This is a genomic window from Salinibacterium sp. ZJ450 (genome assembly GCF_011751885.2).
Taxonomy (GTDB): domain Bacteria; phylum Actinomycetota; class Actinomycetes; order Actinomycetales; family Microbacteriaceae; genus Ruicaihuangia.
In genome coordinates this window covers 2961683-3019353 of sequence record NZ_CP061771.1, presented here as the reverse complement: position 1 = coordinate 3019353, position 57671 = coordinate 2961683, and the positions used below count along the sequence as shown (strand labels likewise).

General features: G+C 68.0%; 54 protein-coding genes (2 of these 54 running past the window's edge). 40 read left to right on the top strand and 14 right to left on the bottom strand.

The window, feature by feature from the left end; all coding sequences use genetic code 11:
* Window positions 1-1232 carry the 5' portion of an acyltransferase family protein gene (locus HCT51_RS14645; protein ID WP_166877125.1) on the bottom strand. It extends 649 nt beyond the left edge of the window, so 1232 of the gene's 1881 nt are visible here — the first part of the coding sequence; the start codon lies at window positions 1230-1232; the stop codon falls past the left edge of the window.
* A gap of 173 nt (window positions 1233-1405) precedes the next feature.
* On the opposite strand from HCT51_RS14645, the gene truA reads away from it, so the two are divergent.
* The 7 genes from truA (at window position 1406) to HCT51_RS14610 (ending at window position 8806) form a co-directional block, all read left to right on the top strand.
* Window positions 1406-2305: a tRNA pseudouridine(38-40) synthase TruA gene (gene truA, locus HCT51_RS14640; RefSeq protein ID WP_166877907.1), complete on the top strand. Its 900-nt coding sequence runs from the start codon at window positions 1406-1408 to the stop codon at window positions 2303-2305.
* 159 nt (window positions 2306-2464) lie between these two features.
* Entirely contained in the window at window positions 2465-2911 is a 447-nt protein-coding gene (gene rplM / locus HCT51_RS14635; protein ID WP_166877128.1) for a 50S ribosomal protein L13, read from the top strand.
* 31 nt (window positions 2912-2942) lie between these two features.
* Window positions 2943-3428 carry a 30S ribosomal protein S9 gene (gene rpsI, locus HCT51_RS14630; protein WP_166877131.1) on the top strand — a complete coding sequence of 162 codons (486 nt, stop codon included), beginning with the start codon at window positions 2943-2945 and terminating at the stop codon, window positions 3426-3428.
* 24 nt (window positions 3429-3452) lie between these two features.
* Window positions 3453-4814, top strand: a complete 1362-nt coding sequence (gene glmM / locus HCT51_RS14625) for a phosphoglucosamine mutase (RefSeq protein WP_166877135.1) — start codon at window positions 3453-3455, stop codon at window positions 4812-4814.
* A gap of 406 nt (window positions 4815-5220) precedes the next feature.
* Window positions 5221-6345, top strand: a complete 1125-nt coding sequence (pdhA, locus tag HCT51_RS14620; protein WP_191413645.1) for a pyruvate dehydrogenase (acetyl-transferring) E1 component subunit alpha — start codon at window positions 5221-5223, stop codon at window positions 6343-6345.
* Window positions 6342-7364, top strand: a complete 1023-nt coding sequence (locus HCT51_RS14615; RefSeq protein ID WP_370626845.1) for an alpha-ketoacid dehydrogenase subunit beta — start codon at window positions 6342-6344, stop codon at window positions 7362-7364. Before pdhA ends, HCT51_RS14615 begins: the two co-directional genes overlap by 4 nt.
* Window positions 7361-8806 (top strand): dihydrolipoamide acetyltransferase family protein, encoded by a 1446-nt coding sequence (locus HCT51_RS14610; RefSeq protein WP_166877143.1) that lies wholly within the window; start codon window positions 7361-7363, stop codon window positions 8804-8806. The genes HCT51_RS14615 and HCT51_RS14610 overlap by 4 nt, the downstream gene beginning before the upstream one ends.
* Window positions 8807-8817: 11 nt before the next feature.
* Here HCT51_RS14610 and HCT51_RS14605 read toward each other — a convergent pair whose 3' ends face one another.
* A complete protein-coding gene (locus HCT51_RS14605; RefSeq protein ID WP_166877146.1) occupies window positions 8818-9447 on the bottom strand; it encodes an SACE_7040 family transcriptional regulator in 630 nt (209 codons plus the stop codon).
* A 104-nt stretch (window positions 9448-9551) separates the two neighbouring features.
* Here HCT51_RS14605 and HCT51_RS14600 point away from each other — a divergent pair, with 104 nt between their 5' ends.
* From HCT51_RS14600 to HCT51_RS14580, 5 genes are read left to right on the top strand one after another with little or no spacing between them, the layout of a single operon-like run.
* A complete protein-coding gene (locus HCT51_RS14600; protein WP_166877148.1) occupies window positions 9552-11159 on the top strand; it encodes a carboxyl transferase domain-containing protein in 1608 nt (535 codons plus the stop codon).
* A gap of 3 nt (window positions 11160-11162) precedes the next feature.
* The gene (locus tag HCT51_RS14595) at window positions 11163-13256 is read left to right on the top strand and encodes an acetyl/propionyl/methylcrotonyl-CoA carboxylase subunit alpha (protein ID WP_166877151.1); all 2094 of its coding nucleotides are present in this window, start codon (window positions 11163-11165) and stop codon (window positions 13254-13256) included.
* Window positions 13253-14419: an acyl-CoA dehydrogenase family protein gene (locus tag HCT51_RS14590; protein ID WP_166877154.1), complete on the top strand. Its 1167-nt coding sequence runs from the start codon at window positions 13253-13255 to the stop codon at window positions 14417-14419. The genes HCT51_RS14595 and HCT51_RS14590 overlap by 4 nt, the downstream gene beginning before the upstream one ends.
* A gap of 1 nt (window position 14420) precedes the next feature.
* Complete coding sequence (locus HCT51_RS14585) at window positions 14421-14921, top strand: MaoC family dehydratase (RefSeq protein WP_166877157.1); 501 nt, start codon at window positions 14421-14423, stop codon at window positions 14919-14921.
* The gene (locus tag HCT51_RS14580) at window positions 14918-15721 is read left to right on the top strand and encodes an HpcH/HpaI aldolase/citrate lyase family protein (protein WP_166877160.1); all 804 of its coding nucleotides are present in this window, start codon (window positions 14918-14920) and stop codon (window positions 15719-15721) included. The genes HCT51_RS14585 and HCT51_RS14580 overlap by 4 nt, the downstream gene beginning before the upstream one ends.
* A 94-nt stretch (window positions 15722-15815) precedes the next feature.
* On the opposite strand, the gene coaA is transcribed toward HCT51_RS14580, so the two are convergent.
* On the bottom strand, window positions 15816-16763 hold the full coding sequence (coaA, locus tag HCT51_RS14575) for a type I pantothenate kinase (RefSeq protein WP_166877163.1): 948 nt from the start codon (window positions 16761-16763) through the stop codon (window positions 15816-15818).
* A gap of 56 nt (window positions 16764-16819) precedes the next feature.
* Between coaA and glmS the strand changes: the two genes are divergently transcribed.
* The 9 genes from glmS (at window position 16820) to HCT51_RS14530 (ending at window position 23896) form a co-directional block, all read left to right on the top strand.
* Complete coding sequence (gene glmS, locus HCT51_RS14570; RefSeq protein WP_166877166.1) at window positions 16820-18667, top strand: glutamine--fructose-6-phosphate transaminase (isomerizing); 1848 nt, start codon at window positions 16820-16822, stop codon at window positions 18665-18667.
* Between the two features lie 11 nt (window positions 18668-18678).
* On the top strand, window positions 18679-19029 hold the full coding sequence (locus HCT51_RS14565) for a holo-ACP synthase (protein WP_166877169.1): 351 nt from the start codon (window positions 18679-18681) through the stop codon (window positions 19027-19029).
* Entirely contained in the window at window positions 19026-20126 is a 1101-nt protein-coding gene (gene alr, locus HCT51_RS14560; protein WP_166877172.1) for an alanine racemase, read from the top strand. The genes HCT51_RS14565 and alr overlap by 4 nt, the downstream gene beginning before the upstream one ends.
* Window positions 20123-20596, top strand: coding sequence for a tRNA (adenosine(37)-N6)-threonylcarbamoyltransferase complex ATPase subunit type 1 TsaE (tsaE, locus tag HCT51_RS14555; RefSeq protein ID WP_166877175.1), 474 nt, complete (start codon window positions 20123-20125; stop codon window positions 20594-20596). The genes alr and tsaE overlap by 4 nt, the downstream gene beginning before the upstream one ends.
* A 132-nt stretch (window positions 20597-20728) precedes the next feature.
* A complete protein-coding gene (gene tsaB, locus HCT51_RS14550; protein ID WP_166877180.1) occupies window positions 20729-21349 on the top strand; it encodes a tRNA (adenosine(37)-N6)-threonylcarbamoyltransferase complex dimerization subunit type 1 TsaB in 621 nt (206 codons plus the stop codon).
* Complete coding sequence (gene rimI, locus HCT51_RS14545; protein ID WP_166877183.1) at window positions 21346-21837, top strand: ribosomal protein S18-alanine N-acetyltransferase; 492 nt, start codon at window positions 21346-21348, stop codon at window positions 21835-21837. Before tsaB ends, rimI begins: the two co-directional genes overlap by 4 nt.
* Window positions 21834-22877, top strand: coding sequence for a tRNA (adenosine(37)-N6)-threonylcarbamoyltransferase complex transferase subunit TsaD (gene tsaD / locus HCT51_RS14540; protein ID WP_166877204.1), 1044 nt, complete (start codon window positions 21834-21836; stop codon window positions 22875-22877). Before rimI ends, tsaD begins: the two co-directional genes overlap by 4 nt.
* A gap of 84 nt (window positions 22878-22961) precedes the next feature.
* On the top strand, window positions 22962-23270 hold the full coding sequence (locus HCT51_RS14535; protein WP_166877207.1) for a DUF4190 domain-containing protein: 309 nt from the start codon (window positions 22962-22964) through the stop codon (window positions 23268-23270).
* A gap of 14 nt (window positions 23271-23284) precedes the next feature.
* Window positions 23285-23896, top strand: a complete 612-nt coding sequence (locus HCT51_RS14530; protein ID WP_166877210.1) for a DUF4190 domain-containing protein — start codon at window positions 23285-23287, stop codon at window positions 23894-23896.
* On the opposite strand, the gene HCT51_RS14525 is transcribed toward HCT51_RS14530, so the two are convergent.
* A complete protein-coding gene (locus tag HCT51_RS14525) occupies window positions 23893-25068 on the bottom strand; it encodes a class I SAM-dependent methyltransferase (protein WP_166877213.1) in 1176 nt (391 codons plus the stop codon). The two genes, HCT51_RS14530 and HCT51_RS14525, sit on opposite strands and share 4 nt — an antisense overlap.
* Before the next feature lie 171 nt (window positions 25069-25239).
* Here HCT51_RS14525 and groES point away from each other — a divergent pair, with 171 nt between their 5' ends.
* The 4 genes from groES to HCT51_RS14505 all read left to right on the top strand — a co-directional run bounded on the left by groES (window position 25240) and on the right by HCT51_RS14505 (window position 28725).
* Entirely contained in the window at window positions 25240-25536 is a 297-nt protein-coding gene (groES, locus tag HCT51_RS14520; protein WP_166877216.1) for a co-chaperone GroES, read from the top strand.
* A gap of 75 nt (window positions 25537-25611) precedes the next feature.
* The gene (rarD, locus tag HCT51_RS14515; RefSeq protein ID WP_166877916.1) at window positions 25612-26535 is read left to right on the top strand and encodes an EamA family transporter RarD; all 924 of its coding nucleotides are present in this window, start codon (window positions 25612-25614) and stop codon (window positions 26533-26535) included.
* Window positions 26536-26581: 46 nt separating this feature from the next.
* Window positions 26582-27232, top strand: a complete 651-nt coding sequence (locus HCT51_RS14510; RefSeq protein ID WP_166877219.1) for a hypothetical protein — start codon at window positions 26582-26584, stop codon at window positions 27230-27232.
* 209 nt (window positions 27233-27441) lie between these two features.
* Entirely contained in the window at window positions 27442-28725 is a 1284-nt protein-coding gene (locus HCT51_RS14505; protein ID WP_166877222.1) for an ABC transporter substrate-binding protein, read from the top strand.
* A gap of 143 nt (window positions 28726-28868) precedes the next feature.
* Here the strand turns inward: HCT51_RS14505 and HCT51_RS14500 are convergent, their stop codons facing one another.
* From HCT51_RS14500 to HCT51_RS14485, 4 genes are read right to left on the bottom strand one after another with little or no spacing between them, the layout of a single operon-like run.
* Entirely contained in the window at window positions 28869-29639 is a 771-nt protein-coding gene (locus HCT51_RS14500) for an ABC transporter ATP-binding protein (protein ID WP_166877226.1), read from the bottom strand.
* The gene (locus tag HCT51_RS14495) at window positions 29636-30607 is read right to left on the bottom strand and encodes an ABC transporter ATP-binding protein (RefSeq protein WP_166877229.1); all 972 of its coding nucleotides are present in this window, start codon (window positions 30605-30607) and stop codon (window positions 29636-29638) included. Before HCT51_RS14495 ends, HCT51_RS14500 begins: the two co-directional genes overlap by 4 nt.
* Window positions 30597-31577: a branched-chain amino acid ABC transporter permease gene (locus HCT51_RS14490; protein WP_166877232.1), complete on the bottom strand. Its 981-nt coding sequence runs from the start codon at window positions 31575-31577 to the stop codon at window positions 30597-30599. The genes HCT51_RS14495 and HCT51_RS14490 overlap by 11 nt, the downstream gene beginning before the upstream one ends.
* A gap of 9 nt (window positions 31578-31586) precedes the next feature.
* Window positions 31587-32846 carry a branched-chain amino acid ABC transporter permease gene (locus tag HCT51_RS14485; protein ID WP_370626968.1) on the bottom strand — a complete coding sequence of 420 codons (1260 nt, stop codon included), beginning with the start codon at window positions 32844-32846 and terminating at the stop codon, window positions 31587-31589.
* A 266-nt stretch (window positions 32847-33112) separates the two neighbouring features.
* Between HCT51_RS14485 and guaB the strand changes: the two genes are divergently transcribed.
* The 8 genes from guaB (at window position 33113) to guaA (ending at window position 42687) form a co-directional block, all read left to right on the top strand.
* Window positions 33113-34615: an IMP dehydrogenase gene (guaB, locus tag HCT51_RS14480; protein ID WP_166877235.1), complete on the top strand. Its 1503-nt coding sequence runs from the start codon at window positions 33113-33115 to the stop codon at window positions 34613-34615.
* Window positions 34616-34890: 275 nt separating this feature from the next.
* A complete protein-coding gene (locus HCT51_RS14475) occupies window positions 34891-36015 on the top strand; it encodes a GuaB3 family IMP dehydrogenase-related protein (RefSeq protein WP_166877238.1) in 1125 nt (374 codons plus the stop codon).
* 92 nt (window positions 36016-36107) lie between these two features.
* Complete coding sequence (locus HCT51_RS14470; RefSeq protein ID WP_166877242.1) at window positions 36108-37847, top strand: glycerol-3-phosphate dehydrogenase/oxidase; 1740 nt, start codon at window positions 36108-36110, stop codon at window positions 37845-37847.
* 73 nt (window positions 37848-37920) lie between these two features.
* Window positions 37921-38451, top strand: a complete 531-nt coding sequence (locus HCT51_RS14465; RefSeq protein WP_166877245.1) for a cation:proton antiporter regulatory subunit — start codon at window positions 37921-37923, stop codon at window positions 38449-38451.
* Window positions 38452-38454: 3 nt separating this feature from the next.
* Window positions 38455-39822 (top strand): cation:proton antiporter, encoded by a 1368-nt coding sequence (locus HCT51_RS14460; RefSeq protein WP_166877248.1) that lies wholly within the window; start codon window positions 38455-38457, stop codon window positions 39820-39822.
* A gap of 3 nt (window positions 39823-39825) precedes the next feature.
* A complete protein-coding gene (locus HCT51_RS14455) occupies window positions 39826-40611 on the top strand; it encodes an SURF1 family protein (RefSeq protein WP_166877251.1) in 786 nt (261 codons plus the stop codon).
* A gap of 5 nt (window positions 40612-40616) precedes the next feature.
* Window positions 40617-41048, top strand: coding sequence for a DUF3817 domain-containing protein (locus HCT51_RS14450; protein WP_166877254.1), 432 nt, complete (start codon window positions 40617-40619; stop codon window positions 41046-41048).
* Window positions 41049-41103: 55 nt separating this feature from the next.
* The gene (guaA, locus tag HCT51_RS14445; protein WP_166877257.1) at window positions 41104-42687 is read left to right on the top strand and encodes a glutamine-hydrolyzing GMP synthase; all 1584 of its coding nucleotides are present in this window, start codon (window positions 41104-41106) and stop codon (window positions 42685-42687) included.
* Between the two features lie 78 nt (window positions 42688-42765).
* Here the strand turns inward: guaA and HCT51_RS14440 are convergent, their stop codons facing one another.
* The 3 genes from HCT51_RS14440 to HCT51_RS14430 are packed head-to-tail and all read right to left on the bottom strand — an operon-like array spanning window position 42766 to window position 44379.
* The gene (locus tag HCT51_RS14440; protein WP_166877260.1) at window positions 42766-43578 is read right to left on the bottom strand and encodes a Bax inhibitor-1/YccA family protein; all 813 of its coding nucleotides are present in this window, start codon (window positions 43576-43578) and stop codon (window positions 42766-42768) included.
* A gap of 53 nt (window positions 43579-43631) precedes the next feature.
* On the bottom strand, window positions 43632-44147 hold the full coding sequence (locus HCT51_RS14435) for a hypothetical protein (protein ID WP_166877263.1): 516 nt from the start codon (window positions 44145-44147) through the stop codon (window positions 43632-43634).
* Entirely contained in the window at window positions 44137-44379 is a 243-nt protein-coding gene (locus HCT51_RS14430; RefSeq protein WP_166877266.1) for a hypothetical protein, read from the bottom strand. Before HCT51_RS14430 ends, HCT51_RS14435 begins: the two co-directional genes overlap by 11 nt.
* A gap of 26 nt (window positions 44380-44405) precedes the next feature.
* Here HCT51_RS14430 and HCT51_RS14425 point away from each other — a divergent pair, with 26 nt between their 5' ends.
* A complete protein-coding gene (locus HCT51_RS14425; protein WP_166877270.1) occupies window positions 44406-45407 on the top strand; it encodes a glycerophosphodiester phosphodiesterase family protein in 1002 nt (333 codons plus the stop codon).
* Window positions 45408-45473: 66 nt separating this feature from the next.
* Window positions 45474-47840 (top strand): ATP-dependent helicase, encoded by a 2367-nt coding sequence (locus tag HCT51_RS14420; protein WP_166877273.1) that lies wholly within the window; start codon window positions 45474-45476, stop codon window positions 47838-47840.
* Between the two features lie 3 nt (window positions 47841-47843).
* Here HCT51_RS14420 and HCT51_RS14415 read toward each other — a convergent pair whose 3' ends face one another.
* Both HCT51_RS14415 and HCT51_RS14410 read right to left on the bottom strand, forming a co-directional pair.
* Window positions 47844-50354, bottom strand: coding sequence for a hypothetical protein (locus HCT51_RS14415; protein WP_166877276.1), 2511 nt, complete (start codon window positions 50352-50354; stop codon window positions 47844-47846).
* 69 nt (window positions 50355-50423) lie between these two features.
* A complete protein-coding gene (locus HCT51_RS14410) occupies window positions 50424-51140 on the bottom strand; it encodes a VIT1/CCC1 transporter family protein (RefSeq protein WP_370626842.1) in 717 nt (238 codons plus the stop codon).
* Window positions 51141-51377: 237 nt separating this feature from the next.
* Between HCT51_RS14410 and sucC the strand changes: the two genes are divergently transcribed.
* Together sucC and sucD are read left to right on the top strand one after the other, a co-directional pair.
* Window positions 51378-52547 (top strand): ADP-forming succinate--CoA ligase subunit beta, encoded by a 1170-nt coding sequence (sucC, locus tag HCT51_RS14405; RefSeq protein WP_166877282.1) that lies wholly within the window; start codon window positions 51378-51380, stop codon window positions 52545-52547.
* A 25-nt stretch (window positions 52548-52572) separates the two neighbouring features.
* Complete coding sequence (gene sucD, locus HCT51_RS14400) at window positions 52573-53460, top strand: succinate--CoA ligase subunit alpha (protein WP_166877285.1); 888 nt, start codon at window positions 52573-52575, stop codon at window positions 53458-53460.
* A gap of 181 nt (window positions 53461-53641) precedes the next feature.
* Here sucD and HCT51_RS14395 read toward each other — a convergent pair whose 3' ends face one another.
* A complete protein-coding gene (locus HCT51_RS14395) occupies window positions 53642-54421 on the bottom strand; it encodes a hypothetical protein (protein ID WP_166877289.1) in 780 nt (259 codons plus the stop codon).
* A gap of 183 nt (window positions 54422-54604) precedes the next feature.
* On the opposite strand from HCT51_RS14395, the gene HCT51_RS14390 reads away from it, so the two are divergent.
* The 3 genes in view from HCT51_RS14390 to purH are tightly spaced (at most 4 nt apart) and all read left to right on the top strand, a layout consistent with a single transcriptional unit that may run on beyond the window.
* On the top strand, window positions 54605-55828 hold the full coding sequence (locus HCT51_RS14390; RefSeq protein WP_166877292.1) for a cell division protein PerM: 1224 nt from the start codon (window positions 54605-54607) through the stop codon (window positions 55826-55828).
* Window positions 55829-55832: 4 nt separating this feature from the next.
* Window positions 55833-56426, top strand: a complete 594-nt coding sequence (purN, locus tag HCT51_RS14385) for a phosphoribosylglycinamide formyltransferase (RefSeq protein ID WP_166877295.1) — start codon at window positions 55833-55835, stop codon at window positions 56424-56426.
* On the top strand, window positions 56423-57671 hold the 5' portion of the coding sequence (gene purH / locus HCT51_RS14380; protein ID WP_166877298.1) for a bifunctional phosphoribosylaminoimidazolecarboxamide formyltransferase/IMP cyclohydrolase. It continues 395 nt past the right edge of the window; 1249 of the gene's 1644 nt are visible here — the first part of the coding sequence; its start codon is at window positions 56423-56425; its stop codon lies off the right edge, out of view. Before purN ends, purH begins: the two co-directional genes overlap by 4 nt.

Below are 57671 nucleotides of genomic sequence, written 5' to 3'. Positions count from 1 at the left end.
GTGGCGGTGCTCGTCGCGCCGATGAAGACGGTGACCGAGGCCGCGGCGACCACGCGCCATCGGGGCTGCCGCCACCACCGGGTGTATGCCACCAGGGTGGCGCGCAGCCCCTTGCGGCGGATGGGCTGCTCGATGAAGCGGTACGAGGCGGTCGCCGCGACGACAGCGATCGTTAGGGCGAGCCCACCGAGCGCCCATTCGCCGGCGTCGGATGCCTGCCAGGTTGGCAGCGCTGCGGCGAGTATCACCCACACCGGCCAATGCCAGAGGTACAGACCGTAGCTGCGCTCGCCGACCCAGCGCATCGGGGCGTTGTCAAGCAGCCGGCCAAGTGCGGCGCCGGGCACGCTGGCAGCGGCGATCACCAGAGCGGCGAGCAGCGCCACCAGCACCAATCCGCCGCGGTACGGCGCCGCGCCGGCCGACGGCATCAGCATGGCGATCGCCCCGATGCCGACGATCGCCATCCAGCCCAGTGGGGCGAGCGACATCCGCACCCGTCTTGGCCATGCCGACTGGCCGGCCGGCCAGCGGGCGATCGCGAGTGCCAGCGCGGCCCCGATCGTCAGGCCGAAACTGTGGGTGTCCGTGCCGAAGTAGACCCTGGTCACGTCCTGCCCCGGGACGACCAGCACGGCCATGGCGAGCGCCGACACGGCCGCGAGGGTGGCGACCACGGCGAGCCGGACGCGCCAGCGGGGGATGGTCAACAGTGCCAGCACCAGCAGCGGCCACAGCAGGTAAAACTGTTCCTCCACGGCCAGCGACCAGAGGTTGCGGAACAGCTCCGGGGTGGTGTGATCGAAGTAGCTGGTGCCGTCGGCGATCGACAGCCAGTTGAAGCTGAAGCTGAGCGCACCGGCTACCTGCCAGCCGAGGTTGACCAGGATGTCGCCACCCACCAGCCAGGCGGCGGCGCCGCAACTGATGACGAGCACGCCGATGGCCGGCAGCAGCCGCCTGGCGCGACGCTGCCAGAAGCTGCCGAGCGCGATCCGTCCGGTGCGCTGATGCTCGCGCAGCAGCAGTGTCGTGATCAGGAACCCGCTGATCACGAAGAAGACGTCGACGCCGATGTACCCGCCCGGCAGAAGGCCCGGCATGAGGTGGAAGATCAGCACCGCCGTGACGGCGATCGCCCGCAGGCCGTCGAGCCCCGGGATCCGCGACGTCGACGCCTGCGACGCCGAGACCTCCGGCGCAGATGCGGGCGGTTTCGTGGGATCAGTCATAACTAAGAAATGCGCGACAAGCCTAATCGACGAGGGATGTGGCCTCCGGCGGCCTGACCGCCAGACGGCTGGTACCTCCGAGTGTCCGACCAGTCCGCGTTTCGTCCGTGCTGGACTCGCCGCGTCGGCCCGTTCAGGCTCGGTACACTTTCGAGGTGGAACCGCACCAGCCGATGCATCGCCTCCGACTCGACATCGCGTATGACGGAACCCGCTTCTCCGGATGGGCGAAGCAGCCGGACCGCCGCACCGTGCAGGGCGAGCTCGAGGCGGCGCTCGCCACGATCTTCCGCCGCAACCCGCCCGCGCCGCGCATCACGGTGGCCGGACGAACGGATGTCGGTGTGCACGCCGTTGCCCAGGTCGCGCACGTCGACCTGACGACCGCCCAGCTCGTGAGCCTGGAGCGTCCGCGCCAGGGCCAGCACGAGGCGCCCCGGCCGGCACCGGCCGCGCTACAGAAACGGCTGAACGGCATCGCCGGTCTCGGCGCCGACCTCTATATCTCCCACATTCGGTTGGCTCCTGCCGGATTCGACGCCCGGTTCTCGGCGATCTGGCGCCGCTACCAGTACCGCATCGCCGACACGGTGGCGGCCCGCAACCCGCTGCTGCAGAACCACACGCTCTGGTACCCGGCCGAGCTGAACGTCGACACGATGGATGCCACGGCGCAGTCACTGCTCGGCCTGCACGACTGGGCGTCGTATTGCAAGCCGCGCGAGGGTGCCACCACTATTCGCATGCTGCAGGAGTTCAGCTGGCAGCGCGATAACGACGGCGTGCTCACCGCCACGGTGGTCGCCGACGCGTTTTGCCACAACATGGTGCGCGCCCTGGTCGGCGCCTGCGTCGCGGTCGGCGAGGCCAAGCTGCCCGCGGCAGACCCGGCCGCCATCCGGGACGCTCGCGTGCGCACCAACGACTTCAAGGTGATGCCGGCGAAGGGCCTCACGCTGATGGCGGTCGGGTACCCACCCGACGCGGAGCTCGCCGAGCGGGCGGAGCGCACCCGCGGGCTGCGGGTGCTGAGCGAGTCGCCGCAATCAGGTGGGCTAGCGGATTCGAATTGACCGGGATGACGCGGATCGCCTAAGATAGACCCTTGGTGTCCGCAGCCCGTGCTGCGACACGCGAACGTGAGCCCTCCACCATCCGTGTTCCTCCTCAGGAACACACCCGGAGCGGGATTCACGAACACCTCCGTTCGAATAGAGAAAGCAGCCACTACTGTGACGCGCACCTTTACTCCCAAGCCCGCTGATGTTCAGCGCGAGTGGGTCATCATTGACGCAGCCGACGTCGTTCTCGGCCGCCTGGCGAGCCACACCGCAGCCCTGCTGCGCGGCAAGCACAAGCCGACCTTTGCCCCTCACATGGACATGGGCGACTTCGTCATCATCATCAACGCCGAGAAGGTTGCCCTCACCGGCGCCAAGCTCGAGCAGAAGAAGGCCTACCGCCACTCGGGTTACCCGGGCGGACTGCGCGCCACGACCTACGCCGAGATGCTCGAGAAGCAGCCCGTGCGCACCGTCGAGAAGGCCGTTCGTGGAATGCTGCCGAAGAACTCCATCGGCCGTGCCCAGCTGAAGAAGCTGAAGGTATACGCGGGCGCTGAGCACCCGCACGCCGCGCAGCAGCCCAAGACGTACACCCTCGACCAGGTCGCCCAGTAAGCGCGCCGGATTAGGTATAAGGATTCCCATCATGGCGAACATCGCAGACTCCATCGACCAGGCTCCCGAGAGCTTCACCACTGAGACGCCCGCGGAAGAGGCCCCCAAGGCTCCCCGCGCCGTGCTCAACGTTTCCGGTTCGGCCGTCGGCCGCCGCAAGCAGGCCATCGCCCGCGCGCGCCTCGTCCCCGGCAGCGGCACCACCACGATCAACGGCCGCACGTTCGAGGAGTACTTCCCGAACAAGCTGCACCAGCAGCTGATCAACGACCCGTTCAAGGTTCTCGACCTGCTCGGCGGCTACGACGTGGTCGCCAAGATCACCGGCGGCGGCCCCTCGGGCCAGGCAGGCGCACTGCGTCTGGCCATTGCTCGCGCGCTGAACGAGATCGACCGCGACAACAACCGTGCCATCCTCAAGAAGGCTGGCTTCCTCTCTCGTGACGCCCGCGTCATCGAGCGCAAGAAGGCCGGTCTCAAGAAGGCCCGCAAGGCGTCCCAGTTCTCGAAGCGCTAGTCGCTGCTCTCCCGAGCAGGTTCTATGCCTCGACTATTCGGAACTGACGGAGTCCGGGGCCTGGCCAACGGTGATCTCACCGCTGACCTGGCCCTGGGCCTCGCCCAGGCCAGCGCCGTCGTCCTCACCCAGGGCCGACAGGCCGAGGCACGCCGCGCCAACGGCAGACGGCCGATCGCGGTTGTCGCCCGCGACCCGCGCGTCTCCGGTGAGTTCCTCACCGCCGCCGTGGCGGCAGGACTCGCCAGCTCTGGCGTCGACGTGCTCGACGCCGGCGTCATCCCCACTCCCGCGGCCGCGTTTCTGATCGGCGACATCGACGCCGACTTCGGCGTGATGATCTCCGCCTCGCACAACCCGGCGCCGGACAACGGCATCAAATTCTTCGCCACCGGCGGCACCAAGCTTCCCGACCTCGTCGAAGACCGCATCGAAGCGGCCCTCCACGACACCAAACTCGCTCCCACCGGCGCGGGCGTCGGGCGCATCACGCGCTTCGCGGATGCCGAGGACCGCTACGTGATCCACCTGCTGTCGACGCTGCCCAACCGCCTCGACGGCATCCACGTGGTGCTCGACTGCGCCCATGGCGCTGCGGCCGGAATCTCTCCGCAGGTCTTCACCGACGCTGGCGCTCGCATTACCGTGATCGGCGCCGATCCTGACGGCATGAACATCAATGACGGTGTCGGCTCCACTCACCTCGACAACCTGGCCAAGGCTGTTCTCGAGCACGGCGCCGACGTGGGCATCGCCCACGACGGCGATGCCGACCGCTGCCTCGCGGTCGACCGCGAGGGCAACATCGTCGACGGTGACCAGATCATGGCCATCCTCGCCCTCTCCATGGCCGAACGCGGTGGGCTCGCCGACCGCACCCTGGTCGCCACGGTGATGAGCAACCTCGGACTGCGCCAGGCGATGGCCGCCCACGGCATCAGCATGGTCGAGACCAAGGTCGGCGACCGATACGTGCTGGAAGAACTCAACGCCAACGGATACTCGTTGGGCGGCGAACAGTCCGGGCACGTCATCATGACCGAGTTCGCCACCACCGGCGACGGCATCCTGACCGGGCTGCACCTGGTCGCCGAGATGGCCCGCACCGGCAAGAGCCTGGCCGAGCTGGCCTCGGTCATGTCCGTGCTGCCGCAGGTGCTGGTGAACGTACGCGGCGTGAACCACCACGCGCTGCACGCTGATGTCCCGATCGCCGAGGCCGTGGCCGCGGCATCTGCGGAACTCGGCGACAGCGGACGCGTGCTGCTGCGCCCGTCGGGCACCGAGCCGATGGTGCGGGTCATGGTGGAGGCCGTCGACCAGCCCACCGCCGACCGCATCGCGCACGAGCTTGCCGCCGTGGTGAGCGCCCGGCTGGCTCTGTAGGTCAGCTCGCACGACCCCGGACTCCCTCTCGCGGGTGAGGTCCGGCGTTTTAGTCCTCCCTCCTGCGGTGAGGTCTGGCGTTTGGTGGACCTCACTCCCGGGTGAAGTCTGGCGTTTCGTTCTTTGTTCGCGGCGGGAAGGGCCGAATGCCCGACTTGAGGGGAAGTCGGCACTCGCGGCGAGCTAGGCACAGGGTGAGGTCTGGCGTTTGGCCCTCCGTCGGGGTTCGGAACAACCGATCGGCGGACTTGAGGAGTGCTCGGCGGCGCGGCCTCACCCGCGCCCTCTGCCCCGGGTGCTTGTCAATTCTCAGGTGTTCCGCGTAGCCTCACAGTGACTTCAGCAATGGTGCTGAGGGAGTCGTCAGTGGCCACAAGCCGCGACGGTTCATCAGTGGGAGACGATGATGCCGACAACTGTGTCCAAAGATTTTCGCCTGACCGAATCACACATTCGGCAAGAGGATGTCGTACAACTTGTGACCCCCGCGGGAGTGCGGGTCGCCAACCCCACCTTCGATCCGTGGGTCGAGGATGTCGGACCCGACCAGCTTGCCTCGTTCTACGAGGACATGGTGCTGGTGCGCCGGATCGACACGGAAGCCACCGCGCTGCAGCGGCAGGGGGAACTCGGGCTGTGGCCACCCCTGCTCGGCCAGGAAGCGGCGCAGATCGGCTCGGCCAGGGCGCTTCGCGCCGATGACTTCGCCTTCACCAGCTACCGCGAGCACGCCGTTGCCTGGTGCCGCGGCGTCGCCCTGCCCGACCTGCTGCGCATGTGGCGTGGCACCTCCGCCTCCGGCTGGAACCCGTATGACGTCGGCGTGGCGACCCCGGCGATCATCATCGGCGCGCAGACGCTGCACGCCACCGGCTACGCGCTCGGCTGCCAGAAAGACGGCGTCGACACCATCGCCATCGCCTACTTCGGTGACGGAGCCACCAGCGAAGGTGACGTGAACGAGGCCATGGTGTTCGCCGCGAGCTTCCAGGCCCCGGTGATCTTCTTCTGCGAGAACAACCAGTGGGCGATCTCCGAACCGGTGCGGGTGCAGGCCAGAAACCACATCGCCGACCGGGCGCCGGGATTCGGCATCCCGAGCCTGCGGGTTGACGGCAACGACGTGCTGGCCGTGCACGCCGCGACCAGGGTGGCCCTGCAGCGCGCCCGCAGCGGCGGAGGCCCCACCTTCATCGAGGCGGTCACCTACCGGATGGGTCCGCACACCACCTCCGACGACCCGACCCGCTATCGCGACCCGGACGAGCTGGCGACCTGGCAGGGCCGCGACCCGATCGCCCGGCTTGGCCTGCTGCTGCAGAGCCTCGACGTCGATGTCGACGCGCTTGACCGCGCCGTCACCACCAAGGCCGACGAGACCGCGCGGGCGCTCCGGGCCGGCTGCCTCGCACTCACGGCACCCGAACCGCTCAGCGTGTTCGACAACGTGTACACCGGCGCCCACTCCTGGCTCGACCGGCAGCGCAGCCAGTACGCGGCCTACCTCGCCCAGTTCGACGGGGAGGCATGATGCTGCAGACCTCGACACGCCAGCTCACGCTGGGCCAGGCCATCAACTCGGCGCTGCGCCGAGCGCTGCAGGAGGACGACAAGGTGCTGCTGCTCGGCGAGGACATCGGCAAGCTCGGCGGAGTGTTCCGGGTCACCGATGGGCTTCAGGCTGACTTCGGCAGCGACCGGGTGATGGATGCGCCGCTCGCCGAGTCCGGCATCATCGGCACCGCAGTGGGGCTCGCCTACCGTGGCTACCGCCCCGTTTGCGAGATCCAGTTCGACGGATTCATCTACCCCGGCTTCGACCAGATCGTCGCCCAGGTGGCCAAGCTGCACTATCGCACGCAGGGCGCCGTGCGGATGCCGATCACGATCCGGGTGCCGTTCGGCGGCGGGATCGGCGCCGTGGAACACCACTCCGAGTCGCCGGAGGCGTACTTCGCGCACACCTCGGGGCTGCGCGTGGTGGCTCCCTCGAACCCGCAGGACGCGCACTCGATGCTGCGCGCCGCGATCGCCTCCGATGATCCGGTGCTGTTCTTCGAACCGAAGCGCCGCTACTGGGTCAAGGGTGCGGTCGACGAAGATGCCCCCGGCGACATCGAGCATGCCGCCGTGGTGGCGGAGGGAGCCGACGTGACCCTCGTCACCTACGGTGCCCTGGTCGCCGTCGCCAAAGATGCGGCGCTCGCCGCGGCCGAGGACGGCGTCTCGATCGAGGTGATCGACCTGCGCTCGCTGTCGCCGATCGACTTCGACACCGTGGAACGGTCGGTGAAGAAGACCGGCCGGCTGGTGATCAGCCATGAGGCTCAGCAGTTCGCGGGCCTCGGCGCCGAGATCGCGGCCAGCGTTACCGAACGCTGCTTCGACTACCTCGACCACGCGCCCGTTCGCGTCACCGGGTTCGACACCCCGTACCCGCCATCGGCGCTCGAGGATCACTTCCTGCCCGATCTGGACCGCATGCTCGACGGTGTGGACCGCGCGCTGCGCAAGCCAAACTCGCTGACCGACTGGAAGGCCGACGAATGAGCGTCAAGGACTTCGCCCTGCCGGATCTCGGCGAGGGCCTGACAGAGTCGGAGCTGGTGGCCTGGCGGGTCGCGGTCGGCGACACCGTGGAACTGAACCAGGTGATCGCCGAGGTCGAAACCGCCAAGGCACTGGTCGAGCTGCCCTCCCCATACAGCGGCATCATCAGCAAGCTCTACGCCGAGCCGGGGGCCACGGTCGCGGTAGGCGCGCCGATCGTCGCCTTCGAGATCGGCGACGACGAAGGCGCGGAACAGCAGTCGGCACCGGATGTCGCGGACGCCGACGCCACCGGGGAGGCCGCCTCGGCGCCAAAGCGGGAGAGCGTACTGGTGGGCTACGGACCAGCCGTGGCCAGTGGCGAGCCACCCCGACGCCGCGCGAGACGCAGCGGCGGGGCGCCGCCGGAACCTGCGACGGCTCCCGCTGCCGCCGGTGGCGAATCCGCGGCGGTAACAGCTGCGACCGCGCCCGAGCCCGCGGCGGATGCTGCGCCCGCGCCCGCAGCTGAGGCACCGGCACCCGTCGCCACCGAACCAGCGACTGAGCAGCAACGTTCCACCCCGCCGGTGCGCAAGCACGCCCGCGACCTTGGCATTGACCTGGCCACGCTCACCGGCACCGGCGAGCACGGACTGATCACCCGGGAAGACGTGGATGCGGCGGCACCCCGACAGGACGGCGCCGCCTCCCTGCCGCCCGGCGCAGCCACGACGCCGCGACCCGAGCTGGCCGACCGGGCGGACGAGACCCGCGTGCCCATCGCCGGAGTGCGCAAACGCACCGCGGCGGCGATGGTGCAGAGCGCCTTCACCGCTCCGCACGCGGCGGCCCAGCTCACCGTCGACGTCACGGCAACCGAGGAACTGATGGAGTCGCTCGCCAGCACACGTGAGTTCCGCGACATCCGGCTCACCATCATGACGCTGGTGGCCAAGGCGCTGTGTCTGGCGGTGGCGCGCAACCCCTCGATCAACTCGCGCTGGGACGAGGCGGCCGGCGAGATCGTGACCTTCCGGCACGTGAACCTCGGGATCGCGGCGGCGACCGAACGCGGGCTCGTGGTGCCGAACGTGAAGAGCGCCGAGTCGCTGAACCTGGCCGACCTGGCGCGCGCCGTGAGCGCGGTTGTGGAGTCGGCGCGGGCGGGCACGAGCACCCCGGCGGAGTTCTCCGGGGGCACGATCACGCTGACCAACATCGGGGTGTTCGGCGTGGACTCCGGCATCCCGATCCTGAACCCGGGGGAGGCGGCGATCCTGGCGGTCGGCGCGGTACGCCGGCAGCCGTGGGAGCACCGCGGCGAGATCGCGCTGCGCAGCGTGCTGACGCTGACGCTCTCGTTCGACCACCGGCTGATCGACGGCGAGCAGGGGTCACGCTTCCTCGCCGATGTCGGCGCGATCCTGCGCGACCCGGGCGTTGCCCTGACGATGGTGTGAGCGGATGCGGCTCAGCGCGGGGACAGGGCCGCCAGCGCCATCTCCTCGAGCAGGGCACGCACGGTGCCGATCGGGATCGCCTTCGCGCGGCGGGCCCGACTGCCCTCAAAGGTGGCGCTGTGCGGCGTCGAGTTGATCAGGCCGAACGTCGCCTGCGCCCGGATCCGCAGCAGCGCGGCATCCACGCCAGGGTGCAGCCGGCCGAGCACCTCGACCCACAGCTCCACGTACTGGCGTTGCAGGGCGCGCACGGTGCGACGCTCGGTGTCGTCGAGGCTGTCGAGGTCGCGGTCCTGCACCCGGATAACCTCGGGATTGCCGAGAGCGAAGTCGACGTGGAAGGCCACGAGTTCAGTCAGCGCCGTCGCGGCATCCGCCGATCGCTCGATCACCGCCTGTCCGCCGGACAGCAGGTTCTCGCTGACGCCGACCAGCAGCGCGGCGAGCACCGCCTGTTTGCTGCTGAAGTGGCGGTACAGCGCCGGCCCGCTGACGCCGGCGGCCGCGCCCAGGTCCTCGATCGACACGCCGTTGAAGCCGCGCTCGGCGAACAGCGCCGCGGCAGCACTCAGCAGCGCCACGCGGCGGTCGGCCTTCGCCCTGCCACGCCGGGTGCCCGGCGGCGTCACTACCTCGGTCACCGCGGCTCCCTCCGAACGATCCACCCACTATAGACAATCCGGTTAATGACGGCTAACCTGAACCGAGTTAGCAGCTACTAACTGGATGTCGATGGGGACAAACCATGCAGACGCTCGATAGTGCACTCAGCGAAACGGATGACGCGTTCCGCGCGAACGACCAGGCCCAGCGCGCGCTGGCCGCTGAACTGCGGCAGCGGCTTGCGACCACCGCCCTCGGCGGGCCGGAGAGTTCCCGCGAGCGGCACCTCGCCCGAGGCAAGCTGCTGCCCCGCGACCGGATCGACCGGCTGCTCGATGACGGCAGCCCGTTCCTCGAGATCGCGCCGCTCGCCGCGAACGGCATGTACGACGACGAGTGCCCGTCTGCCGGGGTCATCGCCGGGATCGGCTACGTGCACGGCAGGGCCGTGCTGGTCATCTCCAACGACGCCACGGTGAAAGGCGGCACGTACTTTCCGATCACGGTCAAGAAACATCTGCGGGCCCAGCAGATCGCCCGCGAGAACCGGCTCCCCTGCATCTATCTGGTCGACTCCGGCGGGGCATACCTGCCGATGCAGGACGAGGTATTCCCCGACGCCGAGCACTTTGGGCGCATCTTCTACAACCAGGCGCGGATGTCGGCGGAGCAGATCCCGCAGATCGCGGCGGTGCTGGGATCCTGTACCGCCGGCGGCGCCTACGTGCCAGCGATGAGCGACGAAACCGTGATCGTGCGCGACCAGGGCACCATCTTCCTCGGTGGCCCGCCGCTCGTGAAGGCCGCGATCGGCGAGATCGTCACCGCCGAGGACCTCGGCGGCGGCGACCTGCACACCCGCGTCTCGGGGGTCGCCGACCACCTGGCCGAGAACGACGAGCACGCGTTGCAGCTGGTGCGTGGCATCATCCGCACCCTGCCGAAGCCCGCCGACCCGGTCTGGGAGGTGCAGCCCAGCCGCGAGCCCACCGCCTCGCCCGACGAACTGTACGGCGTGGTGCCGGTGGACGTGCAGGGCCAGTACGACGTGCACGAGGTGATCGCCCGGCTGGTCGACGGCAGCGAGTTCCACGAGTTCAAGGCGCGCTACGGGGCGACCCTGGTCACCGGCTTCGCGCGGCTGCACGGGCATCCGGTCGGCATCGTCGCCAACAACGGTGTGCTGTTCAGCGAGTCGGCGCAGAAGGGGGCGCACTTCATCGAGCTGTGCGACCAGCGTGGCATCCCATTGCTGTTCCTGCAGAACATCTCGGGGTTCATGGTCGGCCGGGACTACGAGGCCGGCGGCATCGCCAAGCACGGCGCGAAGATGGTGACCGCGGTCGCCACCACCCGGGTGCCGAAACTGACCGTGGTGATCGGCGGATCCTTCGGCGCCGGCAACTATTCGATGTGCGGCCGGGCATACGCGCCGCGGTTCCTCTGGATGTGGCCCGCAGCGCGAATCTCAGTGATGGGCGGCCCGCAGGCGGCATCCGTGCTCGCCACGATCCGCAGGGAGCAATTCGACACCCGTGGCGAGCAGTGGTCGGCCGATGACGAGGCCGCGTTCCAGGCGCCGATCCGAGAGCAGTACGAGGCGCAAGGCAACCCGTACTACTCCACCGCCCGGCTCTGGGACGACGGCATCATCGACCCGGCAGACACCCGCACCGTGCTCGGCCTCGCCCTGGACGTCTGCTCCCGCACCCTCATGCCAGAGCCCGGCTTCGGCCTGTTCAGGATGTGACGGATGTCGCAGCCTGAGGTCGCCCTGTCCGACACCCGTAGATCGGATGCCGCGTTGTTCGACGCCGCGTTGTTCAACACCGTGCTGGTCGCCAACCGCGGGGAGATCGCCTGCCGGGTGATCCGCACCCTGCGGCGCCTCGGTATCCGCTCGGTCGCCGTGTACAGCGACGCCGACCGGCACGCCAGGCACGTGTTCGAGGCCGACGTCGCCGTGCGGATCGGACCGGCCGCCGCCACCGAGAGCTATCTCGATTCGGCGGCGATCGTCGAGGCCGCCCGGCGCAGCGGCGCGCAAGCCGTGCACCCCGGGTATGGCTTCCTGTCGGAGAGCCCCACTCTCGCCGCCGCCTGCGCCGACGCCGGCATCGTGTTCATCGGACCGGGCATCGACGCGCTCACCGTAATGGGTGACAAGATCCGCGCCAAACGGCACGTCGCCGAGCGCGGCGTACCGGTGATCCCCGGCACCTCCGAGCCCAGCCTCGATGACGCCCAGCTGATCGCCGCGGCCGCCGACATTGGCTTCCCACTGCTGGTCAAGCCGTCGGCCGGCGGCGGCGGCAAGGGCATGCAGATCGCTGAGCACCCGGGCGAGCTGCCCGCCGCGCTCGCCGCAGCCCGCCGCATCGCGACATCCGCGTTCGGTGACGACACCCTGCTGCTGGAACGGCTGATCACCCGGCCACGGCACATCGAGGTGCAGGTGCTCGCCGACAACCACGGCGCGGTCATCCACCTGGGCGAACGCGAATGCTCGCTGCAGCGCCGGCACCAGAAGGTGATCGAGGAGGCCCCATCGGCGCTGCTCGACGACAGCACCCGGGCGAGAATCGGCGACGCCGCCTGCACCGTCGCGCGGAGCGTGGGGTACCGCGGCGCCGGCACGATCGAGTTCCTGGCCTCGGATGACGCGCCCGAGGAGTTCTTCTTCATGGAGATGAACACCCGGCTGCAGGTGGAGCATCCGGTCACCGAGCAGGTCACCGGCCTCGATCTGGTCGAGTGGCAGGTGCGGATCGCCGCCGGTGAGGCGCTGACTCTCGCCCAGGCGGATGTGCGGCTGACCGGGCACGCGATCGAAGCGCGCGTCTACGCCGAGCGGCCGGACGGCGGCTTCCTGCCGAGCAGCGGCACCGTGCTGGCCGTGCGGGAACCGGCGGGGGAGGGCATCCGCGTCGACAGCTCCCTTCAGGCGGGGCTGGAGATCAGCTCCCACTACGATCCGCTGCTCGCCAAGGTGATCGCCACCGGCGTCGACCGCGACCAGGCGCTCGCCCGCCTCGATCGGGCGCTGGCCGACACCGTCGTGCTCGGCGTGCACACCAACATCGAATACCTGCGGGCCCTGATTGCCGACCCGGCGGTGCGGGCCGCCCGGCTGGACACCACCCTGATCGACCGGCTACTCGAGCACCTGGTGTTCCGGCAGCCGGATGCCGCCATCCTCACCGCGGCCGCCCTGTTGCTGCATGCGGAGCGGTGGACCGCGGCCGATACTCTGTGGACCCGGCCGTCCGGCTGGCGGCTCGGCGAACACCGGCCGAGCGAGTATCGGTTCCTGGCGGAGCGCACGCCGGCGACGGTGCGGGTGGCGAGGACGGTGCTGGTCGCCGGGGCTCCGGAGGCGACATCCGTCACCATCGACGGCCAGACCCACGCTGCCCGGCTGACGCTCGACGCCGAAAGTACCGCCGGCATGCTCGAATTCGACGGCGCAACCCGGTGCCTCGCCCTGGCCCGCGACGGCGACGACGTGTGGATCGGCTCGGACGGCGCCGCCTTCCATCTGGTGCGGCACAGTCGCGGGGCACAGCTCGCCGCCGAACTCGCGGCCCGCGAGCGCGAGGAGCATCCGGTGATACCCGAGGTGCGCTCGCCGATGCCGGGCACGGTCACCGCGGTCACCGCGACATCCGGCGACATGGTTCAGGTCGGCCAGGCACTGGTCAGCGTCGAGGCCATGAAGATGGAGCACAAGTTGCTCGCGCCGGTCGCCGGCCACCTGCGTCTCTCGGTCGCCGTCGGCGACCTCGTCAAGGCCGACCAACTGGTCGCCACCATCACCGCACCCGACTCACCGGCAGGGGAATCATGAGCTACCAACTCAGCGACGAGCACCAGAGACTCGTCGACACCGTGCGCGACTTCGCCGACACCGTGGTCGCGCCCGCCGCATACGAATACGACACCAAGCGGTCGCTGCCGTACGACATCATCGCCCAGATGGGTGAGATGGGGCTGTTCGGGCTGCCGTTCCCCACCGAGTACGGCGGGCAGGGCAAGGACTACCTGTCGCTGTGCCTCGCCGTGGAACAGCTCGGCCGGGTGGACCAGTCGATCGGGGTCACGCTCGAGGCCGGGGTGGGGCTCGGCGCGATGCCGGTGTTCCGCAGCGGAACCGAGGAGCAGAAGCTCGAGTGGCTGCCGCAGCTGGCTTCGGGTGGGGCGCTCGCCGGGTTCGGGCTGACCGAGGCGGATGCCGGGTCGGATGCCGCGGGCACCAAGACCACCGCGGTGCTCGAGAACGGCGAATGGGTGCTCAACGGCAGCAAGCAGTTCATCACCAACTCCGGCACCGAGATCACAAGGCTGGTGACGATCACCGCGGTGACGGGGGTGTCCACCCGCGCCGACGGCTCGGTGAAGAAGGAACTGTCCGCGATTCTCGTGCCCACCCCGATCGACGGGTTCACCGTCGAACCGTCCTACGACAAGGTGGGCTGGCACACCTCCGACACCCACCCGCTCACCCTGCACAACGTGCGCGTGCCGGAGGCGAACCTGCTCGGCGAGCGCGGCCGCGGCTACGCCAACTTCGTGCAGACCCTCGACGAGGGCCGCATCGCGTTCGCCGCGCTCTGCACCGGCGCCGCCCAGGGCTGTCTGGAGGAGGCCACCCGGTACGCGCGCACCCGCAACGTGTTCGGTCACCCACTCGGCTCGAACCAGCACATCGCGTTCAAATTGGCGCGGATGCAGGCGAGGGTGCACACCGCGCGCCTGGCATACTACGCGGCGGCCGAGCTGATGGCGGCGGGCCAGCCGTTCAAGATGGAGGCGTCCATCGCGAAGCTCGTCGGCAGCGAAGCGGCGATGGACAACGCCCGCGACGCCACCCAGATCTTCGGCGGCTACGGCTTCCTGAACGAGAGCCCGGTGGCCCGGCACTATCGCGACTCGAAGATCCTCGAGATCGGCGAGGGCACCAGCGAGGTGCAGCTGATGGTCATCTCCCGCGCCCTCGGATTCGAGGCCTGAGATGACCGACGAGCCTCGCGACGACGACCGCAAGATTGAGGTGCAGCGCGGCCTGTACTTCGAGGAGTTCGACGAGCACACCCTGTACCGGCACAGCCCGGGCCGCACGGTCACCGAAGCCGACAATGTTCTGTTCAGCACGCTCACCATGAACTCGCAGGCGCTGCACCTGGATGCTGCCTGGGCTGCCACCCAACCGTTCGGGCAGCGGCTGGTCAACTCGATGTTCACCCTCGCCACCCTGGTCGGGGCGTCGGTGACGCAGCTGACCCAGGGCACCATCGTCGCCAACCTCGGCTTCGAGACGGTGGCATTCCCACACCCGCTGTACCACGGTGACACCCTGTACTCCGAGACCATCGTCACCGGCAAACGGCTCTCCGCCTCCCGCCCGGGGCAGGGGATCGTCACGCTCGAGCACACCGGGCGCAATCAGCACGACGTGGTGGTCGCCACCGCCGTTCGCTCGGTGCTGGTCTGGTGCCGGGAGGCCCAGCCATGAGCGGGTTCAGCCTGGGGCCGGCGCTGCTGTTCTGCCCCGCCGACCGGCCCGACCGGTACGACAAGGCGGCCGAACGAGCGGATGCCGTGATCCTCGACCTCGAGGATGCGGTGCGCCCGGAGCAGCGCGCCGCCGCCCGCGCGGCGCTGGTCGAGCACCCGCTGGATCCGGAGCGCACCATTGTGCGGGTGAACCAGGCCGACACCGCCGACTTCCTCGCCGACATCGCCGCGCTCGCCGCCACCGAGTACGACACCGTCATGCTGCCGAAAGCGGAAACCGTGGCGCAGCTCGGCCGGCTCGAGGAGTACGAGGTGATCGCCCTGTGCGAGAGCGCCCGCGGGGTGCTGGCGGCCGCCGAACTCGCCGCGGTGCCGAACGTGGTCGCGCTGATGTGGGGTGCGGAGGATCTGGTCGCTTCGCTCGGCGGCAGCTCATCGCGACATCCGGATGGCACATACCGGGCGGTCGCCCGGCACGCCCGCTCGACGGTGCTGCTGGCCGCCGGCGCGCACGGCAAGACGGCGATTGACACCGTGTTCCTCGATATCGCCGACACCGCGGGACTGGCGGCGGAGGCCACCGACGCCGTGGCCAGCGGATTCGGGGCAACGGCCTGCATCCACCCCAGTCAGGTGGCCGTCATCCGCGATTCCTATCGGCCGAGTGAGCAGGATGTCGCGGACGCCCGCGCGTTACTGGAGGCGGCGGCCGCCGAGCCCGGGGTGTTCCGCTTCCGCGGGCGCATGGTCGATGAACCCCTGCTGCGGCACGCTCGGGCGGTCCTCGCCCGCGCTTAGAAGCCGCTGCAAGCAATGCGGGGTTCCTCACTCAATGCGGTGCTATGTAGCTCCGCATGGTGTGAGAAACCCCGCATGGTTCGGCATTGCGGGATTAGATCTTGCGCAGCAGCACGCTCGACACGGCGTGCTCGGAGCTCTTCCGCAGTACCAGCGACGCCCGCGGACGGGTCGGCAGCACGTTCTGCAGCAGGTTCGGCTCGTTGATGCTGTGCCAGATCTCCTTGGCGCGAACGATCGCCTCGTCCTCGGTGAGCTCCGCGAAGCGGTGGAAGAACGACTTCGGGTTGGTGAACGCGCCGCGCTGCAGCTTCAGGAACCGCTCGATGTACCACTTTTCGATGTCGCTGGTTCGGGCGTCCACGTAGATGGAGAAGTCGAACAGGTCACTCACCGCGAGCCCGCGCTGCGTGGTCGGCGGCTGCAGCACGTTCAGCCCCTCCACGATGAGCACGTCCGGGCGGCGCACCACGATCTCGGCATCCGGCATGATGTCGTAGCTCAAGTGGGAGTAGAACGGTGCGCGCACCTCCGGCGCCCCGCTCTTCACCTTCGAGACGAAGCGCAGCAGCGCCCGCCGGTCGTAGCTCTCGGGGAAACCCTTGCGCTCCATCAACCCGCGACGCTCCAGCTCCGCGTTGGGCAGCAGGAAGCCATCGGTGGTCACCAGCTCGACGCGGGGCGTGTCCTCCCAGCGTGCCAGCAGCTCACGCAACAGTCGCGCGATGGTGGATTTACCCACCGCGACCGACCCGGCGACCCCGATCACGAACGGCGTCGTCTCCGCGTGCTCACCGAGGAACGCACTGGTCTGGCGGTGCAGCTGCCGCGATCCCGCCACGTAGAGATTGAGCAGCCGGCTGAGCGGAAGGTAGACCTCGCGCACCTCGGCGAGGCTCAGCATGTCGCCGAGACCGCGCAGCTGCACCACCTCGGTTTCGCTGAGCGGTTGCGGGGTCGCCGGCGCGAGCGCTGCCCACCGGGCACGGTCGATTTCGACAAACGGGGTGCTATTGCCGTGCGCGGCATCATGGGCGGACATCGCCTCCACAGTACCGCGCAGCGAACTCCCGACCGCCTCACCGTAGAATCGACGCCATGTGTGGAATCGTGGGTTATGTCGGTGCTGACAAGAGCATCGAGGTCTTGATGGGCGGCCTGCGCCGTCTGGAGTACCGCGGGTACGACTCCGCCGGCGTCGCCGTGATCGACACGGCAGGTCACATCGACACCAGAAAACGTGCAGGCAAGCTGCAGATGCTGGTCGACGAACTGGCCGAGCGTCCGCTCGCCAACGGCGCCACCGGCATCGGCCACACCCGCTGGGCCACGCACGGCGGACCGACCGACGGCAACGCGCATCCGCACCTGGGTGATGACGGCAAGTTGGCGCTCATTCACAACGGCATCATCGAGAACTTCCACGAGCTCAAGCAGGAGCTGCTCGACGCCGGCGAGACCTTCTTCAGCGAGACTGACACCGAGGTCGCCGCAATCATGGTCGGTCGCGCCTACCGTGAGTCCGGCAGCCTGTACGAGTCGCTGCGCGTGGTGGTCAACCGTCTCGAGGGCGCCTTCACCCTGCTCGTCATGCACGAGAACGAGCCAGGCGTGGTCGTCGGCGCTCGCCGCAACTCACCGCTGGTGATCGGCCTCGGCGATGGCGAGAACTTCCTGGGCTCGGATGTCGCAGCCTTCGTTGAGTTCACCCGTCGGGCAGCCGAGATCGGCCAGGACCAGATCGTCACCATCCGCCAGGACTCGGTGACCGTGACCGACTTCGCCGGCGCGCCCGTCGATCTCAAGGAGTTCGAGATCTCCTGGGATGCCTCCGCCGCCGACAAGGGCGGCTGGTCGAGCTTCATGAAGAAGGAGATCAGCGAAGAGCCGGAAGCTGTCGCGAAGACCCTCCTCGGCCGGGTGCACGACGGCGCCGTCGTGCTCGACGAGCTCACCCCGATCGGCGACGACGTGCTGAAGGGCATCGACCGCATCGCCATCGTCGCCTGCGGCACCGCCGCATACGCCGGCATGGTCGGCAAGTACGCGATCGAGCAGTGGGCGCGCGTGCCCGTCGACGTCGAGCTGTCCCATGAGTTCCGCTACCGCGACCCCGTGCTGACCGAGCGCACCCTCGTGATCTCAATCAGCCAGTCCGGCGAGACCATGGACACGATGATGGCGGTGAAGTACGCGCGAGAGCAGGGCGCGCACACCCTGTCGATCTGCAACACCCAGGGCGCCAGCATCCCGCGCGAGTCCGATGCCGTGATCTACACGCACGCCGGGCCAGAAGTGGCTGTGGCATCCACCAAGGCGTTCGTCGCGCAGATCACCGCGCTCTACCTGTTCGGCCTGAAGCTGGCTGAGTTGCGCGGCACTCTCGACGCGGCCGAGATTGCCGAGAACGTGACCGAACTGTCCAACATCCCCGGCAAGCTCGAGCAGGTGCTCGAGACCAGCGGCAAGATCGCCGAGTTGGCGCACTGGATGGCAAACACCCGCTCGGTGCTGTTCCTTGGCCGCCACGTCGGGTACCCGGTCGCGCTCGAGGGTGCGCTGAAGCTCAAGGAGCTGGCCTACATTCACGCGGAGGGCTTCGCCGCCGGAGAGCTCAAGCACGGCCCGATCGCGCTGATCGAGCCGGGCCAGGTTGTCTTCGTGGTCGTCCCCAGCCCGCGTCAGGGATCGCTTCACCCGAAGGTGGTGTCGAACATCCAGGAGATCCGCGCCCGCGGTGCCCGGGTGATCGCGATCGCCGAACAGGGGGATGCCGCCGTGTTGCCGCACGCCGACGAGGTGATTCCCATCCCGCTGGCCGGTCGCATGTTCGAACCGCTGCTCTCCGTGGTGCCGCTGCACATCTTCGGCATGGAGCTGGCCGCGGCCAAGGGCCTCGACGTCGACCAGCCGCGCAACCTCGCGAAGTCCGTCACCGTCGAATAGGCGGTGGCCAGGTGATCGTCGGCATCGGCGTGGACATTGTCGACCTCGCCCGATTCGAGCGGGCCGTGCGACGAACCCCCGGACTCGTCGAGCGTTTGTTCGCCGAGAGCGAACGCGCGCTGCCGCTGCGCTCGCTCGCCGGGCGGTTCGCCGCCAAGGAAGCCCTGATGAAAGCCCTCGGCGAGACCGCCAACATCCGCTGGCACGACATGGAAGTGGTTTCCGACGACGAGGGCAACCCGTCGTTCCGGCTTGGTGGCGTGGCCTCCGAGATTGCCGAGCGACGGGGCATCGGCCGCATCCACCTGTCCATGGCGCACGACGCCGGGGTTGCCATCGCCTACGTGGTGGCCGAGTCGTGAGCGCGCCGTTCCGCGAGGCGCTCGTCGACCTCGGCGCGATCACCGAGAATGTGCGGGCGCTTCGGGCCAGCGTGGCGACCTCCACCGTGATGGCGGTGGTGAAGGCCGACGGCTACGGCCACGGCGCTATCCCCGCCGCTCACGCCGCGCTGGACGGCGGGGCGAACTGGCTCGGCGTCGCCGACATCGCCGAAGCGCTGCGGCTGCGCGACGCCGGTATCACCGCGCCTCTACTTGCCTGGCTGCACGCGCCCGGCGCTGACTTCGCCTCGGCGATCGAGGCGGGGATCGACCTCGGCGTCAGCTCTGCCGCCCAGCTCGAGGAGGTCGCCGCCGCAGGACCCGCGGCCGTGCAGCTGAAGCTGGACACCGGGCTTGGCCGCAACGGCATCCAATCGGATGACGCGGAAGCCGTCTTCCGGCGCGCCGCCGACCTGCAACACCTGGGCCGGATCCGAGTGCGCGGGCTGTTCAGCCACCTCTCCAACGCCAGCGTCGACGACGACACCGCTCAGCTGGCCGTGTTCGAGCAGCAGCTTGCCGCAGCCCGCGCCGCCGGACTCGACCCCGAATTCACCCACCTCGCCGCGACCGCCGGCGCGCTCAGCCTGCCGGCCGCGCGCCTCGGCATGGTGCGGCTCGGACTGGGCATCTACGGCCTGTCCCCGTTCACCGACACAACCTCCACCGCCCTCGGGCTGCGCCCGGCGATGCGGCTGTCCGCGGTGGTCGCGTCGGTGAAGCGGGTGCCCGCCGGCCAGGGCGTCTCCTACGGGTACACCTTCCGTACCGCCGCACCCACCACGCTCGCCCTGGTGCCGCTCGGCTACGCCGACGGCGTGCCACGGCACGCGTCGAACCGGGCGCCGGTGTCGATCAACGGCCGCACATACCGGATCGCCGGCCGGGTAGCGATGGACCAGTTCGTAGTGGATGTCGGCGACGCCCCGGTGTCGGTCGGCGACGCGGCGGTGCTGTTCGGCGACCCCGCCGAGGGCGTGCCCTCGGCCGACGACTGGGCCGCCGCCTGCGACACCATCAACTACGAGATCGTCACCCGCATCGGCGCCAGAGTGACGCGCAGCTACCGCTCATGAGGCTGGTCATCGACACTCCCGACGCGATGGAAGCGCTCGGTGCCCTGATCGCCCGCCAACTGCGCGCCGGCGACCTGATCGCCCTGAACGGAGAACTCGGCGCGGGCAAGACCACGTTCACCCGTGGCCTCGGCGCCGAACTCGGCGTGCGCGGCGCGGTCACCAGCCCTACCTTCGTGCTCGCCCGCACCCACCCGCGGGAAACCGGCGCGCCGCTCGTGCACGTCGACGCCTACCGGCTGTCCAGCGCCATCGAACTCGACGACCTCGACATCGACTTCGAGCATTCCATCGCCGTCGTGGAGTGGGGCGCCGGCCTGCTCGACGGCATCAGCGACTCCTGGCTCGAGCTCGACATCGTGCGGCCGATCGGCGGCGTGGAATCCGAGGAGGGCGTGGAGCCGCGGGAGGTCACCGTCACCGGTCACGGGTCGCGCTGGGCCGACCTCGGCTGGCTGCTCGGTCGGTAATAACGCCCTCGGAAGGACGCTTTAGCCAAGATACGTCCTCCCGAGCCCGCGTTCTCCGCCCGAGCGACCTGCACCGGCGGGTGGTGCGCTCGCTGCGCGAACCGCGGCGGGCCGCGCGCCTAAGCTTGAGGGGTGCTTCTCGCGATCGATACCTCCGCCGGCACCAGCGTCGCCGTTGTCGACCGGGACGGCGGCATCCTCTCCGAACACTCCGTGCTCGACACCCGCAGCCACGCCGAGGTGATCGGCGACCTGATCTCCCGCTGCCTGACCGAGTCCGGCACGGCGGTAACCGCCCTGTCCGGTGTCGCCGTCGGCATGGGGCCCGGCCCGTTCACCGGGCTGCGGGTCGGGATCGCCGCCGCCGAGACCTTCGCCTTTGGCGCGGGCAAGCCGGTGGTGCGCGTGGTCAGCCACGACGCGATCGCCTGGGGTCAGAGCGAGCCGGTGCTGGTGGTCACCGACGCGCGCCGTCACGAGGTGTACTGGTCGGCATATGACAGACCGGATGCCGCGGGCCTGCCACACCGCACCCACGGGCCAGGCCTGATCAAGCCAGCGGAGCTGGAAGCCGAGGTGCCCGAGTTCGCCACCTACCGCAGGCTCGACGCAGCCACGGTCTCCGCCGGAGCGCTCGGCATGCTCGCCGAGACCCTGTTCGCCAACAAGCGCGAGTTCGCCGGCAGCCAGCCGCTGTACCTGCGCTCACCGGATGTCACCCTGTCCACCGGCCGAAAGCGGGTGACCGCATGACCTGGCTGCTCCGCCGTGCCACCGCCGCCGACCTCGACGCCATCATGAGCATGGAGACGAGCACCTTCACCACCGACGCCTGGTCGCGCGAGGGCATGCTCAGCGAGATCACCGGCCCTCACCGCTACTACCTCGTCGCGGAGTCCGAAACCGGCACGATCGACGGATACGCCGGGCTGCTATCCCCGCACAACTCGCCGCAGGCCGACATCCAGACCATCGCCGTCGTCCCCGCCGCCCGCCGCCAAGGGCTTGGCCGCACCCTGATGCTCGCGCTGATCGGTGAGGCACGGGCCAGGGGAGCGCACGAGGTGTTCCTGGAGGTGCGCGCCGACAACCCCGGCGCGCAGAAACTGTACGAGGAGCTCGGATTCCGCGAGATCGCGGTACGGCCGAAGTACTACGAACCCGACGGGGTGGATGCGCTGGTCATGCGGCTCATCGTGCCCGACCCGGTGTCGCAATTCACCGGACGGAGCGACGGATGACGGAACCAATCGTGCTCGGCATCGAGACCAGCTGCGACGAGACCGGCATCGGCATCGTGCGCGGCACCACGCTGCTGGCCAATTCGATCGCCTCGTCAATGGACCAGCACGCCCGCTACGGCGGCGTCGTGCCAGAGGTGGCCGCGCGCGCCCACTTGGAGGCGATGACCCCGACCCTGGCCAGTGCGCTCAGCGATGCCGGCATCACCCTGGCCGACGTGGACGCCGTCGCCGTGACCAGCGGTCCAGGGCTCTCCGGCGCGCTCATGGTGGGGGTGGGCGCGGCGAAGGCCCTCGCCCTGTCCCTCGGCAAGCCGCTCTACGCCGTCAACCACCTCGTCGGCCACGTCGGCGCCGACATCCTCTCCGGTGACGACGTCGAGTACCCGACGGTGGCGCTGCTCGTCTCCGGCGGGCACACCTCGCTGCTGCTCGTGCGCGACCTGGTCAGCGACGTGGAACTGCTCGGCGAGACCATCGACGACGCCGCCGGGGAGGCCTTCGACAAGGTCGCCCGACTGCTCGACCTGCCATACCCCGGCGGACCCGAGATCGACCGGGCTGCCCTCGTCGGTGACCCCACAGCCATCCGTTTCCCGCGCGGGCTCAGCCTGCCGAAAGACATGGCGAAGCACCGCTACGACTTCTCCTTCTCCGGGCTGAAGACCGCTGTCGCCCGCTGGGTGGAGCAGAAGCAGGATGCCGGCGAGACCGTGCCGGTGGCGGATGTCGCGGCGAGCTTCCGTGAGGCGGTGGTTGACGTGCTGGTGACCAAGGCCATCGCCGCCTGCCGTGACCTCGGAGTGCCGCGTCTACTGCTCGGCGGCGGCGTGGTCGCCAACGCGCGACTGCGTCAGGTCGCGACCGAGCGAGCGGATGCCGCGGGCATCGCGTTGCGCATCCCACCGCTGTCGCTGTGCACAGACAACGGCGCCATGATCGCCGCTCTCGGGGCGCAGTTGATCCAGGCCGGCCGTCCGCCGTCCGGGCTCTCATTCGGCGCCGACTCCACCCTGCCGGTGACCAGCATCCAAGCCTGACCGGGCGTGACACGCGGCTCACTTTCGTTGACACCCTCGTGACGACGGTGGGACGATTGGCGCAACAGCAAGGAGTTCCGTCACATGTCAATGCCCCCTGCCGCACCGCCGCCGTACGAATACCCACAACAACAGCAGCCGGTCGGCCAAAAGTACAACGTTCTCGCGATCATCTCACTGGTGACATCCATCATCGGGATCTCGCTCGCCGGAATCATCTGCGGCCACATCGCGCTCAGCCAGATCAAGCGAACCGGCGAGTCAGGCCGGGGCATGGCAATCGCCGGCACCATCATCGGCTATGTCGGGCTCGTACTTTCGATCATCGCCGTCATCTGGACGCTCTCGTACTTGCCCACCATCATCGACCAACTGCCGCCGAGCCGCTACTAGAACAGGAACTCTCCATGTCCAACGTTCCCCCGCCTCCCGCCGCACCGACAGGCGACAACGACCCGGCGGACAACCTGCCCCCGGAGTCTCCTGTGCCGCCGGCTGACGTTCCGTCCCAGCCGTACGCCCCGCACGGTGCCACCCCGGCCGAGCCGTCCGCGCCACCGGCGCCGCCGTATGCGCCGCCGGCCCAGCCGTACTCACCGCCGCCGACCGGGGGAGCCATCCCGGGCACGCTGCCCGGATCGACCCAGCCGACTCAGCCATACGACCAGCCCTATAGCCAGCCCGGATCGACCCAGCAGCCATACGGTCAGCCCGGCTACGCGCAGTCGGCGTATGGTGCGCCGACCGCGTCGAAGCCGCAGACCCTCAGCCTGGTGTCGATGATCGCCGGTATCGCCGGCATCATCTTCAGCTGGGTGCCGATCCTCGGCTTCCTCGCCTCGGTCGCCGCGGTGATCACCGGTCACATGGCACAGGGTCGCGAGCCGCAGGCCAAGCCGTTCTGGCTGACCGGCCTGATCACCGGCTACGTCGGCATCCTGATGGGACTGCTCTTCACGTTCCTGCTGTTGATCCTGCCGATCTGGATCTTCTCGACGGTGCCGAGCAGCAGCTTCTAGTCCCGATCCGCCAGCAGCGCCACCCTCTTCTCGCCCAGCCGGGTGATGATGAGGGTGGCGTTTTGCTTTCCCTTCAGCGACAGCTTCGTGCGCAGCGCGGCGGGGTCGATGTCGATGCCGCGCTTCTTGATCTCGAGCGTTCCGATGTCGCGGGCGGCGAGCTCCTTTTTCAAGCTGCGCACGTCGAACGGCAGGGTCTCGCGCACTCGGAACCGGGTGGCGAACGGCGTCTCGATGGCGCTGTCGGCGGTGAGATAGGCGATGGTCGGATGCAGCATCCTGGCGCCGAGCTGCCGGGCTAGGTCACCGATGAGGCGTGCCCGGATGACAGCGCCGTCCGGCTCGTACAGGTACTCGCCGAGCGGCCCGGCCTCCACATCCTCACTGTCCGCGGCAGCCGTGAGTTCCGCGCTGCCGTGATGCCCGATCACCAGCGCCGAGCGGGCGACGCCGGGGGTGGCCACGGCGCCGAACCACAGCCCGAGTTCGACGACCTCGCGGTCTACCGACACCCATTGCGCCTCGGCGCCTGCCGGGATCAGGTCGCGGTCGATTCCGGGCCCGAGCTTGATGCCGGTGGGGAACCGCTCGGCCAGCCCGAACGCGAAGGTGAGCGAGGGCGACCAGTCCGCTGGGTCTTTCAGCCGGCCCTTCTCTGACCGGCGCGCCGGATCGAGATACACGCCGCCGACGCCGCTCAGGTCGACGTCCTCGACCGAGGCGTGCTCCACCCTGGCGCCGGTGAACGGGGCGAGGTTGTACGCGGCGATTGCCGCGGTTACCTCGTCGCGCTCTACCGCGGTCACGTCGATGTCGAGCGCGGCGAGGGCCATGGCGTCGGCGCCGATTCCGCAGCCGAGATCGGCGACCCAGTGCACCCCGGCCCGCTGGAATCGACCGGCGTGCCGGGCGGCGACCTGCAGCCGGGTTGCCTGCTCCAGCCCGGCCTCGGTGAACAGCATCCGGTCGGTGAATTCACCGAACTTGACGCGGGCGCGGGCGCGGAGCCGTGACTGGCTGAGCACGGCCGCGACCAGGCCGGGGGAGTGGCCGGCTCGACGAAGATCCGCGACGGTGCGAACGACATCGCCGGCGCTCTCGTACGGCGGTAGCTCGTCGAGCAGCCGCAAGCCGTCAAGCGATAACAGTTCGCGCAGTTCGCCGACATCCATGAGGCCATCCTGTCACTCGGTCTCGACAGGCTCGACCAGCGGGGACAGGCTCGACCAGCGGCGGGCGCTGGCACTCACGTTGCACGAGTGCCAGCGCACCACATACACTGGGTGCTGGCACACTCGCTGTGAGAGTGCTAACCCCGGATTTCCAGAAAGAAGAGGTCAACCGTGTCGGTCTCCATCAAGCCGCTCGAGGATCGCATTGTCATTCGCCAGGTCGAGGCGGAGCAGACCACTGCTTCCGGTCTCGTTATCCCTGACACTGCCAAGGAAAAGCCCCAGGAGGGCGAAGTTGTGGCGGTCGGCCCCGGCCGCATCGACGACAACGGAAACCGCATCCCGCTTGACGTTGCCGTCGGCGACAAGGTGATCTACTCCAAGTACGGCGGAACCGAAGTCAAGTACGGCGGCGAGGACCTCCTCGTGCTGTCGGCCCGCGACGTTCTCGCGGTCGTCGTCCGCTAGGTAGCAAAGCTCTAAGGAAGGCCCGGTGGTTCGCCACCGGGCCTTCTTTTATGCCCGCACTAGGCTAGGTCGGTGATCTCCCCTTCCGTAGCCGCAGGACACCGGCGCGGAGGGTTGGCCTACGCGATCGGCGCATACGGGCTCTGGGGCATCATGCCGGTGTACTTCATCGCCCTCGCCCCGAGCGGCCCGGTCGAGATCGTCGCCTGGCGGATCGTGCTGTCGCTGATCTTCTGCGCCGTGCTGCTGACCGTCACGCGCGGCTGGCGGGCGTTCGCGGCGATCGCGCAAAACCCGCGGCTGACCATCGCGATGGCGCTCGCCGGTGCGCTCATCCTCGTCAACTGGCTGACCTACGTGTACGCGACCCTCAGCGGCCAGGTGGTCGAGACCGCCCTCGGCTACTTCATCAATCCCGTCGTGACGGTGCTGCTCGGTGTGTTCGTGTTCGCTGAGCGGCTGCGCCCGCTTCAGTGGGTGTCGGTCGGCCTGGTTGCGGTCGCGGTGCTCGTGATCGGGGTCGGCTACGGCTCGGTGCCCTGGATCGCGCTGATCCTTGCCGTGACCTTCGCGATCTACGGCCTCGTCAAGAAGAAGGTCGGTGGCCAGGTCGACGCCGTGGCCGGGCTGACCCTCGAAACGGCATGGTTGACCGTGCCGGCGATCGTCGCACTCGCGGTCATCGCGTCGACCGGCGGCATCACCCTCGGCGCCAACGGTGCGCTGCACACCGTGCTGCTGGCGAGCGCGGGCATCATCACGGCGGTGCCGCTGCTGCTGTTCGCCGCCGCGGCCCGCCGGCTGCCCCTGTCGTGGATCGGGCTCGCCCAGTACCTGGCTCCGGTATTGCAGTTCGCAATCGGCGTGTTCGTGTTGGGCGAGGACATGCCGCCGGAGCGATGGTTCGGGTTCGCGCTGGTCTGGGTGGCGATCATCGTGCTCACCATCGACATGTTCCTCTCGGCCCGTTCCCGCCGAGCCTCGCGAAAACTGACCTGAGCTCTCGTTAGGGTTCAAATGTCCCCTGTGCACTGAAAGGTTCCGGATGCCCTCCAAGCCCATGATCCGCGTTATCGTGGTCGCCGCTGCGGTTGCGGCCCTCCTGTCAGCCTGCACGTCTGGGCCGGCGCCCACGCCGTCGGCCACCCCGACGCCAACGCCGTCGCAGACGGCGCCCGCGGCATCCGGCGATGGCGTGCTGCGGATCGGCACCCAGACCGATGCGGCCGCGGGCGGGGGAGCGATCGTCGCCGGCGCCGAACTGGCCGTTCGTGAGATCAACCTGGCGGGCGGGGTGAACGGCGCGCAGGTGGTGCTGTTCCACCGCGGGGTGGCCGAAACCGCGACGGCCGACCTCGTCGTGAAAGGCGCCGACGTCATCCTGGCCGGGCCCGGCGTGGCCGCTGCGGACGTGCTGCTGATCGCGGTTGAACCGTCAGAGACACCGGACGATGAGCTGGCCGCCCGGCTCGCGCAGATCGACCCTGGCGTGTCCGACTTCACCGGCGCGGTCGAGTCGTACCACCAGACCGTGCGCGCGGCGCTCGCCGCGGTTGTCGTGGGCGATGACGGCGCCGAGTCGCTGCGGTTCGGGCTGGACGCGGTGAGCGCAGGCAGCACCGAATGCAGCAGCTTCGGCGAATGCAGCGCCGCCCTCGCCGACGGCTTCTCGATCACGTACACGCTTGCGCACTGATTCGCGCGTCAAACCGACGAAATCCGCAATCATTACGCGTCAGATGCACGGATGCCGCTGCTGAAGATCACGGATTGTAACGATTGTGCGGGTGTTACACGTACGTAACCGCTTTGTATTGTGCCCGACGCGCTTTGTCAATAACTTGGCAGAACGGCAGTGCGGCTTGTGCTGGCGTGACCTGTGATCTATTGACTGCAAGGAGCAACATGAGCGCTTTCGCTAAGGCATTCGCCTCCCGCTCACGCACCCGGAAGGCTGGCCTTGTCGGTATCGCCCTCGTGGGAGCCAGCGCTCTCGTCCTCAGCGGCTGTGCCGCCGCGGACGAGGGAGATGAACCGTCGGGTGACACCGGCGCCCGCGACCTGAGCCTTCACATCGGGACGGCGCTGCCGCAGACCGGGAACCTGGCCTTCCTCGGACCACCTGAGAACGCTGGCGTCGCCTACGCCGTGTCCATGGTCAACGAGGCTGATCTCGGCGTTACCCTCGAGGTCACCGTGGGTGACTCCGGAGACACCGACAACAAGGCGTACGAGACCGAGATCCCGCGTCTGCTGGGTGAGGATGTCGCCGCAATCATCGGTGCGGCCTCGTCGGGAACTTCGCTGCAGTTCATCGACCAAGTCGTCGGCGAGGGTGTGATCATGTTCTCGCCCGCGAACACGTCGGACGCGTTCACCTCGTACGAGGACAACAATCTGTACTTCCGTACGGCCCCGTCGGACGTGCTGCAGGGCGAGGTTCTCGGAAACCTCATCGCAGAGGACGGCCACCAGACGCTCGGCATGATCGTGCTGAACGACTCCTATGGCACCGGCCTCGCCAAATACACGCAGGAAGCATTTGAGGCAGCGGGCGGAGAGGTCGTCGCACAGCCGATGTACAACACCGGTGACACCAGCTTCGACTCGCAGATCAGCGAGGTGCTGGCCGCCGACCCGGACGCGATCGCCCTGATCACGTTCGAAGAGGTGAAGACCATGCTGCCGAACCTGATCGGCTCGTTCCCCGCCGAGAACCTGTATTTCGTCGACGGCAACCTCACGCAGTTCGGCGATCAGTTGCCGGCGGGAGCGCTGGAGGGTGCCAAGGGCACCTACCCCGGTCTGAACGTCGAAGACCTCGGCAGCTTCACCACGGATCTGGAAGCGTTCTGGACGGGTGAGGGCAATCCCTCGCTCAATAACGAGTACACCTACGCGGCCGAGTCGTTCGACGCGGTGATTCTGCTGGCGCTGGCCGCCCTGGCGGCGAACTCCACCGAGTCCGCCGACATCGCCGGCAAGCTGCAGGAGGTCTCCGGCGGTTCCGGCGACGGTGAGACGTGCACCACCTACGAGCAGTGCGCGCAGATCATCCTCGACGGCGGTGTTGCCGACTATGACGGTCTCTCGGGTCCGATCACCTTCGACGAGGTCGGCGACCCGACCGAGGCCAGTATCGGCATCTACCAGTTCGGTCCTGACAACAACTACACCGCGGCGGAGTAGTCCAACGCACCACGAGGGGCCCCGGCAGAAGCCGGGGCCCTTCCCTTTGCGGCAGCCGGAACGCGGCATCCGGACCGGACGTCCGGCACCCCGCACATCAAGAGGGCCCCGGCGTACTCGCCGAGGCCCTCAAGTCGGTGTGGCTAGTGCTCTTCGCCGAGCGTGCCCAGGTACAGGCCGATGACCTTCGGGTCGTTCAGCAGTTCCCGGCCGGTGCCGTGGTACGCGTCGCGGCCCTGGTCGAGTACGTAACCGCGGTCGCAGATCTGCAGGCAGCGCCGGGCGTTCTGCTCGACCATGATGGTCGTGACGCCAGCGTTGTTGATTTCTGAGACCCGGATGAACGCCTCATCCTGACGCACCGGCGACAGACCCGCAGAGGGCTCGTCGAGCAGCAACACCTCGGGGTTCATCATCAGAGCCCGCGACATGGCCACCATCTGGCGTTCACCACCGGACAACGAACCGGCGCGCTGACCGAGGCGCTTGCCGATCTCGGCGAAGATCCCGACCACGAACTCCAGCTGTTCCTTGTACGCCTTGGGGCGTTGGTACAGCCCCATCTGCAGGTTCTCCTCGATGGTGAGACTCGGGAACACGTTGTTGTTCTGCGGCACGAATCCGACGCCGCGGGCGACGAGCTTGTTGGCCTTCAGCCCGGTGATGTCGTCGCCGTTCAGCGTGACAGATCCCTCGTGCACCTTCACCTGGCCGAAAATAGCCTTCAGCAGAGTGGACTTGCCGGCGCCGTTCGGGCCGATGATCCCGATCAACTCGCCCTTGTGGGCGACGAGGTTCGCGCCCCTCAGAATGTTCACGCCGGGCAGATAGCCGGCGACGATCCCGGTCGCCTCAATGACAGGGGTGCCGGTCGGCGCCACCGGCGTGGCGGCGGCTGGGGCTGTACTGGTCATTTGTTGGCCTCCGTTTCGTCTGATTCTCCGCGCGTGACGACGTCCTCGACGTCGGCCAGCAGGGTCTCGGCCGCCTCGGTCATTTCGCCCTTCACCCGGCCGGTGACGACGCCGAGGTCGACGTCCTGGTGGGCGCCGAGGTAGGCGTCGATCACAGCCGCGTCCTTCATGACGATCTGCGGTGGCCCCTCGGCGACGATTCGGCCCTCGGCCATGACGATGACCCAGTCGGCGATGTGGCGCACCATGTTCATGTCGTGTTCGATGAACAGCACCGTCATCCCCTCGTCCTTGAGATTGAGGATGTGGTCGAGCAACGACTGCGTGAGTGCCGGGTTGACGCCTGCCATCGGCTCATCCAGCATCACCAGCTGTGGGTCGGACATCAGGGCGCGAGCCATCTCCAGCAGCTTGCGCTGTCCGCCGGACAGGCTGGCCGCGAAATCATCCTGCTTGGCTTCCAGCGTGAAGCGCGTGAGAATCTCGATCGCCTTCTCCTCGATGTCGCCCTCCTGCTTGCGCCAGAAGGCGGGGAACAGGCTTGCGAAGAACTTCTCACCGGTCTGGTTGCGGGCACCGAGCTTCACGTTCTCGAGCACGGTGAGCAGAGAGAGCACCTTGGTCAGCTGGAACGTGCGCACCTGGCCGAGCCGTGACACCTTGAACGAGGGGATGCCAGACAGCGAAGTGCCGTCGTATTCCCACTTGCCCGAGTCAGGCTTGTCGAAACCGGTGAGCAGGTTGAACAGCGTGGTCTTGCCCGCCCCGTTCGGCCCGATCAATGCGGTGATGGCGTTGCGGGGGATTTCGACGTGCTCGACGTCGACGGCCGTCAGGCCACCGAAGGCGCGGGTGACATTGTCGGCGACCAGGATCGGGTCGACCTTGGGAACGCCGGGAACAAAGTCCCCTTTGTGCAGCCCGGTCGTCTTAGCTCGAGGGGTGGGAGGGACCGTGTTACTTGACAAAGGTCAGCTCCTTCTTGTTTCCGAGGATGCCCTGCGGCATGAATATGACAAGGAGCATCAGAGCGATGCCGACGATGATGAAGCGCAGGGTCTGCGCCTGGGTCGTCGACATGAAGGGCAGCACGCCGGAGCTGACCAAGGCGGGCAGGATGTTGCTGAGCAGTGACTGAACTACCCAGAAGATGGCCGAGCCGAGGATTGGACCGAACACCGTTGCCGCGCCACCGAGCAGCAGCGCGGTCCATACGAAGAAGGTCAGCGAGGTCACATAGACGCCGGGGTTCACCGATGATGGCAGCGCGTACACGACGCCGCCGAGGGCGCCGAAGATTCCGCCGAGCACGAGGGCCTGCATCTTGTAGGCGAAGACGTTCTTGCCGAGCGCGCGCACCGCGTCTTCGTCTTCACGGATGCCCTTGATGACGCGGCCCCAGGGGCTGCGCATCAGCGCCCAGACGATGAGGGCGGCAAGGGCCACCAGCACGATGCCGACGATGCGCACCCACCATCCGGTCTCGTTGTAGACCCAAGGCCCGAACCCGTACTCGCCGGGCGGGATCGGGTTCGAGGCGCGGAAGCTTCCGTGGTAACCGCTCAGGCCGTCAGCCGATCCCGTGACCGCGTCGAACGTCGTGGTCAAGAACAGCAGCCGGACGATCTCGGCCGCGGCGATCGTCACGATCGCGAGATAGTCGCCTCTGAGCCGCAGCGTCGGGATACCCAGAATGAACGAGAAGATCACCGAGGCGACCAGACCGATAAGGATCCCGACCCACCAGTGTAGACCGAAGGTGAGGACCGAGATCGCGTACCCGTACGCGCCGATCGCCATGTACGCGGCAATACCCATGTTGAGCAGGCCGGCGTACCCGAAGTGCACGGCCAAACCGATCGCGGCGAGAGCGTAGGCAATCGTTGCGGGTCCGAGCAGGGACGACGCGGTGTTGGAGAAGATCTGCAACCAGTCCATGTTCCGGCCCTATCCGATTCTCTCTTTGCGACCGAGGATGCCCTGCGGTCGGAACAGCAGGATGACGATCAGGATGCCGAGAGCACCGACGTACTTCAGATCGGACGGAATCCACAGCGTTGACACCTCGACAAGCAGGCCGACGATGATCGAACCGATCAGGGCGCCGAACGCGGTGCCCAGGCCGCCGAGGGTGATGCTCGCGAAGACAAGCAGCAGGATCTGCGCGCCCATGTCCCACTTGATGCCCGGACGGAAGTACGCGTACAGGATGCCGGCGAGACCGGCCATCGCGGCCGAGATGATCCAGACCCAGCGGACCACGCGATCGACATCGATTCCGGATGCCGCAGCCAGCGACGGGTTGTCGGAGATTGCCCGGGTCGCCTTGCCCATTCGCGTGTACAGCAGCCACAGCGCGAAGACAACGAGTACGACGACAGTCATTGCCATGCTTGCGATGTCGATCCAGCTCATGGTGACCGCGCCGAAGAGCGGGAACTCCGCCTCGGCCGAACCCGGCAGCTGCAAGGTGCCGCCGCCGATGAAGTATTGGAAGATATAGCGCAGCGTCAGCGACAGGCCGATGCTCACGATCATCAGCTGCACGAGGCCGAGGCCTTTATGTCGGAGCGGGCGCCAGAGGCCGGCGTCCATCGCCCAGCCGAAGGCGCCGCTGACGAGGATGGCGAGCGGGATGGCCGCGAGCATCGGCATGCCGATCGTGGTGCCGAAGAACAGCGCGATCACCGCGCCGAACGTCACCATCTCGGCATGCGCGAAGTTCGCGAGGCCCGTGGTGCCGTAGACCAGCGAGGCGCCGACCGCGGCCAGGCCCAGCATGAGGCCGAAGTTCAGGCCGTTGAAGATGCGCGACACGAGCTGGTCGAAGAAGCTGGTGACGTTGCGCTCACCCTCCCCTATGAAGAAGTTCATCGTGACGCGGCCGCCTGGCCCGATCTCGACCTCCTGCACGTTGCCGCCCTCGAGCACCGCGATGCCCTCTGGCAGGGTGCTCTCCACAAGGGTGACGGTGTAGGTGTCGCGCTCCGGAACGCCCACACGCCAACGGCCCTCGGCATCCGTCTCCACCTCGAGATCGACACCGTTGCCTGTCACCGTGATGAGCACGTCCTCGAGGGGTTGCCCCTCGTTCTGCACGTTTCCGCTGATCTTGTACGGCTCGTCGGCACCCACCTCATCGGCGTACGCGGGGGCCGCCGTGAGCATCAGTAGAGCACCGAGAAGGGCGATGAAGACGAGAAACAGCGCGCGCAGTCCGCGCTGCGTCGTCCGGCGAGCTGATTGCACAGTACCTCCAAGACGGGCAGTCGGGCTGGTGGATCCCCAGAACTCCTGCCGCTCCGTCGTCGTTGACGTTACTTCTCGTTTGTGACGACAGTGTTTCACACGAATCACTACCGATGAGGACATTATGACGGCTCGGAATAACGATCCGCGCATTCCGTTAACATTGATTACCGGGTTTCAACGCTGCATCCGGATTTCTTTTCTCGTTTCTTCAAGGAGATCTCATGGATCAGCCTGACCCGTTTGGATTCGTCGGCCTCACCTACGACGATGTAATGCTGCTACCCGGCCACACCGATGTCATCCCGAGCGAAGCAGACACCTCGTCGCGGCTCACTCGCAACATCCGCGTGAGCACACCGTTGATTTCGGCGGCGATGGACACCGTGACCGAGGCGCGCATGGCGATCGCGATGGCTCGCAACGGCGGGCTCGGCGTGCTGCACCGCAACCTCTCGATTGAGGACCAGGCGCGCTACGTCGACAAGGTCAAGCGCAGCGAGTCCGGCATGATCACCAACCCGGTGACGACCACGCCGGATGCCACGGTCGCCGAGGTGGACGCCCTGTGTGGCCAGTTCCGCGTGTCCGGCCTTCCCGTGGTGGAGGGCGACGGCAAGCTCGTCGGTATCATCACCAACCGCGACATGCGGTTCGTCTCGCAATTCGAGAAGTCGACCACGCTGGTGCGCGACGTTATGACCAAGCTGCCGCTGATCACCGCGAAGACCGGCATCGACCCGGATTCCGCGATCGCCATCTTCGCGCAGCACAAGATCGAGAAGCTCCCGCTCGTCGATGACAGCGGCCGCCTCACCGGACTCATCACGGTGAAGGACTTCGACAAGACCGAGCAGTACCCGAACGCCACCAAGGACGACGAGGGTCGCCTGCGGGTCGGCGCGGCGATCGGCTTCTTCGGCGATGCCTGGGACCGGGCCGGCGCCCTCGCCGACGCCGGTGTCGACATCATCGTGGTCGACACCGCCAACGGTGACTCGGCCGGTGAGATCAACATCATCCGCAAGCTGAAGGCCGACCCGGCGTTCCGCGGCATCGACATCATCGGCGGCAACGTGGCCACCCGCTCCGGCGCGCAGGCGCTGGTCGAGGCCGGCGCCGACGCCATCAAGGTGGGCGTTGGTCCCGGATCCATCTGCACCACCCGCGTGGTGGCCGGTGTCGGCGTGCCGCAGGTCACCGCGGTGTACGAGGCATCCCTCGCCGCACGCGAGGCCGGCGTTCCGGTGATCGCCGACGGCGGGCTGCAGTACTCGGGTGACATCGCAAAGGCGCTCGTCGCCGGCGCCGAGACCGTGATGCTCGGTTCGCTGCTGGCCGGAACCGACGAGAGCCCGGGCGACCTGGTCTTCGTCAACGGCAAGCAGTTCAAGAACTACCGCGGCATGGGCTCGCTCGGTGCGATGCAGACCCGTGGGCAGAAGACCTCGTACTCCCGCGACCGTTATTTCCAGGCGGATGTCCCGAGCGATGACCAGCTCATCGCCGAGGGCATCGAAGGCCGCGTGCCCTACCGCGGACCGGTCGGCTCGGTGACCTACCAGCTGCTCGGCGGACTGCGCCAGTCGATGTTCTACGTCGGCGCCCGCACCATCGAGGAACTGCGCAACAAGGGCAAGTTCGTGCGCATCACCGCGGCAGGTCTCAAGGAGTCGCACCCGCACGACGTGCAGATGGTCGTGGAGGCCCCGAACTACCGCAAGTAGCGACCCAGCTGATTCCTCAGAGAATGCCCATGTGCCCTGCGCACATGGGCATTCTTTGCAGAATCACGGATGACGCCAGCTCGCCGAGTGCCGACCGCCGAGGCGTCCACCATCGGTCAGCGCTGCGGAAACGGACGAGCGAGCCCGCCGCGGCACGCGCGCTCGCCCGAAAACGCAGCGCTCACCGCAGTGCGGGCAGCCCGGCCACGCCGCGAGAACCCGCCGCGGAAACCTACCCCGAAGGCCGCGTCGGAGGGCGGCGGTAGGCTGGCGTAGTGACTGAGATCGAGATTGGCCGCGCCAAGCGTGCCCGCCGTGAGTATTCCTTCGACGACATTGCGATTGTTCCCAGTCGCCGCACCCGTGACCCGCGCGATGTCTCGGTGAGCTGGTCGATCGACGCCTTCACCTTCGAGGCCCCGGTGATGGCAGCTCCGATGGACTCGGTGGTGTCGCCCGCCACCGCGATCGCGATCGGCAAGCTCGGCGGACTCGGCGTGCTCGACCTCGAGGGCGTGTGGACGCGGTACGAGAACGCCGAAGACGTCCTCGCCGAGATCCGCGACCTGCCGGCCGACGTGGCCACCGCGCGGATGCAGCAGATCTACGCCGAGCCGATCAAGCCGGAGCTGATCAAGGAGCGCCTGGCCGAGATCCGCGCCGCCGGGGTTCCGGTCGCCGGCGCGCTCAGCCCGCAGCGCACCCAGGACCTGCACCAGACCGTGGTCGACGCCGGGGTCGACCTGTTCGTCATTCGCGGCACCACGGTGAGCGCCGAGCACGTGTCGAAGAACGCCGAACCGCTCAACCTGAAGAAGTTCATCTACGAGCTGGACGTGCCGGTGATCGTCGGCGGTGCCGCCACCTACACGGCCGCCCTGCACCTGATGCGCACCGGTGCAGCCGGTGTGCTGGTCGGCTTCGGCGGGGGAGCCGCGTCGACCACCCGCGCCGCGCTCGGCATCCACGCCCCGATGGCCACCGCGGTGGCGGATGTCGCGGGTGCACGCCGCGATTACCTCGACGAGTCCGGCGGACGCTACGTGCACGTGATCGCCGACGGCGGACTGTCGACCAGCGGCGACATCGTCAAGGCGATCGCCTGTGGCGCCGACGCCGTGATGCTCGGCACCGCCCTGGCCCGCGCCGATGACGCCCCCGGCGGCGGATGGCACTGGGGCCCGGAGGCGCACCACGCCGAGCTGCCTCGCGGCAACCGCGTTCAGGTCGGCAGCATTGCCCCGCTCGAGCAGATCCTGTTCGGACCGTCGACCGTGGCCGACGGACGCAGCAACCTGATCGGCGCCGTGCGCCGGTCGATGGCGACGACCGGCTACTCCGACCTCAAGGAGTTCCAGCGGGTCGAGGTCATCGTCGCTCCCTACCACCGTCAGGGGTAGTCGCACACAATCGCCAGGGCTAGCCGTAATCAGCAGCCATGGACTAGTCGTACACAGCAGTCGGTCCGAGGACCGCGGGGCCGGAGGTGGGTATGGCCGGGCAGAAGCCGGTGACCAGATCGTCAAAGTTGGGGCCGGAGGAACGCGCGGCCGCCCTTCACGCGCTGAAGACCAAGGAACTCGACATCCTCGTCATCGGTGGCGGCATCGTCGGCACCGGTTCCGCGCTGGATGCCGTGACCCGCGGGCTCAGCGTCGGCATGGTCGAGGCGCGCGACTGGGCGAGTGGTACCTCCAGTCGGTCGTCGAAACTCGTGCACGGCGGCATCCGCTATCTGGAGCAGTTGGACTTCCGGCTGGTTCGCGAGGCGTTGATCGAGCGCGGCCTGCTGCTGCAGCGCATCGCGCCTCACCTGGTGAAGCCGGTGCGCTTCCTGTACCCGCTCACCAAACCGGTGATCGAGCGGTTGTACGTCGGCGCCGGGATGCTGCTCTACGACCTGTTCAGCTACAGCGGCGGCCGTCCGCCCGGTGTTCCGCACCACCGTCACCTGTCGCGCCGGCAGCTGATGCGCGCGGCGCCCAGCCTGCGCGGCGACGCATTCCGCGGCGGGCTGGTCTACTACGATGCCCAGGTTGATGACGCCCGTTACGTGTCGAGCCTTGCCCGCACCGCGTCGTTCTACGGCGCGCACGTGGCCAGCCGGGTGCGCGTCGAGGGGTTCCTCAAGGTGGGCGAGCGGGTGGTCGGGGTCACCGCGCACGACCTCGAGACCGGCGAACGGTTCGAGATCAAGGCCCGCCAGGTGGTGAACGCCACCGGCGTGTGGACCGATGACACCCAAGCGATGGTGGGGGAGCGCGGCCAGTTCAAGGTGCGCGCCTCGAAGGGCGTGCACCTGGTGGTGCCGCGTGACCGCTTCCAGTCCAAGGTGGGGCTGCTGCTCCGCACCGAGAACAGTGTGCTGTTCGTGATCCCCTGGGGCCGGCACTGGCTGATCGGCACCACCGACACCGACTGGAACCTCGACAAGGCGCACCCGGCCGCCACCGCAGCCGACATCGACTACCTGCTGAAACGGGTGAATGAGGTGCTGAACGTGCCGCTCACCCGGGAAGACGTCGAAGGCGTCTACGCCGGGCTGCGCCCGCTGCTGGCGGGGGAGAGCGACCAGACCTCCAAGCTCAGCCGCGAGCACATCGTCGCGCACACCGTTCCGGGACTCGTGGTCGTGGCCGGCGGCAAGTGGACCACATACCGGGTGATGGCGAAGGACGCGATCGACGCCGCCGTCGACGCGCTGGACGGCAAGATCCCGGCATCCACCACCCACGAGGTGAGCCTGCTCGGCGCCGAGGGCTACCAGGCGGCGTGGAACAAACGCGGCAAGATCGCCCGGGCGTTCGGGATTCACAAGGTGCGGGTGGAGCACCTCCTGAACCGGTACGGGGTGCTCACCGACGAACTGCTCGATCTGATCCGCTCCCGGCCCGAGCTCAAGGACGCGCTGCCCGGCGCCGACGATTACATCCAGGCCGAGGTGGTCTACGCGGCAACCCACGAGGGCGCGCTGCACCTCGACGACGTGCTCGCCCGGCGCACCAGGGTGTCGATCGAGGCGTGGGACCGCGGGGTGTCTGCCGCGCCGGTCGCCGCGAGGTTGATGGGCGACGCGCTCGGCTGGGACCAGGCCAGGATCGACCGTGAGGTCGCGTTCTACCTGAAACGGGTCGAGGCCGAACGGGCGAGTCAGCAGCAACCGGATGACGCGTCCGCCGATCGTGTGCGGCTGGAAGCGCCAGACATCAGCACCACCCCGCTGGCTCCGTAGTCCCGCGCCGACGCTGGAATGCGCTGACGTAGACTGGATCGACCGCCACCAAACCCCGAAAGGGCCCATCCTCATGGTTGATCTTCGGCGCGTCCAACTCCCGGGCGTCGGAATATTGCACACCTTCGTCACCGAGGACGGCGGCAAGGTCGGCGTTGTCACCCACCGCTCCGGCCACAGCGATCTGATCAGCTTTGCCGAGGCCGCGGACGGAGCGGATGCCGTCAAGGTGTCGTTGCGTCTCGACGAAGACGAGGCCCGCACCCTCGCCGAATTGCTCGGCGGAACCCAGATCACCCAGTCCCGGTCGAGCGTCTCGGAGATCCCCGGGCTCGCCATCGACTGGTTCCCCGTCGACTACGACGACTACATCGCAGGCAAGCCGCTCGGCGACCTCGCCGAGCATGGCGCCGTCGGATGCACCGTTGTGGCCGTCGTGCGCGGAGACGCCACGAACCCGGTGCCCTCGGATGAGTTCAAGGTCTTCCCCGGTGACACCCTGGTGCTCGCCGGCGCGCCGGAGAAGGTCGCCAAGGCGTTCCAGTTCTACCGAACGGGTGAAGTGAAGTCGAAGGCTGCCGCCGCAGCGCCGCCGGGAGAATAGCGGATGCATCTCGGCCAAGACCTCCTCGTCCTCGGCATCCTGTTCGTCCTCGCGTATGTGCTCGGCAGAGCAGGCAAGCTGATCGGACTCCCGGTCATCCCCATCTACATGGTGGTCGGTCTGCTGGCGAGCCCGCACGTCGGCTGGTTCCCGCTCGACTTCGACACCCAGCGGGTCGAGCTGATCGCCGTCTTCGGCTTGATCATGCTGCTGTTCAACCTCGGCCTCGAATTCGATCAGGACGCGTTCTTCAACAACGCCGGCAAGCTGCTGATCTCCGGCGGTTCGTACATCGTGCTCAACATGGGCGTCGGGCTGGCCTTCGGGTTCATGATCGGGTGGGGGCCCCGCGAGGCCCTCGTGATCGCCGGCATGACCGCAACATCCTCGAGCGCCATCGTCACCAAGCTCATCATCGAACTGCGGCGCCTCGCCAACGACGAGACGCCGATGATCCTCGGCGTGACCGTGGTCGAAGACATCTTCATCGCCATCTACCTGGCTGTGGTCGGGGTGGTACTGAGCGGTGAGACCGACCTCGGGCCGATCGTGGTGAAACTCGGGGTGGCGTTCCTGTTCCTGGTGGTGATGTTCTCGCTCGCCCGGTGGGGTGGTCGCGTCGTGTCGCGGCTGATCCAGGCCAAGGATGACGAGCTGTTCACCATCCTGTTCTTCGGGCTCGCGCTCGCCTTCGCCGGCATCGGCGAACTGCTCGGCGTCACCGACGCGATCGGCGCGTTCCTGATCGGACTGGTGCTCGGCGCCACCCGATTCCGCACCCGGATCGAACACATCGCGCTGCCGTTGCGCGACGTGTTCGGCGCGTTCTTCTTCCTGAACTTCGGGCTGGCGTTGAACCCCGCCACCTTCGGCGAGGTGCTCGGCCCGGTGGCCGCCGCCATCGGGATGACCATCGTGCTGAACCTGATCGCCGGACAGTTCGTGGCATGGATCAACAAGATGGGCCCGCAGGCCGGATTCAACACCGCCGTGATCTTGCAGAACCGTGGCGAGTTTGCCCTAATCCTCGCCACGCTCGCGCTCGCGGCGGGCTTGGACGACCGGATGACGCCATTCGCCGGGCTCTACGTGCTGGTGATGTCGGTGATCGGCCCGCTCATGGCCGTGAACTCGGAGCGGATCGGCGGCTGGTTCGGCGCTCCAAGCCGCAAGAAGAAGAAACAAGCGGCCGCCAGAGCCGCGGCCGAGCGCGAGGCAGCGCTGACCGGTGAAATGCCGGTAGGGGGTGCGGTGGTGACCGACACCCTTGAGGCCGAGGCGCCCACGAAGGGCACCATCGACTCCAGCGTGGAGCGCGCGATGAGCGAGCGCGACGAACAGATAGCGCGCGAGCGGGATCCGGAGTACTAAACCGTGTGGAACGTTGCGCGCAGGCCGCGCTGGATCGCCATGCTCGTGCTGTGTCTAGCAGTGGCGGCGGCATTCGCGCTGCTCGGCCAGTGGCAGCTGGAACGAAGCGTCGACGAGGCCACCGTGATCGACCGCGACACCGAGACGGTGCAGCCGATCGACCGGCTCACCGAGCCGCAGCGCGCGGTGACCGAGGCGATGGCCGGCCATGTCGTCTCGGCGACCGGGGCGTTCGTGCCCGGCGAGTTCACCGTGCTCTCCGACCGTCAGCAAGACGGCGAGAGCGGGTACTGGCTGGTCGGGCAGTTCAGGGTGGGCGCCACCGAGGCCGAGCGGCAGACGGGGCCGAGCCTGGCCGTCGCGATCGGGTGGGCACCGACATCCGCTGAATTGGACGGCGTCATCGATCGCCTGCCGGACGGTCCCCTCGAGATCACCGGCCGGTACCTGCCCAGCGAGGCGCCCACCGATTCCGACTTCGAGAACGGCGAGCACTCGAGCCTTGCCATCGCCGCACTGATCAACCAGTGGCAGTCGGTCGACGATGTGTACGGCGGCTATCTCGTGCTGCACGATGACGTCGGCCAGCAGCTGATCTCCTCGCCGAAGCCGAGCGAGGAAGTCCAGCTCAACTGGCTGAACATCTTCTACGCGGCCGAATGGGTGATCTTCGCCGGGTTCGCCATCTACCTGTGGTACCGGCTGGTGAAGGATGCCTGGGAGCGTGAGCTCGAGGAAGCTGCCGAGCTGGCCGCCCAGCAATCGCGCGACCCGCAAAAGGTAGACTGACCCCCATGGCATTGGCTCCAAAACCCGAGACGTTCCCGCAGATTCGGAGCGGCCTCAAGTTCTATCAGGTAACCGCATACATCACCGGAGTCATGCTGCTTTTGCTGTGCGCCGAGATGATCGCCAAGTACTGGTTCGGCAGCGAGATCGAACTCGGCGGCGCGTACGGTTTCCTGGCGCTGGTGCCGGATGGCACCGTGCAGGCGGTGAACCTGAGCACCGGCATCCTGATCGTGCACGGCTGGTTCTACGTGATCTACCTGATCGCCTGTTTCCGACTCTGGACCTTCATGCGCTGGAACCTGCCGCAGCTTCTGCTGATGGCGACCGGTGGCGTCGTTCCGTTCCTGTCCTTCATCGTCGAAGTACGGCTGTCTCGCACGATCAATTCCTATCTCACCAACCGTGAAGCCGAACTAGCGGAGGCCGCCCATTAACGCACTCACCGACACCCAGCCGGGAGCCGACGGACTCGAGAACGAGGAGGCGCCGGTGGTGACAGCTCCCGGAACCTCGCACCAACCGGTGCTCGTCGTCGACTTCGGAGCCCAGTACGCCCAGCTGATCGCGCGCCGTGTGCGCGAGGCGAACGTGTACTCCGAGATCGTGCCGCACACCATCAGCGCCGCCGAGGTGGCCGCGAAGAACCCCGCAGGCATCGTGCTGAGCGGTGGCCCGTCCAGCGTGTACGAGGAGGGGTCGCCTTCACTGGATACCGGAATCCTCGCGCTTGGCGTGCCCGTGCTCGGCATCTGCTACGGATTCCAGGTGATGGCCACTCAGCTCGGCGGCGAGGTCTCGCAGACCGGCCAGCGCGAATACGGCGCAACGCCGGTGACGCTGAAGGGGAACGGCGGCACGCTGCTCGCCGGCCAGCCGATCGCGCAGACCACCTGGATGAGCCACGGCGACGCCGTCTCGAAGGCACCGGACGGGTTCGAGGTGCTGGCGTCGAGCGAGTCGACCCCGGTTGCCGCGTTCGCCAACGACGAGCGCAAGCTCTACGGCGTGCAGTGGCACCCCGAGGTCAAGCACTCCGAGTTCGGCCAGCGTGTGCTGGAGAACTTCTTGCACACCGCGGCGGGAATCCCCGGCGACTGGAACCCCGGCAACGTCATCGCCGAGCAGGTGGAGCGGATTCGCGCCCAGATCGGCACCGGCAAGGTGATCTGCGGCCTGTCCGGCGGGGTGGATTCCGCCGTCGCCGCCGCACTCGTGCACGCCGCCGTGGGCGATCAGCTCACCTGCGTGTTCGTCGATCACGGCCTGCTGCGCAAGGACGAGCGCCGCCAGGTCGAAGAGGATTACGTCACGGCCACCGGCATCCGGTTGATCACCATCGACGCCGAGCAGCAGTTCCTCGACGCGCTCGAGGGCGTCAGCGACCCGGAGCAGAAGCGCAAGATCATCGGACGCGAGTTCATCCGCACCTTCGAGCAGGCGCAGGCCGAGCTCGTGGCGGAGTCCGCAGCCGACGGCGACCCGATCCGGTTCCTCGTGCAGGGCACGCTGTATCCGGATGTCGTGGAGTCCGGTGGCGGAACCGGCACGGCGAACATCAAGAGCCACCACAACGTGGGCGGCCTGCCGGAAGATCTGCAGTTCGAGCTGGTCGAGCCGCTGCGCACCCTGTTCAAGGACGAGGTACGCGCGATCGGCCGTCAGCTGGGGCTGCCCGAGGTCATCGTCGGCCGCCAGCCGTTCCCCGGCCCCGGGCTCGGCATCCGGATCGTCGGCGAGGTCACCAAGGACCGCCTCGACCTGCTGCGCGAGGCGGATGCCATCGTGCGCGCCGAGCTGACCATGGCCGGCCTCGATGGCGACATCTGGCAGTGCCCGGTGGTGCTGCTGGCCGACGTGCGCTCGGTGGGCGTGCAGGGCGACGGCCGCACCTACGGGCACCCGATCGTGCTGCGCCCGGTGTCCTCTGAAGACGCGATGACCGCCGACTGGACCCGTGTGCCGTACGACGTGCTGGCGCGGATCTCGAACCGCATCACCAATGAGGTGAAGGATGTGAACCGCGTGGTTCTCGACGTCACGTCTAAGCCGCCGGGAACCATCGAGTGGGAGTAGTTGTCCTGCTCCACTGACAGGACAACAAGAAGAGGCCGCCCGGTTCGGGCGGCCTCTTCTTCTCTTACGCGAGGAGGTTTAGTTGTTGCTGTTGAAGATCGCCAGGATACGCAGGATCTCGGTGTACAGCCACACCACGGTGACCATGATGCCGAAGGCAGCCTGCCAGCCGAAGATGCGCGGTACGCCACGCTCGACGCCGGTCTTCACGTTCTCGAAGTCCATCACCAGCGAGTAGGCGGCGAGCAGCACAACGAAGAGGCCGATGATGACACCGAGCGGGATGCCCATGATCTCGACGTCGCGCAGGCCGAACATGCTGTCGGTTGCGCCGAACATCATCAGGCCGAAGTTCACCAGCGAGAACGCGGCGTAACCGACCATGGCGACCAGGAAGATCTTGGTCATCTTCGGAGTGGCGCGCACCTTGCCGCTGAGGAACAGCGCGAGGGTGACTCCGACGACACCCAGGGTGCCGAAGACCGCCTGGGCGACGATGCCATCCCACATGCTGTTGAAGATGGCGGAGATGCCACCGACGAACAGACCCTCGAACAGGGCGTAGGTCAGGATGAGCGCCTTCGACGGCATCTTCTTGAAGATGTTGACCAGGGCGAGCACGAGGCCCACCAGGGCGCCGACGATGGCGAGGGCGGGGATCATCCAGCCGACCACGGCGCCGACGACCAGCACAGCGAAGGCCACGAGGGTCTTCACGATGGTGTCTTCGTACGTCATCCGCTCTTCGACAGGCAGCAACACCGGCTGAGCGGCCGGACGGTCACCCTCGGTCGCTGCGGGACGGCCGTAGAGTTCGTCGAGCTGCGCCGCGGTCATCGTGGGAGCGGAGCCCTTGAATGCCGGGGAGTTATTGAAAGCGGGGTTGGCCATGCTGTGGTCTTCTCCTTCGATACCTGCTCAAGTTGCTGGGTATAACAGCCAATCTATCGGGATTCTTCCCTTATTTTGCTGGGGATCCGCCCTATTCCGGCGATTAACCGAGCAATCCACGCCGACAGGGCGCAGATTGCGAGCGCGAACACCAACGCCGGCAGCATCCCGGAGTATTCGCTGGAGACGGTGGCCACCACGACCCCGCCCGCGATCACGAACAGCACGGTGCCGTAACTCTTCAGCGGACGGTGCCGAATCAGCAGCCACGCCAGGTACGGGATCGCCAGGGTCCACACCGATTGCGGGCCGGTCAGCAGCAGCCAGATCTGCACCCCGCAGGGGAACACCACCAGGTGGCGCCGCCAGCCCGCGGCCGGCATGATCCACCAGCCGATGGTGTGCAGCGCGGTGCCGGTGATCAGGGGAACCAGGAACTGGGTGCTCGCCGCCTGCAGGCCGATCATCCCGCCCAGGATGAACAGAATCCCGGCCAGGTACCGCCCCCGATAGCTGCCCCAGCGCAGCGGCAGCAGCGCCGTGGGCTCCGGCGACGAATCAGCCGGCATTGTTGATGATGACGACGGCCAACACCACCAGCGCGGCGAGCAGCAGCACCCCGCCGGCGACGATCCCGGAGATCCCGAGGGCGGTGAGCCGACGTCGCGCCGGCCGTGGCCCGCTCGGCCGGATCGCGCCAGGGATCACGGATGCCGGATGCGCGAGCACCCGAGTGCCGCAGCGGATGCAGAATTTCCACTCGGAGGCGAGGCTCGCAGTGCAGTTCGCGCAGGTCTCCATGGTGCGACTCAGTTTAGGGTTTACGGGTGACCGATTCGCTCCGCCCCCTTGTCATCGGCCATCGCGGCGCACCCGGCTATCGCCCGGAGCACACCGCGTCGTCGTACCGGCTCGCGCTCGCCCTCGGCGCTGACGCCGTGGAACCCGACATCGTCGCCACCAGAGACGGCGTGCTGGTGCTGAGGCACGAGAACGAAATTTCGGGAACGACGGATGTCGCGGCGCATCCGGAATTCGCCGACCGGCGCACCACAAAGGTGATCGACGGCGTGAAGCTCACCGGCTGGTTCACCGAGGACTTCACCTGGCCAGAGCTCGCCACCCTGCGCGCCACCGAGCGGATCCCCGCGGTGCGGCAGGCCAACACCACGTTCAACGGCATGCACGGGATTATTCGGCTGCGCGACCTGCTGCCGATCATCGACGACGCATCGGATGCCGCGGGCCGGCAGTTGGCGATGGTGGCCGAGATCAAGCACGCCACGTACTTCGAATCGATCGGGTTGCCGCTGGACGAGCTGGTGGCCGCCGAGCTCGCGGGTTGGGCTACCCCCGAGTCGCTGATCCTCGAGTCGTTCGAGCAGACGTTGCTCGGCCAGCTGAAGGCCCGCGGCATCCCTGGCCACTACGTCTACCTGGTCGAGGCGACCGGCTCGCCGGCCGACCTCGTGGCGCAGCACGGCAAGGCGGCGCTGTCGTACGCCGCGCACGTCACCTTGGCCGGCCTCGTGGGGCTTGCCCGCGAGGTGGACGGGGTGAGTGTGAACAAGTCGATGATCCTCACCGAAACCGCGGTGGGCACCGAGACAACCGATCTGGTGGCGCGCGCCCACGCCGCCGGGCTGGCGGTCTACACCTGGACGCTGCGCGCCGAGAACCGGTTCCTCGCCAAGTCATTCCGCCGCGGCTCGCGCGGTGCCGAGTTCGGCGACTGGTTGAGCGAGTTCCAGCTGATCATGCGCACCGGGATCGACGGCGTCTTCGCCGACCAGCCCGACCTGGCCATCGAGGCGCGCGAAACGCTCTGACCGCTTCTCCCGCTGGTCGAGCTCGTCGAGACCGTTGTCAGCGGCGACGCCTAGAATTGTTGGGACATGACGTACGTTCTCGACGGAACCACCGCCCCCGATGACCGGCTGCTCGCGGGGCTCAACCCGCAGCAGCGCGAAGCCGTCGAATATCGCGGATCCGCGCTCCTCATTCTGGCTGGCGCCGGCTCAGGTAAGACGAGCGTGCTCACCCGTCGCATCGCGAGCCTGCTGCAGGCCCGCGAAGCCTGGCCGAGCCAGATCCTCGCCATCACCTTCACCAACAAGGCCGCCGCCGAGATGCGGGAGCGGGTCGAGGCAATCGTCGGCGACTCCGCCCGTGGCATGTGGATCTCCACCTTCCACTCCGCGTGCGTGCGCATCCTGCGTCGCGAGGCCGAGGTGTTCGGCTACTCCAAGAGCTTCACCATCTACGACTCTGCCGACTCGCGCGCCCTGCTGAAACGCATCATCAAGGAGCTGGATGCCGACACCTTCGGCATCACGGTCAGCAAGGCCGCCGGGCAGATCTCGAAGCTGAAGAACGAGCTCGCGGATGTCGAGAGTTACGCCCGCGGGGTGAACTTCAACGATCCGGCCGAGGCGATGTTCGTCGAGATCTTCCGCCGCTACACCCAGCAGCTCAGCCGCGCGAACGCCTTCGACTTCGATGACCTGATCGCGCAGACGGTGTACCTGTTCCGGGCATTCCCGAAGGTGGCGGCGCTCTACCAGCGACGATTCCGGCACATCCTGGTTGACGAGTACCAGGACACCAACCACGCCCAGTACTCGCTGATCCGCGAACTGACCAGGCCACCGGCATCCGAAGATCTGGAAGGCGCCGTCGGCTTCGATGGGATGCCGCTGCGCGCTTCGGCGGCGCCGCTCGGGGCGGCAGCGCTCACCGTGGTCGGCGACTCAGACCAGTCGATTTACGCGTTCCGGGGCGCCGACATCCGCAACATTGTGGAGTTCGAACGCGATTTCCCCGGCGCCAGGGTGATCCTGCTCGAGCAGAACTACCGGTCGACGCAGAACATCCTTGACGCGGCGAACGCCGTGATCTCGAACAACTTCGACCGCAAAGACAAGCGGCTGTTCACCACCATCGGCTCCGGCGACAAGATCGTCGGGTTCACCGGGTACTCCGGGCATGACGAGGCCCAGTTCGTGGCCGACGAGATCATCGCCATGCACGAAGCGGGCATGGACTACAAGGACATGGCGGTGTTCTACCGCACCAACTCGCAGACCCGTGCGCTGGAAGAGATCTTCATCCGCTCCGCGCTGCCTTACCGGGTGCTCGGCGGCACCAAGTTCTACGAGCGCGCCGAGATCAAAGACGTGATGGCGTACCTCACCACCGTCGCCAACCCGCTCGACCCGATGGCGCTGCGGCGCATCATGAACGTGCCGAAGCGCGGCATCGGCCCGGCCACCGAGGCCGCGGTGCAACTGCACGCCGACACCAAGGACATCAGCCTGCGCGAATCCTTGCGCGAGGCCGACCAGTTCGGGCTCGGCCCCAAGGTCACCGGCGCCCTGCTCGGGCTGGGTGCGATCCTCGACGAGGCCACCATGATGGCCGTCACCGCGCCGGTCGCCGAGGTGCTCAAGTTCATCCTCGACAAGACCGGACTGGTCGAGGCGCTGCGCTCCTCGCGCGACCCGCAAGACGAGGCCAGGGCCGAGAACGTGGAGGAGCTGCTCGCGGTCACCCGCGAGTTCCAGCGGAACAACCCCGAGGGCACGCTGATCGACTTCCTCACCGAGACCGCGCTGGTCGCGGCGGCCGACGAACTGGATGACTCCAGCGGAACCGTGTCGCTGATGACCCTGCACACCGCGAAGGGCCTCGAGTTCGACGCCGTGTTCCTCACCGGCGTCGAGGAAGACCTGCTGCCGCACCGGATGAGCGCGGGGGAGCCCGGCGGACCCGCCGAGGAGCGCCGCCTGTTCTACGTGGGCATCACCCGGGCCCGCAAGAAATTGTTCCTCTCGCTGGCGATGACCCGCGCCCAGTTCGGCGAGGTGAACGTGGCCATGCCGAGCCGCTACCTGCAGGAGATCCCCGCCGACCTGATCGACTGGAAGCAGTCACCTGGCATGGCGAACTCCCGCGGTGGCACGCAGCCGCGGGCGCTGAACGCCCACCGGCCCGGCTTCCACGATGACCGCTCGTTCGGGCAGAACGCGCTGCCGCCGGCCCCCAAGAAGAAGACGGAGTGGGCGAACACCGTCACCGGCAAGGTGCGCGACAACGGCGACCTCACCCTCGTCGCGGGCGACCGGATCAAACACACCGACTTCGGTGAGGGACGCGTCACCGCGGTTACCGGCGTCGGCTCCAAGAGCATCGCCGAGGTGCAGTTCGACACCGCCGGCCGCAAGCGGCTGCTGATCAAGATCGCGCCGATCGAGAAGCTGTAAGGCTCAGCGCCGAACCGGAATGCCGGCCAGGTCGCACAACGCCGGGTTGTAATCCCGCGCCCGGTAATACTCGCCATGCGTGCCCACCGACGCCGTGTAGCCGCTGCCGTCGAACTCCTCGGTATAGCGGTCGATCGGGTTCTGCTCGGCCCGGTTCGAGTGCGCCGGGAAGCCGAGGTAATCGGTGGCGCGCCAGAGGCTGATCCAGCGGTCCACCGGCATCGCGCCAGTCCCGGGAGCTACGGATTTCGCGGCATCCGCAGCCCACGGATCACGCGCGAGCAGACGTGGGCGCTCGCACGGCGTGGTGCCCAGCACATCCGGCCCCAGTAGTTCGGGGAAGAACCGGCCGAAGTATGGCCGCAGCTGCACGCCGAAGGTCAGCAGCGAGACCCGTTGCCGCGTGATCTCTCGGTCTTCGTGCGAGGAGAGCAGGAACAGCGCCGCCGTGCAGACGACCGCGCCCATGCTGTGCGCGGCCAGCACCACGCGGCGCTGCTCCGGTCGCGAGCCGGCGCGCTCGGCCTGCAGCCACCACAGCACGCGGCGTGCCACCTCGGGAGCCGCGCGTTCGGTGTAACAGGGCGGGCCGAGCGGATGCCCGGACCTCGGCAGGAAGCAGGCCAGATCCCAGACCGTAGCGAGCGGTCGCTGCGTGCCGGAGCCGAGCACCAGCCCGGCGACCGTCAGCGCGGCAATCAGCGCCCAGCCGGTCATGGTCACGTCGAGGAACGGGGTGAGGAACCGAGCGGCCGGCGCCGGCAGCAGCCAGGGGAGTGTCAGCGCGAGCGTGGCGGCGATCAGTCCAGAGCCGGCGAGGATTCCGGTCACCGGTTCGGCAAGGTGCAGCCGTGCCGCGCGATCACGCTTGCCGAGGATCGCCGGTTGCAGCAACACCGCAAGCTCCTCCGGGGTGCCCGGGCGCATCGGTGCGTCGCCGGGAGTGCCGGGCCGCCCGAGCGGGCCGAGAAGCGTGCGACGCAACCACTGCGCCAACCGCGCATCGAGGCTGCGGCGGCGCGCGAGCACCACGGTGAGCAGGGCTGCCACCACCAGCAGCAGCGCAAAGGACAGCAGGCCGAACGCCGAATGGAACGCCGGCACGTCGAGGTCGGGGTCGGCGAGCGCACTGCCGTCGCCGGGAGAGGCCTGCGGCACCGGGGGACGGATGCCGGGAGCGAGCGTGCTCGCGCCGGCTCCACCGTTCAGCCAGTCGCCGATGCCGACCGTGACCAGGGCCGACCAGATCAGCCCCGCCGTCAGCGAGAAACCGAGAAAGATCACCGGCGCGAACCCGTGCCAGGCGCGATACCGACGGGCACCGCGCAGTGGAAAGAACGCCGCGGCCACCACCAGCAGCATCGCCGCCCCGACGACCGTGAGCTGCGCGACATCCGCCGCCCACAGATTGACACCGGCAATCCGCAACGGCTGCGGGCGCGCCGCCGGGACGCCGACCGCCAGGGCAACCAGCGCCACCAGCCACAGGATGCCGCACGCCACCGTCAGCGCCACCGACCACCGCGGGCGACGGGTCGCGGCCGCGTTCCGGCTGGCCGGGCCGTGCTCGAACGGCATGGTCTTCGTGACGGCCGCGGTGCCGATGGCGAGGAGCAGAAGAGTCACGGATGCCGCGAACCCGACCAGCCCGAAAACCGAGCCGCCCGCCCAGATCGCGGTGAACAGGGCGAGCGAGGTGGCGCTGATCCCCGCGGCGAGGTGGGCGAGCGCCAGTTTGTTGGTGTCGCCGCTGCGCTGCCAGAAACCCGGGCGGCCGAGCAGCGGTGTGTCGTCGTGCCGCACCGCCAGTGCGTCGGGGTCGATGAACTGCTCCGCGACGTCGTACCGCAGCCGTGAGGCCGCCGACAGCGCCCACAGGGCGCCGACCGTGACGAGCGGAACCAGCGAGAACAGAGCAAGCCGCCGGCCGGGCAGCCAGGTGCCGAACGGGGCCAGCCCGTCCGAGAGCACCGTGCAGACGAGCACCCCGTCGCGGTAGCACTGCAGCGCCACGACATCCAGCGCCAGAGTGCCGACCGCCCCAACCAACAGCAACGTCAGCAGCACGCCGAAGGCGCGAATGACCGCGGCTCGGCCGCTCAGCCGGGCGGGGGCCCCGCCGTTCGGCAGCTGCCAGGTCCAGATCGCCGCGTTTGCGAGCGAGAACGGCAGCAGCAGCGCCCATCCGGCGCGGGCGAGGCCGGCCAACACCACGCCGCCCAGACCGCCGACGGTGGGGGTACCCCGAACCATGCCGCCCCAGGAATATGCCTCCCGGCGAACCCCCCGCGGGATGTCACCGCGATCGGTCACGGCGTCCGGTTCGGTGACCCGTCGCTTCAGCGCGGCTGCGGTGGGGCGGAAGAAGAAGCCGAGCTTGTCACCGGCGGCGAACTCGACTTCGTCCGCTGGCAGGTCGAGCAGGTCGTGAGGTTTGGTGTTGTTGATGCCGTGAACGCGCAGTTCCAGCACAGCGGGCGCCGCGGCATCCGTCTGATTCGACGTCCTGACCACCCCCTCAGGCAGCGCGAGTCGCGTGGCCCCATGCTAGGGCTGCGGTGCGCGGCAGGGAAGAGCGGCGGCTCAGCCGACGGTGGTGCCGAGCAGCGAGCCGATGCCGTAGGTGAGCGCCAGCGCCAGCACCCCGCCGATGATGACCCGGATGGTGGGCCGCGCCATCGGGCTGTTGCCGAGGTATGCGCCGAGCGCGCCGGTAATTGCCAATGCCAGCAGAGTGGATACGGCGATCGCCGGGATCCGCCACTCGAGCGGGGCCAGCAGCACCGCGAGCAACGGCAGCACCGATCCGATCGTGAACGACACCGCGGAGGCGAGCGCGGCATGCCAGGGGCTGGACACCTCGTGCTCGCTGATGTGTAGCTCGGCCTCGAGGTGCGCGGCGAGCGCATCGTGCGCGGTCAGCTCCTCGGCGACGGAGCGGGCGGTGCCATGGCTGAGGCCCTTGGACCGGTAGATCTCGGTGAGCTCGTCGAGCTCACCGTCCGGGTCATCCACGAGCTCTTGTCGCTCCAGCGCGATGGCGGCGCGTTCGGTGTCGCGCTGCGCGCTCACCGACACGTACTCACCGAGCGCCATCGACACCGCGCCGGCGATCAGGCCGGCGACGCCCGCGGTCAGAATCGGCGCGATCGCCGACGTGGCTGCCGCAACACCGACGATCAGCGCGGCAGTGGAGACGATTCCGTCGTTGGCGCCGAGAACACCGGCGCGCAGCCAGTTCAGGCGCGACGCAAGGCCTGGGGCATGGGGTTCGACACGGACCGACTGGCTCTCACTCACACTGCGATTGTCCGCGTCCGGGCGGGGGGCGGCAAGCATGGCAAGACTTGCCTAACCAGGGAAACAATGCCCGAACTTAACGCGCTAAGAGCGCCCCTGGTCGCCTGCCATTTCATACGGAGGGGTAAAGTTTCCCATGGCCCATTTATCTCGACGTCGAACTATCTCGGCGTCAAGAGAGTGGCGGACATCACCGGGTGCTGTTCGATCAGCACAGCGACGCATTGGAAGAACATAGTGGATCTTTTCGAGTACCAGGCCAGGGACCTTTTCGAGTCCTACGGAGTGCCTGTGCTTCAGGGCCTCGTGGCCGACACCCCCGAAGAAGCGAAGGCGGCCGCTGAGAAGCTCGGTGGCACCGTCGTCGTCAAGGCGCAGGTGAAGACCGGCGGCCGCGGCAAGGCTGGCGGCGTCAAGGTCGTCCACAACCCGGACGACGCCTTCACCGCAGCCGAGCAGATTCTCGGCCTCGACATCAAGGGTCACGTCGTCAAGCGCGTCATGATCGCCGCCGGTGCGCGCATCGACAAGGAGTACTACTTCTCCCTGCTGCTCGACCGCGCCAACCGCTCCTACCTCTCGATGGCCAGTGTCGAGGGCGGCATGGAGATCGAAGAGCTCGCCGTCGAGCGCCCGGAGGCACTCGCCCGCATCGAGGTGAACCCGCTGGAGGGCATCACCCCCGCGAAGGCTGCCGAGATCGCCAAGGCCGCTGGCTTCGCCGACGACATCGCCCCGAAGGTGGCCGACGTCTTCGTCAAGCTGTGGGACGTCTACAAGGGCGAGGACGCCACCCTGGTTGAGGTGAACCCGCTGGTACTTACCGAGGACGGCGAGGTCATCGCCCTGGATGGCAAGGTCACCCTCGACGAGAACGCGTCGTTCCGTCACCCTAAGCACGAGCTGCTCGAGGACAAGGCCGCGGCCGACCCGCTCGAGGCCAAGGCCAAGGAGAACGACCTCAACTACGTCAAGCTCGACGGCCAGGTCGGCATCATCGGTAACGGTGCCGGGCTCGTCATGTCGACGCTGGACGTCGTCGCCTACGCAGGAGAGAACCACGGCGGCGTGAAGCCCGCCAACTTCCTCGACATCGGCGGCGGAGCATCCGCAGAGGTGATGGCAGCCGGCCTCGACGTGATCCTCAACGACCCGCAGGTGAAGGCCGTGTTCGTCAACGTCTTCGGTGGCATCACCGCGTGTGACGCCGTGGCCAAGGGCATTGTCGGCGCGCTCGCCGAGCTCGGCCACGCCGCCAACAAGCCACTGGTCGTGCGCCTCGACGGCAACAAGGTCGAAGAAGGCCGCGCCATCCTGAACGAGGCCAACCACCCGCTCGTCACCCTCGCCGCCACCATGGACGAGGGCGCCGACAAGGCCGCCGAGCTGGCTCACGCCGCCGCCTGAGACACGATCGAGGAATAAGAACAGCATGTCTATCTTTCTGAACAAGGACTCCAAGGTCATCGTGCAGGGCATCACCGGCGGTGAGGGCACCAAGCACACCGCCCTCATGCTGAAGGCCGGCACCCAGGTCGTCGGTGGCGTCAACGCTCGCAAGGCCGGCACCACGGTGCTGCACGGCGACGTCGAACTGCCCGTCTTCGGCACCGTCAAGGAAGCCATGGAGAAGACCGGCGCCGACGTGTCGATCGCCTTCGTGCCCCCGGCATTCACCAAGGACGCCATGGTCGAGGCCATCGACGCCGAGATCCCGCTGCTGGTCGTGATCACCGAGGGTGTTCCCGTCGGCGACACCGCCGAGGCCTGGGCCTACGCCCAGAAGCAGGGCAACAAGACCCGCATCATCGGGCCGAACTGCCCCGGCATCATCACCCCCGGTGAGGCACTGGTCGGCATCACCCCGGCGAACATCACCGGCAAGGGACCGATCGGCCTCGTGTCGAAGTCGGGCACCCTGACCTACCAGATGATGTACGAACTGCGCGATCTGGGCTTCTCCACCGCCATCGGCATCGGCGGCGACCCGGTCATCGGCACCACCCACATCGACGCGCTCGCCGCGTTCGAGGCGGACCCGGAGACCAAGGCCATCGTCATGATCGGTGAGATCGGTGGCGACGCTGAAGAGCGCGCCGCTGAGTTCATCAAGGCCAACGTCACCAAGCCGGTCGTCGGCTACGTCGCGGGCTTCACCGCCCCCGAGGGCAAGACCATGGGCCACGCCGGCGCCATCGTCTCCGGTTCGGCTGGCACCGCCCAGGCGAAGAAGGAAGCCCTTGAGGCGGCAGGCGTCAAGGTCGGCAAGACGCCGTCCGAGACCGCCACGCTGATGCGTGAGGTACTCGCGGCGCTCTAAGAGTCGTCGAACGGATGCCGCGGATGTCGCTGGCATCTACTCCCCGGAAGGCCTGCCCTGGTGGCGGGCCTTCCGTCGTTTCCGAACTTGCGGCCGGGACCACCACCGCGTTTGCGCGAGCGCGGCTAGAACGGCCGAGCGCCCTGGCCGCGGCGGGAGCGCTCGGCCGTTTTCGCAGCTCTCAGTCGGAGTGGGTGGCGTCGGGGTGCTCGAGGCCTTTGAACGGGCGCAGGCGTTCGATGAACGCCTGGCGCTCGGCGTCGGGCAGGGCGGTGGCACGGTACGAGATCGCGATGAACTGCGGCTTCATGACGCCTCTGCGACTCATCTTCGCGGCGTCGCCCGTCGGATCCCGGCGCACATCGGTGATCGCCACGTACAGCCCGTCGTGCTCGCCCTCGGCGCCACCCTGCCACTGCCATTGCTCATCGGGATCCGCGGTGCCGAAGGACTCCGCGAACTCCTCCGGCGACGACGGATCGAAGTTGTCGATCTCGACCTCGCCCAGGCCGTACTCCTTGGCTACCGCGGAGATCATGTCGATCACGCGGTACCAGTCCTCCGCACGGTCCGGCACGCTCGTGCTCTGCCGCATCCCGGATTCGACCCCCACATAGAGCGAGCCACCCCCGTAGCCGTTCTCGTCCCAGGGAGTGACCAGCTGGGGCCAGGAGGGATCGTCCTCCCACCGCAGGCCGAACTCGGCAGTCAACTTCTCCTCGATGCTGCCGAGGAACTCAGCCGCGTACGACTTCACCTCCTCTGCCGACGGCGCAGCCAGCACCGTCTCTGCGTCGATGCGTGCATGGCCGGGGTAGCCGGCCCAGTCGACGGTGATGGTTTCGCCGGCATCCGTCTCATACGTTGTCTTCGGTGACGGCACGCAGGCGGCGAGCGCGGCAACGGCCAGCACGCTGGTGGCGAGGGCGGCGCGGGCGCGGACACCGCGAGGCATCTTCATGCGTGCAGTAAAGCAGCATGCGCCGCCCGCTGTCATCAGCGCAGAGTTGGTGAGGTCTGGGAAACGGTCGTTCGCGACCGCCTCGAAGGGCCGAAGGGCAGACCTCATGCGAGCGCAGAGACACGAGGGAGCCCGGCGATGCGCCCCGTGCGCAGCGTCCGCGGAAGGTAACCTCAAAGCCGTATGAATCGTCGTGTCACCGCCCTCCTCGCCGCCTTCGAATCGGCGCTCGTTGTCGCCATCGGCATCGCGATCCCGTTGGTGCCATTGACCGTGCTCTGGGGGTTCCACTTCCAGCTCGGCCTCGACTGGGTGGTGTTCTGGCGGGCCGCCGTCGACATCTGGCTGCTCGGCCACGGCGTCGATATCACCATGCAGCTGGACCCGGCCCTGGCCGCCGTACTGGCGCTGCCCGAGGCGGGCACGCCGTTCGTGCTCGGCATTGCAGCGCTCGGTTTCGCGCTCCTCACCGTGCTGCTCGCCCTTCGCACCGGACGCCGAGTGGCGCAGACCTCGAATCGGATGCTGGGTGAGGTTGTCGCCCTCGCCACCTTCGCCGCACTGGCCTGGGCGGTCACGCTCAGCGTTGAATACCCATACGCCAGCCCATCGCTCTGGCAGGGAACCCTGCTCCCGACGGTGGTGTTCGCCCTTGGGCTGCTGATCGGATCGACGAGGGAACGCCTGGACAACCCAGCCGAGAACCACGGCAGTTCGCTGCGGGACTGGATCAACGATTGGCCGTCGGATGTGCGCGCCACCGTCGCCGCGGTATTCCGCGCCAGCACCGCAGCGGTCGCGGCCATACTCGCGGTCGCCGGGCTCGCCACCGCGGCGTCGCTGGTGCTGAACTACGCGGAGATCATCCGGCTCTATGAGTCGGTGCAGGCCGGCGCGCTCGGCGGCGCCGTGCTCACACTCGGCCAGCTGGCGTTCCTGCCGAACTTCGTGGCCTGGACGGCGTCGTGGCTGGTTGGCCCCGGCTTCGCCATCGGCACCGGATCCAGCGTCGGCCCGCTCGGCACCAGCCTCGGGCCGCTCCCGGCAGTGCCGGCGTTCGGCGCGATGCCCACGGGTGACCTGCCGTGGGGGATGCTCGTGCTGATCATCCCGGTGCTCATCGGGTTCCTCGCCGGGCTGCTGCTTCGACGCAGCACCGCCGAACTCGACTGGCCGTGGCGGATCGCGGCCGGGGTCGGCACCGGCGTCGTCGCCGGCACGCTGCTCGGACTGGTCGCCTGGGCCGCCGCCGGATCCGCCGGACCCGGCCGTCTGGTGACGGTCGGCTCCGACCCGTGGGCCGTCGCCGTGTGGTTCGGTGTGGAGATCGCGGTCGCCGCAACACTGGGAGCGCTCTCCGCATCTGTCGACTTCTCGAAACTGCGCGACAAGGCCGCTGTAGGCTAGTCGGGTGCTGAGACTCGTCGTTCTGATTTCCGGGGGCGGGTCCAACCTCCGGGCCCTGCTCGAAGCGTCTGAAGACGCCGAATTCCCTGCCCGTGTCGTCGCGATCGGCGCCGACCGGCCGGCCGACGGATTCGATCACGCCGAGGCTTTCGGCATCCCCACCTTCGCCGTCGTCCGCTCCAACTTCGCCGACCGCGACAGCTGGGGTGACGAGCTGCTGGCCCAGATCCAGCAGTGGGAGCCCGACCTCGTCATCCTGAGCGGTTTCATGCGGCTGCTGCCCTCCCGCGTGGTCGCGGCGCTCAGCCCGAACATCATCAACACGCACCCTGCCTACCTGCCGGAGTTCCCCGGAGCGCACGGGGTACGCGACGCGCTCGCCGCCGGCGTCAGCGAGACCGGGGCCAGCGTCATCCTCGTCGACGACGGCGTCGACAGCGGACCGATCATCGCCCAGCAGCGCGTTCCCGTTCTGCCTGGCGACACCGAACCTGCGCTGCACGAGCGCATCAAGATTGTCGAACGCGAACTGCTGGTGCAGACCGTGCTCGATATCGCCAATGGACACATCAACCTGAAGGAGCTTGCGAGCGCATGAGCGGTCCCAGCAGTCACGACCCGAGCCTTTACCGTGAACGGGATGTCGTGCCCGTCAAACGCGCACTCATCTCAGTCAGCGACAAGACCGGCCTGGTAGAGCTGGCCACCACGCTCGCGGGCGCCGGCGTCGAGCTGGTCTCCACCGGCTCCACCGCTTCCACGTTGCGCGACGCTGGCCTCGACGTCACCGAGGTGTCGAGCGTCACCGGATTCCCCGAGTCGCTCGACGGCCGGGTGAAGACCCTGCACCCGGGAGTGCACGCCGGCATCCTCGCCGACCTGCGGCTTGAAGACCACGAGAAGCAGCTCGCCGAACTCGGCATCGCGCCGTTTGAGGTCGTGGTCGTCAACCTGTACCCGTTCACCCAGACCGTTGAGAGCGGGGCGGATGCCGCGGACGTGATCGAGAACATCGACATCGGTGGCCCAGCTCTGGTGCGCGCGGCCGCGAAGAACCACGCGAACGTCGCCATCGTGGTGAACCCGGAGAACTACGCCGAGCTCGCTGCCGCCGTAGTGGGCGGCGGCACCGTGCTCGAGACCCGCCAGAAGTTCGCGTCGCTCGCGTTCGAGCACACCGCCGGGTACGACATGAACGTGGCACTGTGGTTCGCCGAGAACCTCTACGACCCGTGGGAGGACGCCGACGACGAGCTCGACGAGCTGGAGGACGAGCTCGATGAGGACGCGGCCGAGAGTGAATGGGGCGAGGGCATCCTTCTGGACGCCGAGCTGCAGACTGTGCTCCGCTACGGCGAGAACTCGCACCAGAGCGCTGCCCTGTACGTGGGGGAGGGTGCCGCCGGAATCGCCCAGGCCACCCAGCTGCACGGCAAGGAAATGTCGTACAACAACTACGTCGACGCGGATGCCGCGCTGCGCGCCGCCTACGACCACACCGCGCCGACGGTCGCCATCATCAAGCACGCGAACCCTTGTGGCATCGCGACCGCCGACACCATCGCCGCGGCGCACCGCCTGGCGCACGCCTGCGACCCTGTGTCGGCATTCGGCGGAGTGATCGCCGCGAACCGCACCATCACGGCGGAGGCCGCCGAGGCGATCAAGGACATCTTCACCGAGGTGATCGTCGCCCCCGGATTCGAGCCGGAGGCGCTCGAGCTGCTCACTCAGAAGAAGAACGTGCGACTGCTGCAGCTGCCCGAGGGGTACGAACGCGAAGACCTCGAGCTGAAGCAGATCTCCGGCGGACTGCTGGTGCAGAACCCGGACACCCAGTTCG

Coding starts and splice junctions, on each gene's coding strand:
- truA (WP_166877907.1), top strand. CDS start 1,406: ATGCATCGCCTCCGACTCGACATCGCGTATGACGGAACCCGCTTCTCC.
- rpsI (WP_166877131.1), top strand. CDS start 2,943: ATGGCGAACATCGCAGACTCCATCGACCAGGCTCCCGAGAGCTTCACC.
- glmM (WP_166877135.1), top strand. CDS start 3,453: ATGCCTCGACTATTCGGAACTGACGGAGTCCGGGGCCTGGCCAACGGT.
- pdhA (WP_191413645.1), top strand. CDS start 5,221: ATGCCGACAACTGTGTCCAAAGATTTTCGCCTGACCGAATCACACATT.
- HCT51_RS14615 (WP_370626845.1), top strand. CDS start 6,342: ATGATGCTGCAGACCTCGACACGCCAGCTCACGCTGGGCCAGGCCATC.
- HCT51_RS14610 (WP_166877143.1), top strand. CDS start 7,361: ATGAGCGTCAAGGACTTCGCCCTGCCGGATCTCGGCGAGGGCCTGACA.
- HCT51_RS14600 (WP_166877148.1), top strand. CDS start 9,552: ATGCAGACGCTCGATAGTGCACTCAGCGAAACGGATGACGCGTTCCGC.
- HCT51_RS14595 (WP_166877151.1), top strand. CDS start 11,163: ATGTCGCAGCCTGAGGTCGCCCTGTCCGACACCCGTAGATCGGATGCC.
- HCT51_RS14590 (WP_166877154.1), top strand. CDS start 13,253: ATGAGCTACCAACTCAGCGACGAGCACCAGAGACTCGTCGACACCGTG.
- HCT51_RS14585 (WP_166877157.1), top strand. CDS start 14,421: ATGACCGACGAGCCTCGCGACGACGACCGCAAGATTGAGGTGCAGCGC.
- HCT51_RS14580 (WP_166877160.1), top strand. CDS start 14,918: ATGAGCGGGTTCAGCCTGGGGCCGGCGCTGCTGTTCTGCCCCGCCGAC.
- coaA (WP_166877163.1), bottom strand. CDS start 16,763: ATGTCCGCCCATGATGCCGCGCACGGCAATAGCACCCCGTTTGTCGAA.
- glmS (WP_166877166.1), top strand. CDS start 16,820: ATGTGTGGAATCGTGGGTTATGTCGGTGCTGACAAGAGCATCGAGGTC.
- tsaE (WP_166877175.1), top strand. CDS start 20,123: ATGAGGCTGGTCATCGACACTCCCGACGCGATGGAAGCGCTCGGTGCC.
- rimI (WP_166877183.1), top strand. CDS start 21,346: ATGACCTGGCTGCTCCGCCGTGCCACCGCCGCCGACCTCGACGCCATC.
- tsaD (WP_166877204.1), top strand. CDS start 21,834: ATGACGGAACCAATCGTGCTCGGCATCGAGACCAGCTGCGACGAGACC.
- HCT51_RS14535 (WP_166877207.1), top strand. CDS start 22,962: ATGTCAATGCCCCCTGCCGCACCGCCGCCGTACGAATACCCACAACAA.
- HCT51_RS14530 (WP_166877210.1), top strand. CDS start 23,285: ATGTCCAACGTTCCCCCGCCTCCCGCCGCACCGACAGGCGACAACGAC.
- HCT51_RS14525 (WP_166877213.1), bottom strand. CDS start 25,068: ATGGATGTCGGCGAACTGCGCGAACTGTTATCGCTTGACGGCTTGCGG.
- HCT51_RS14510 (WP_166877219.1), top strand. CDS start 26,582: ATGCCCTCCAAGCCCATGATCCGCGTTATCGTGGTCGCCGCTGCGGTT.
- HCT51_RS14505 (WP_166877222.1), top strand. CDS start 27,442: ATGAGCGCTTTCGCTAAGGCATTCGCCTCCCGCTCACGCACCCGGAAG.
- HCT51_RS14500 (WP_166877226.1), bottom strand. CDS start 29,639: ATGACCAGTACAGCCCCAGCCGCCGCCACGCCGGTGGCGCCGACCGGC.
- HCT51_RS14490 (WP_166877232.1), bottom strand. CDS start 31,577: ATGGACTGGTTGCAGATCTTCTCCAACACCGCGTCGTCCCTGCTCGGA.
- guaB (WP_166877235.1), top strand. CDS start 33,113: ATGGATCAGCCTGACCCGTTTGGATTCGTCGGCCTCACCTACGACGAT.
- HCT51_RS14470 (WP_166877242.1), top strand. CDS start 36,108: ATGGCCGGGCAGAAGCCGGTGACCAGATCGTCAAAGTTGGGGCCGGAG.
- HCT51_RS14465 (WP_166877245.1), top strand. CDS start 37,921: ATGGTTGATCTTCGGCGCGTCCAACTCCCGGGCGTCGGAATATTGCAC.
- HCT51_RS14460 (WP_166877248.1), top strand. CDS start 38,455: ATGCATCTCGGCCAAGACCTCCTCGTCCTCGGCATCCTGTTCGTCCTC.
- HCT51_RS14450 (WP_166877254.1), top strand. CDS start 40,617: ATGGCATTGGCTCCAAAACCCGAGACGTTCCCGCAGATTCGGAGCGGC.
- HCT51_RS14440 (WP_166877260.1), bottom strand. CDS start 43,578: ATGGCCAACCCCGCTTTCAATAACTCCCCGGCATTCAAGGGCTCCGCT.
- HCT51_RS14435 (WP_166877263.1), bottom strand. CDS start 44,147: ATGCCGGCTGATTCGTCGCCGGAGCCCACGGCGCTGCTGCCGCTGCGC.
- HCT51_RS14430 (WP_166877266.1), bottom strand. CDS start 44,379: ATGGAGACCTGCGCGAACTGCACTGCGAGCCTCGCCTCCGAGTGGAAA.
- HCT51_RS14420 (WP_166877273.1), top strand. CDS start 45,474: ATGACGTACGTTCTCGACGGAACCACCGCCCCCGATGACCGGCTGCTC.
- sucD (WP_166877285.1), top strand. CDS start 52,573: ATGTCTATCTTTCTGAACAAGGACTCCAAGGTCATCGTGCAGGGCATC.
- HCT51_RS14395 (WP_166877289.1), bottom strand. CDS start 54,421: ATGAAGATGCCTCGCGGTGTCCGCGCCCGCGCCGCCCTCGCCACCAGC.
- HCT51_RS14390 (WP_166877292.1), top strand. CDS start 54,605: ATGAATCGTCGTGTCACCGCCCTCCTCGCCGCCTTCGAATCGGCGCTC.